The sequence below is a fragment of the Streptomyces sp. NPDC005485 genome (assembly GCF_040606085.1).
In the GTDB taxonomy this organism is placed as follows: domain Bacteria; phylum Actinomycetota; class Actinomycetes; order Streptomycetales; family Streptomycetaceae; genus Streptomyces.
This window is the reverse complement of sequence record NZ_JBEXDZ010000065.1, coordinates 1-46,388: the sequence shown is the minus strand read 5'-3', so window position 1 is coordinate 46,388 and position 46,388 is coordinate 1. Positions and strand designations below refer to the sequence as shown.

Genomic DNA, 46,388 nt, shown 5'->3' with positions numbered 1-46,388 from the left:
AGTTTTTTTGTTTTTTTGTTGGTTTTTTTGTTTTGGCTTTGTGGGGGGCGGGGCGGGCGGGGCCCCGCCCGCCGCCCCCCCCCCCCCCACGACCGAAACCGCGTCGGACAACGGCGAGGCGGCCGGCTCCGGCATCACGGGATCGTCCGCGAGCGCGACCAGGGTGACGGTGAAGTACCGGCGCACTTCCTGCGACCTGCGGCGGAAGCGGCGGATCCAGCCGCGGACCGTGCCGTCCGCGAGCCCCAGATGGGCGGCGACCTGGCGGTGCCCCATGCCCAGGGCCGCTATCTCCAGCCCGGCCCCGATCACCTCGGCCGCATCCATCCGCCGCGGCCACGACGTGTCCGGCAGCAGGACGTGCGTGACCTGGCAGCCCGAACAGCGCGACCGGCGAGGACGTACGAACCAACGAACTCCGAGATCGCCGCGTACTTCCCGCTCCCTGCCGTGCCCCCAGGGCACGAGGGGCGCCCCGCAGGACGGGCAGGTCAACTCGCCCGCCAGCAGCTGGCGCTCCACGCGCACCGCAGCGGCGTCGACGATCAGCACGCGACCCGCAGTCTCAACGCCGGGACATGTAGAGGTCGAGGGCCTTGAACGCGACACCGCCCGTACCCCACCGACCTCTCCGATGCCCGGGTGAGAATTGATCGTCGTGCGGCTTTCCGCGGCGCGCTCACGAGGACCAGACGTTCGGATGGTTTGGGACTGGCCATGATCCGCGGTGACCGCGGTGATCGTTCCTAGGCGGTTGTGTTGAGGAGGCTGGTGCCCAGTCGGGTTGCGGTGTGGAGGGCGGTGTTGCGGTCGCGGATGGTTGTGATCAGCCCGGCGGAGCGTAGAACGGTCGCGTGCTGGCTGGCGCTGGCCGGGGAGGTACCGACCTGGCGGGCCAGTTCGGTGGTGGTGCAGCCCGAATGAGCTGCGATGGTCCATAACACTATGGCCCGAGTGTGGCCGAGGAGCGCGGTAAGGGAGTCTGGGACGGTGCTGAGGGCCCGTGCGGTGTTCGTGGGCGGCAGGGCGCGGCTTGTGTCGTCGAGGCGGACGGGGTAGGTCAAATACGGCTGGGGTTCGGCGCTCACACCCAGTACGGGAGAGGCCGCTCCGAAGACCGACGGAATCAACTGCAGGCCACGGCCGGCGAGATAAAAGTCGTCGTCCGTACCGTCCGCCATGGCCAGCTCTAAAATCGGTGGCTTCCAGCTGATGTGGCGGGGGTTGAGTCCGGCCAGCAGGGCATGGAGCCCACCGTGGGCGGCCTGCCGTCTGCGCAGTGCTCGGTCCGCGGCGCTCAGATCGTCGATGCGCTGCTGGTAGGGAGCGATGACGTGCTGGTACACGTGGGCTGCAACATCGGTCAACTCCAACAGCAGCTTGCTGTCGTCACCGAGCAACTGCGTCCAGGCCGGCACCGGCCGCTGATGGTCTCGGAAGGCCCAGACCTCCGTCTCCTTCCGGAGGCGGGCAGCAGGCATCGCCCGGACCCGATCCAGCGCCTCTTCAATGCTCTCGGCCGCCGGACTGCTGAGGAAGCTTACCGCCCAGCCCCGTGAGGGGATCAGGTCGAACAGCTGCTGCACCCTTGGCGACAGGCGCCGCAATGACTCCCGCCTCCAGGCCCCGAACCGGGTCGGGTGACTGCCTTCCTGCAATTGCCGCAGCGCGATGTTCAGCTCGAGAAAAGGACGGGGTGCCTCCACGAAACAGGTGCGGGCCATGTCCTCAGTCGTGAAGTGGATGCGTATCGGCATGGCAGGAGCATGTCCAAGATGTCGTTATTTGAGCTAGGCCAAATCACGTCGCCTCTCGATCAGCCCTCCAGCCACCCTTGTCCGTGAGCGAGCAAAAGAATTCACCTTCGCCCCTGTCTATCGCCGGGTAGAAGCCCGGGCACGGCCCTGACCAGGTTCGGACAGGAGGCACCGAGCACCGCAGAGACGTAACCAAGAAGCGAGATGAGGAGTGGGATGAGGTCGTTGACCATAAAGGTGAGAAGCAGGGCTGCTGTCCTGGCCGGTGCGGTAGCGGCGCTTTTCAGCGCAGGCGTATTGGTGTCTGGTCCTGCCAGCGCTTCTGACGAGGGCGTGTACTCGTACACCTCCGCGAGGGGCGGCTATGGGTTCGCCCAGTACACCAGTGACGCCAGCGGGTACGGGGCGACCCTGACAGTTTGCGATCGGGGCACCCCTGATGGGCTCCGTGCCGTTGCTGAGGTCTGGCGAAACTCCGACGGCGGAGGCTACTACGAGGTGGCGGATGCCAACGGGTCCAACGGCGACTGCGTGTCCGCTCATATCCCGGAACCGGCGAAGGGGCAGTACATGAAGCTCCGGGCCGCCCTGCGTGACGGCGCGACCGGGTCCGACCAGTACTACCACACGATCACGTTCCGCCTGACGTAGGCCGAAGTACGGCGGTGCAGCGACCGATGACAGCAACGTGGTGGCCCGGGCAGAAGTACTGCCTGGACCACCACGTTGGCGATGGTGCTACCAAATAACTTCGTCGGGACAAAACGACCTCTACGCGGAGGAGCGGCTCGATCTCATGGTCGACGTGCTCGTACCGCTGGGCGGAGACAAGGCAGGCGAGAGTGCGGCCGTGGATGTGGGCAGCGTGGGTGCGGGTGAAGTTGCCGAGGTCGCTGGTCGACGGCTCAACGGTCTGGCGGACGTGGAGGCCGCGCGCGGATCCAGGGAGATAGTGGCTAGGAAGCGGGCATTCACCACTCCCGGAACCTGGAGCCCGCGAAGGGGTCATGACCGGTGGGCCGCCCAGGCTTTCGCGGCGTTGTGCATCGTGTGGGTCCACTCGTCGGGCGCGTCGACCCTGGCGATCGACTCCCACAGCCGTTGCTGTGCACGGGCGAAGGCGTTGATGCCGTGAACGGGGGCGTGGCTCCAGACCGGGTGTTGACTCGCCAGGGCTTCGGCTTGTTCCGTGGTGTGGCCGGATGCGATGAGCCAGATGATCCACAGGGCGGGGTCGATCCATGCGGCGCCGCTGGAGGCCCACGCCCAGTCGACCACGCGTACTTCGCCGTCCTTGACGAGGACGTTGTCGGGTTTCCAATCGGTGTGCAGCAGGCTGCTTCCCGCGAACAGATGCAGATCGCCCGAGTCCCGGTCTACGTAGGCACTCATGCGGGACGGCATCGTCTTGAGTTCCACTGACGATGGCGCGGTGACGCCTGCCAGAGTCTGCAGGGCGTGCACGACCAGGGGCAGGTGCGCCGACCCGGGGGAGTAGTCGACGTGCTCGCCGTCGAGGTCCTCGAAGCCGAGGAGATCCCAGCCGTCCTGCTTGATGTGCCACAGCAGCTTCGGGGCGAGGCCCTCGGTGTGGGGGTTGATGTCGGCCTCGCGGCGCTGCGTCCACACGCGTGGGTGGTCGCTGCGCATGCCCTTGATGAAGATCGTGTCGTTGCCGCAGTGCAGCCGGGCAGCGATCTCGCTGTTCAGTCCGGCTGACAGCATTTCAGTCTTCGTGACCGCACCGGTGAGGGACTCGATCGCGGCGAGGGCCTCTTTGGGCATGTCGGTCAGGCGGTGGGTTGCCAAGGTGCTCTCCAGGAGGCGCTGAGTTCGTGTGGTGGTGAAGGCGGGGATCGCCGTGACTGCCCGGCCGTGTTGCTGGGCGGGTGGGAGCCGCTGGGGAGGGCGCGGCGCCCACCCGCCCTGGGCGCTACTGGTAGGGGTTGTCGTCGCCGCATCCCGGCAGCGTGCCGTTCAGCAGTGCTTCGACGTCGCCGACGAGTACGACAGCGTCCGGATCCTCCTTCTCGAGGGAGGCGGTGCGAACCGGTGTGATCTCGACCATGACAGCGGTCATGCGGTCACCTTTCTGCGTGTTGGCAGTAGTTCTCCAGTGGTGCCTTCGCCTCCTGGAAGACCTTGGCCATCGGCCTGCAGACCCGGCAGGTGCCGGACAGCTGACAGCCGGTACAGCCTCCGGTGCGAAGCATGAGGGACTCGGCGATGCCGCCGAGCCGGGCCAGACCTTCCACGCCTTCCTTGATGAGGTCGATGTTCGGGTCGCGGCCGACTTTGCAGATCGAGGCGCGCCCGAACGGATCGACGTGGAAGAAGGTGTGGCCGGGCCGGACATCACCGCGACGGGCCCGGCCGCAATCGCAATGAACAGGGCCAGGCGTGACAAACGCACGCGACGCCGCATCCTCTCCAGTTCCGCACCGGCGGCCATCACAGGGGCAGCGCCGCTCCGCGAGACCTGCTTGCCAGGGGACATGGTCGAACTCGCAGGTCAGATCGTGTACTTGCTGACCTTGAGACAAGTCACGGGCCCCGACCCGACCGCCGACCACGAAGGCCCGACCCCGGTCACGACGGGGACACAAAGCCCATGGTCGGGGCTGTGGTCGGCCCGACCACAGCCCCGCAGTCGGCATGCGCAGCCGACTGCGCACAACGGGAAGGCTGGCTGCACACAGCGGGACGCACGACCCGAACGTGTTGCGCAGTATCTGCGCAACACGTGCTGTCGCTGCGCAACCGCCACTGCGCAGCGTTCCCCAGCACCAGGCGGGACCCATGGTCGGCCCGACCACAGGCCCGACCACGGCAGCCCCATGCGCACGTTGACCGATCGTGACCGGTGGTCGGGGGCCATGGCTGTCAGCCTGGTCGGGGGCTCGGAGTGAGCTGAAGCCATGGACCTTGCCCGCGTCTCCTCGTTCCTCGACCGACGCGGGGTCCAGGCGCCGACAGCCGATCGACAGGCGGCCGCGCAGTATGGGTCCTACGAGGGCGGCCGCCCCATCCCGCTGCCGGTGCCTGCCCGTGTTCCGGCAGCGAGGTCTACGACGAGGTGGCACCGAGGTAGCTCTCCCAGAGCTGGTCTGCTGCCGGACACCGTCCGTCCTGGTGAGCGCAGGCGCTGCACGTCGAGGTGTGGTCGATGTAGGCGCGGTACGCCCTGTGGGTGCGGGTGTAGGCGGCGTCGCCGGCCACCTGTTGCATGTGGCCAGAGTTGCTTCCGGCGTCGCGCCACTCCCACGAGGTTCCGCTCATGTCCGCTTCCCTCTCTGTGGCTGGTGGGTGTGGTTGAGAATCTCCACGTTGCAGTCACCGGCGCTGGAGAAGTCGCCCTTGGCGCGTGCGGTGGCGCGCTGCCGGACGAGCGCCTCGCACACGCCACAACCAGGCGTGGGAGCGGGCTGAGCCAGCGGGGGAGCTAGGTCGGCTGGCGAGTCGTCCATCGTGGTCATCCGAATGCCTCCGCAGGGAGTCGCGGACCGCTGCCTTCGGGGCCGAGCGCGGCTCCGAGCAAGACCGGGTCGGTCAACTTGCCGGAGCCGTCGGGGCGTTGCAGCCAGAAGCGGCCGCAGAGCTGCCAACCTGTCGGCGGGCAGCGCAGCGGCCAGCCGGCGGGACGGACCCTGATCTGCCTTGTGCCGGCGAGGTGCTCCCCGGCGCCGAGCGGAACCAACCACCACGCCTGTTCGGTGGTGGGGTCAGCGAGGACGGGACCGAGACGTCCCGGGGGCATGCGCTTGAGGGCGGCCAGGACGGCGACGATGGGGCTCTCGGCGGCGAGCCAGTGCACGCCGGTACGGATGGTGGCGAGGGCCTGTACGTCCCAGGCCTCGCGTACGAGGTCGGGTTGTTCGGCGCAGTCGGCGAGCCAGGCGTCTCCTGCCTCGTGCTGCGCCTCCGGTACGTGCATCGGTGAGGCCATGACCAGGACCGTAGGCGCAACGATTGCGCCTACGGTGGTCGATTGCGCTGGATTGCGCACGTGGGCAGTGAGCTTGCAGCCGATTGCCTACGCGAGGTCGAGGGAGGCTCTCGCGCGGCCGATCAGGCGACGCGCGGGAGCACCGTACTCAGCGGATTCGGCGAGCCAGTCCCACGCTCGCTCGTACAAGCGGATGTCGTCCTCGCCAGTGAGCCACAGCTCCTCGCTGATCGTCTCGACGATCACCAATCGCCGGTCGTAGATCCAGAACGCGTGGGGGGCCGTGCGCCGCAACTGCACTCCGAAGGGCAGGATGCCGAGTTCCACGCGGCGAAGGCCCACGCTGCTGTGCAACCGGTCAAGTTGTTCGGCCATCACATCTGCGGGACACGACCGGTGGTAGAGGGCGGCCTCGCATACGAGGAACCGGAAGGTCTTGCCCGGTTCGTAGAGGGCCTCTTGCCGATGCATGCGCTTTTCGACGGCCGCCTCGGTCGTCGGTGGGATGCCGCGGAATTCTGCGTTCGCGTCGAAGATGATGCGCGCGTAGTCCGGTGTCTGGAACAGACCTGGGATCCGGGAGACTTCGAGTCCGCGCGTCAGCTGGGTGACAGCGCTCTCCCTGACCGCGATTTCCTGGCGGCCGCGGTGTCCGCCTGCGAGCTGGCGGCGCCATGATCGGTGCTTCATCTCCAGGCTGGCGCGCAGCCCTTGCAGTTCGGTCTCCAGGTCGGGCCGACCGACGCCCTGGGCCCACGCGGCGATGTCCTCGGCGCTCGGCGTCTGCTTCCCCAGTTGGATGCGGGAGACCTTCGAGGCCTGCCACCCGAGTTTCGCAGCGAGGTCCTTGCCCTGCATACGGGCCTCGGCGCGCAGCTCTCCCAGCCGCGCGCCAAGCGCCTCCCTCGCCGTCTGGAAGTCCGTGCTCACATGGGGGAACGTACCCGCTGCTGGAACTCTTCGGTACGGACGGCGTGATGCCATGCTGCGTCCCTGGCCTGGCATGCTGCGAGGACCTCGGCGGGGTCCTCGATCAGTTGCACGCCGAGGGTGGTGTCCTCGTCGTCGAACGCGAACTTCGCCAGGAGGCGGGAGTCGAACAGCCAGAAGTCGAAGGACGGCAGCCCGAGCCGTTCGGCCTCCGCGCGGTAGAGGTTGCGGATGTCCTCGCCCGAAGAGACGTTGCCCAGCCCGCTCAGGAGCAGGAAACGCTGCCCCTCGGTCGGAGGGTCATCGACGATCCGCACCCGTTCGATCCGTTTGCCCTGCCCGGTCTGCGCCGCGACGTTCTCCCGCCAGGCGTTGGGGAGATCACGGGTGATGTCCTCCCCTGCGATGAAGCGCTGCCACCGTGGGCTCTTGCGGTCCGAGGCGTAGCGGCGGCGCGTCTCCAGTCGCCAAGCGGTGTGCTCGAACTCCTCAAAGAGGTAGGCCACTTCAGCGAAGGACGTCACGTTCGGCACGTCACTCCTTGGGGGCGAAGCGCGTGAGCAGCTCGCGCGGGATCCGTACGAAGATCTCCGACTCCTTCACGTTCCGCAACTGCGCGAGGTGCTCGGGGTCGGTTTCCCGCTCGCCCTGAACGAGGATGTCGCCTGTCTCGACGACCTCGTACAGAGTGGGGCAGTCGCCGTCTTCGCTGGTGGTGCCGAGGAACCTGAGAGTCATCTTGCCTCCGCATCTTGGTAGTTGGGCATCCAGAATGCGTGCGATGGCAGGGAACCGCTCGACGATTGCAGCAGATTGCGCACTGAGGCGGCATCGGAGCGATTGCAGGCAACCCATGGCCGGGGCGTCAGGAGGCCACAAGAGCAGCCGTGACAGGCTGCTCCGGGGCCGCGCGGTCACGCCTTCGGGATCGCCCACTCGGTCGGCTCGCTGCCCTCCGGCTCGTAGACCAGGCGCGCTGGCCGCTTCTTGCTGGTCACCGGGTAAGCGATGAGGCCGGCGGCACAGCGCCCAGGCTTCAAGGTCGTGTCCATCGGATACTCGGGCTTGGGCATGTCGCCGCCGCTGCTACCTGTGATCTCGATGCTGGTGCCGTCCACGTAGGCCAGTGACCAGGGTGACTGGTCGATGGTGAGGTTCGCGCCAGCCTTGTTGCAGACCTTCACTCTGGCGGTTGCCCAGGTATCGCCGCCCTGGAAGTCCTCCGGGTTCTGCGGCTGCGGCCCCTTGTACGGCTGCTGGTATTCGAGGGCCTGGACGGTGAAGTGCAGGTTGTGCTCGGCGTCGGTGACGGACTTCTTCGTGCCCATCTTCAGGACGCCGGTGTCCGCGTCGGTGGCCTTGGTGTCCGGCGAGGCTGTGACGGTCGTGGTCGGGCCGGGTTTGGCGCTGTTCGTTGCTGCTGCAGGGGGTAGCGGTGGCGCCGAGTAGTAGAACGGCGGCGATGGTGGTGCGGGCGCTCATGGTCCCCCCTGGACACGTGCTGAAGCGGGCATCATGTGCCCTGCGTCAGCGCCGCGTACGGCGTGTGGCCGTGTTGTGACCCCGGATGAGTGAAGGCCCCGCCGACAGGCTCCACGCACCGCGTACGCCTATCCGGTTCCAGTTCCTCAATTCCTCCGCGGCCGCAGCTCAGGCGCGCAACACTGCGTCTCTTGTTTGCACGGCATTGGGGGGACCATGCCCAACAGGCCGCAGCGTCCGCTGCGCCCCGACGAGGAACACCTCGCCCGTTTCCACAACGGCGACACGCTCGACAACATCCCGGTCATCCGGCCGCCCGCGCCCTCTCCGCCTCGGCGCCGGTTCTGGCTCACGGTGGGCGCGGTAGCTGTGCCTGTCGCCGTGATCGGCGCGCTGGTTGGAGTGGGCGCGGCCGAAATCGCGGGAGGCCGTGGACCACACACGGACGCTCGGGCGCCGGTCGAACGGTCTGCGGCTGTCGGGACGACGCCGAGCCCAACGGCTTCGCTGAGTCCGCCACCCCCGTCGCCCGCCACTCCCTCAGCCAGTCAGGCGCCGAGCGATTCCCTGACGGTCGCCGCGCAGCCTCAGCTTGAACAGGTCCGCGTCATCCAGGCTCCGGCGACCGGCGGTGACCCGAGCACGGCCTACTGCCTCGTCTACACCGGATCGGACAGCGGCGGCGTGAGAGATGCAATCCTCCTGGCGAACACGCCCGCTTACCAGTGCACGGACCTGCTCCCGTACGACCCGGAGGGCATGGGGTCGTTCTCCTCGGAGGTGCCGTCGTGTGAGCCTCCCGCGCGGACGGCCGTGCTGAGTTTCGCAGAGAGCTCCGAGTGGGCTGGCACGGTGTACTTCACCTGCTTGACGCGGCACACAGGCGCGTGAGCAGCTCCCCCAACCGCACAGAGCATACGGTTAGTTGGGTCTGACCTGCGGGTTCCTCGCCGGATGGCACGCCCCTTGCACGTCTCTTGTCGCCAGGGTGGCAGGCATTCTCCATGCCCGGAGTAGCTCGGCGTGCGCCCGGCCTGGCCGCGGGTGAGGCTGGGGGCATGGTCAGTGCGCAGCCGATCGTGATCTACCCGCCCGCCGTGGATGGCGGCCGCCGGGTCCGTGCCGGCGACCAGTTCCTCGGGATGGCGTACGGGTTGCTCGACATCGCAGAGTTCCTGCGCCGCGCGGGGATCGAGGACGCAGACGAGGCGTACGTGGCCGCGGCCGGGCTGATCGAGTGGAGGGGCGGCGGGCCGGAGGAGTGGGGGCCATCACGAGGGAGGAAGCCATGACTGTCCGTACATACGTCTCGACTACCGTGCGGAACGAGCGTCTCGCCGAGGTTCTCCACGCGCTGGAGAACGTGGATCCGGATGCAATCGTGACATCCGTCAAACGCTCGGACGCTCCCGACGTCCCAGCTGGGGTAGCGCTGTCGCTGGCCGGTGACGTCCGTGAGGCGGTGAAAAGGCAGCTCGATGTGTTCCCCGATCTGGAGTGCGAAATCGACGTGCGGGACACCTAGCCTCGGGCCTTCACGAGCGGCGCCGTCCATCACTTGATCAGATACGCGCGAAACGCTCCTGCCCTGCAGCGACAGGGCTTGTCGAGGGTCTTTGCTCGCAGGACTGCCGTACGACACCGCGCGAGGTACTGCAATGCGGGTCACATCGTCGGTGTGCCGACTTGGTGCCAGGCCTTGAGTACCGCCTGCACTTCCTCACCCTGCCCGTATCGATCGTGTGCGGCGCTGACCGTCAGACTGGCGAAATCGGAGAACGAGGCATCCGCCCTCAGCCAGCCGCCTGTGAGGACGTCGTACCAGATCTGTCCGGCGCGTTCCCAGGCGTAACCGCCCAGGGCGGTGGCGAGCAGATAGAACGCGTGGTTGGGGATGCCGGAGTTGATGTGAATACCGCCATCGTCGCGGCCGGTGCGGACATAGTTGTCCATGGTTGCCGACTGCGGGTCCTTACCGAGGAGATCATCGTCGTACGCCGTGCCGGGAGCCTTCAACGAGCGCAGCGCCACCCCGCTCACATGGGGAGCCAGCAAACCGGCACCGATGAGCCAGTCGGCCTGATCAGCCGTCTGACCCAACGAATACTGCTTCACCAGTGAGCCGAACACATCGCAGATCGACTCGTGGAGCGCGCCGGGCTGGCCGAAGGAGGACAGTTCCGCCGTGTACTGCACAACCCCGTGGGTGAGTTCATGCGCCGTCACGTCGATGGGGATGGTGAAGTCCAGGAAGATCTCGCCGTCGCCATCCCCATAGATCATCTGCTCGCCATCCCAGAAGGCGTTGTTGTACGCGTCGCCGCTGTGCACCACAGCGACGAGTGGCAGGCCTGCTCCGTCCAGCGAATCGCGCTCGTACGCCGTCAGGAAGAAGTCATACGTTTGCCCCAGCGCGCGGTAGGCGCGGTTGACTGTGGCGTCCCGTACGGGAGCGTCGCCCTCGACACGCACCCTCCGGCCAGGCAGAGCGGTGGTCGGCGCGGCCTCGTAGACACTGACGCGGGAGGAGCGCAAGCGCTCGAGAGCCTGCACGACGAAACGACGCGGCACCCGCGCACGGCGGCAGATCTCCTGCTCGCCCAGCCGCTCGATGACTTGCTCGATGGTGAGGTCGTTCACCGAGGCGGCCTGCCGAAGGAACGCCACCGTCTTGTCGACCGGTATGGGCGGATCCCGGTGTAGTGGGCCGGTCGGCCGCAGCCAGGTCGTCCACACCCCGGCGCTCGCGAGGCGGGAGGTCGCATACTCGGCGGCGGAGCCCGGTACGAGAGGGCTCTTGCCGGTCGAGGTTCTCTCCGCATCGTGAGCCAGCAGACTCAGGCAGGAAACGGCCATGAGGGGAGGAGTGCTGATGGTGGACTCGTGCCCCCGGCCGTCCAGCTTCGGCCGCAGCACTCGGACATCGGGGTGCCCGGGCATTCGCCGGACCAATTCCTGCGTGAGGGCCTGGAATTGCCGAGTTCTTTCCGCTGCGCTCCGCGCCGGTTCGGGTGTCTGGAGCGCTTGAGCGCACATAAGGGCCCCCAGGGGATTGAAGGCATCGCCCAGCAGCCGCTCGACCATCTCGCTGGAGACCAGGCAGTAGTTCTGCCGCAGGCCGGACAGAACCTGCTCCTGCGCGAGGCTTGTCTCGTCATTCGGATCCCAGGAAGTCCCGTACGTAATCGTGTGGATCGTGGCATGCACGGGATCGAGACCTCGCTTGCCGGCCGGAACGAAAGCGACGGTCGTCCAGCTCTGCTCCACCCACAACGCAAGCGCCAGTGTTAGAACGCCGCTTCGCCATTCGAGGCGATAACTGCCCGCTGGCACATGGCAACTCCAGGCAGACCATGACTCACCCCCCGTACCTCCCGTCTCCCAGGCGTCAGGGTGCAGCGCATGGCCCGCCTCGTCCGTGATCTGCAAGCCGGAGGCGGTGCAGTTGCCTGAGGAGTGGGTCACGCCGGGCAGCAGGACAGCCAGCGAAGGACTGTCGCCACCCGGGCCGAGCGTCGAGTGACGGCTCCAATGACCCGCCGCCCGCTGATGTTCCGCATGGGCCGGCCGCGTGCCCGCCAGTGGAGCGGCGCAGGGCAGATCCACGAGCCAGGGCTGGTCAGTCCGCAGCCGTGCCGGTCGGGTAGTGGACATCGGCGCCCTCTCCCTTCACGGAGAACTCGCAGTAGGGATCACCGGCCACGTACGCCCGAGGGCCGATCCAGTACGTTCCGCTGGGCAAGGACAGCTCCCACGGAGTGCCTTTGTACGCCTCCGAGCGGACCACAAGGTCCTCGTACTCGTCTCGGATCACCAGGTCCCCGACGTCGTCCGTGAAGTGCACCCGTATCCGATACGTCTGCGTGGGCTCCTCGCGTCGCACGATCACGGGCAAGCCCTGCTGCAGACGCACAGACGCAAGTTGACGCCTGTCCGTGCAGCGGAAGACGACACGGCGCACGTGATCGTCGAGCCCTGGAATCGTCACGCGTCCCGCCGTGTCCACGGCCGTGCGCATCCCGTCCAGGAGAGCGGCCGTGAAGTAGCCCTGCAGCGGTTCGTCGCCGGTTGCGGCCGCCGGTTCCAACGACTGCTGGCCACGCTCGGCCGCCAGCCCGAGGACGACGCTGGGCAGCTCATCGCTGCGCCATACCTGTAACAGTGGAGGTCCGCAGGGCAGCAGGTCCAGCTCTTCCCGGCAGCAGTCGACGAAGAAGACGACTTCTCTGAACGGGCCGGACTGCGCGTACCAGTTGGCCAGAAGCTGGACCTCGACATGGTCGACCAGCCCGCCCTCATCGGCCGACGGCATCAGCACGGCACACCCCGTGCCGCCGGGCGCTGTGCCGTGCCCGGCCAGGTAGCCGTAGAGACGAGACTCTTCCCAACTCTGCGGCGACGACTCCAGTTGGGCACTCAGCCGCTTGTTGATTTCCGTGAACTTTTTGAAGATTCCGCTCGCCGTCGGCCGTACGGAGTCGGCATCGATGACGTCCGTGTTCCCGGACGCAGGCACTCGGATGATGTTCTCCTCAGGTACGCCACCCCCTTGGGGATCGACGAGCCAGCGCTGGAACGCATCCGCGTCGTTGACCGGGCCCTGCAGATCGTCGAGTGAGACGTACCGGTTGATGCCGGAGACCACTGCGTAGTGATGTTGATGCATGCGACGTCCCCTCTCAACCAGCAATCATCACTTGCAAGGTGTCGAGCAGCGCTGGATCCGTAGCAAACTGCTTATGAGAGCGCGCCCCGCAGTTCGCGTCCGGTGACCAGACGAACGCGCCGGGCTCCGCATCGGCGACGACACGTACTTCCTCGGCCTCGGCGCCACCCGCGCTCCGCCCGGAGCCGTACCAGTGCGCCATTCCGGACAGGGGGACCGCCGCGCTCATACCGTTCGGATCGCGCTCCAGCACCCCGGAAACGAAATACAGCAGCGAGCGTGGATACCCAACAGGCACGAGGTGATCGGCCTTCTCGGCCTCGTCCGTCAGCGCGAACAACCTGAAGCGTTCAAAGGCCGTGTTCCTTCTGCGCAGTGTCGACGCCAGCTCGGGAAACGTGCACATTGGCGCCAGGGCAACCACATCGCGTAACCGGAAATCGGCAGGCAGAAGACTGTCGGCCAAGCCTCGACGGGCGTCGAAGCCGGCAAGGAACGCATTCATCAACAAGGCGCCGGAGCCGTGGCCCACCACCGTGACTTCCTTGCGCTCCGGCACCGAGACGGCCTCGATGAAACGGTCCAGAAAGTAGCGGCCCGTGCCCGCGGGGATCCCGGCCCCCGAACGAAATGCCGTGGCCGCATCCTCCTTCATCCCGGACCACACGGCGGCACCCAGGTGGGCAAGGCAGAACTCCCGCAGAATCTCCTCGACAGCCGTGGGGTAGAGCCCGTGATGGGTGCCAGCCCTGAACCGTTCGATCACCGCCCGGGCCGCGCTCACCACCTTACGGACCAACAGCCCGGTGGCGACTTCCAGTACGGCATGGGACCTGTGCCTGGTCCCGATCCGCTCCTCGGCTTCGGCGCGCGTGGCAGACATCAACAAGTCACTGTCGCTGTCGACCGCCGAGCGACCGAGACTCCGCACCTGCTGGTCGTTCGACAACGAGCGGACGAGCCACCGCGACTGTTCGTCCGTCAACTGGGACATGCCCGCCGGCGGAGTCAGCGAGGCGTAGGGCTCCAGCCCTTCCAACTCCATGGCCTTCAGCTCGACACCCACTCGGCGGGCAGTGGGCACAGGCAGGTTGCCCGACAGTAACCGCCCGCGCGCGCCGGGCCCCGAGCGCTCCGCGGCCTTGCCGAGCACGCACAACAACACGCGCTTCAGCACTATCTCGAAGACGGCCTCGCGTAGCACACGGTGCAGGTTCCGCGTCAGCGTGTGGCCGGTCCCGCCACCCTGCAGCACGAAGACGGAGCGGGAACCGGCCTTGCCATAAGCCTCCGCGGCATCGCCCAACGCGGAGGCCACGCCACCGCGTTCGAGGGACGTACCCGCGAAATGCAGCACGACCCGCTGGCTGTTTAGCGACGCGATCAGCCCGTCCACGGTGGCGTTCGCGGCAGACGCACTTGTCCGTGGCTGAGCGAGGTCGAGCCATCGCACTTCGTCAGACGATCCCATGGGGCCGCCAGAGTCCGTCTGCCGCCCGTGACCGTGTGGCATGTCCCAGTGCTTCTCTCACCGGCAGACCCCCTGAATCGCGCGGCGGTGACACGGCGTCGGTGGCGTGAGTGTGTCACCGCCTGAGCGAAGCGTCCAGGTATGGCCAGAGACATCCGGTCTCGACTCAGAAGTGGTACTGGTGTCCGCGCGGACTCCACCACGTTCGTCAGCGCCTTCGACGCAGAGTGGGAAGGCCACGAGAGCGCCATGCACAAGCTGATGGAGACGCCGTACGGGCCCCTGTACCAGGGCTTTCGCAGGATGTTCGACGCGGTCATCGACGGTGCACAGCGCACAAAGGGGAACAGCGTAATCGAGGCGGAGTTGAAGGCTCGCGTCCACGCGCCCGAGGCGGTCATGCGGCGCCTCGACGAGCGCGCCGAAGCCCAGACCGAGGTGTACCAAGACACCTACTACGACCGGCCGGACGGCTCACTCGAGAAGTCAGATCAGGAACTACGGGTGCGGACCGTCCACGGTCAGGACGGGCTGCGTACCATCCTCGCGTTCAAGGACGCCACAGTCGACGACGCCTGCGGATCGAAGCCCGAGCACGAGACCCGGGTCGAAGACCCTCAGGAGACGCACTCGATCCTGCAGGGGCTGGGCTACGTACCCTCGATCGCATTCGAGAAGCGGTGCCGCAACGACTTCACCGCCCGCGGCTGGCAGATACTCGCCACCCTGGTTCGCGTCCCCGAGATCGACGGCACGTTCCTGGAGATCGAGACCATCGTCGACGCGAGTGTGGTGAGGTCATGGCGTTCGTCGGATTCGCGCGCGCCGCGGGGGATCCACCAGTACCCTGCTCGCGCCGCTTGGGTGGCCGGCCTGCCCATCGTGGCCTATCGGGAGCCAGGCCCTCGGGTGCCTGGAGCAGCTCCGGCGGCACGCTGACGATGAGCGCGGCGTCCTCGGCAGGCACGAGCGGGTCGAACAGTACATGAAGGACGCCATCGGCTTGGGACACAGAGGCACCCTCGTGAGGTACTGGGGTGTGTCGCCGGACCCGCAGGTGAGTGGCGAGAGCGGGTATCCGGCGATTACCGCTCGGGCAAGGGACCGATGGGATCGTCGACGCCGAGAAGCAGGATGTGGTGGCCGACGGCCTCGGTGACGCCGTCGGTGACCCGCTCGACATCCAGGCGCAGCCGGATGTGGCCGGCGCCTTCGCCGTTGGCCGCAAGGCCGCGTTCCAGTTCGTCGTCGAGGCGGTCCGCCGCGGTCTCGGCCGCGGCGTAGTCGGCCAGGTCGCTGGCGAGGAGCCGGCGGGTGGTGGTGTCGCGGAGCTGGTAGCTGGTCATCGGGACTCGTCCTTCGGCGTGGGGTGATCAGTGGTCGAGTCGGCGATCCCGCGTGCCGCGTTCACCGCGCGCGACCAGACGTCGGGGCTGCCTCCGTGCTCGCGGGCGAGGGAGGCGGCGAGTCCCCGGATGTCGCCGCGCTCGTGCAGGGCGGCCAGGGCGAGGGCCGCCCGCCGGTCGGCTTCCGAGCGGGCCGGCGTGACCGCGGGGCGGTGCTCGAGGGCGGTGCGTACGACGTAGTCCCAGGACCCCTGTGGCCCGCCGTGCTGCACGCTGAGCTCCGCGGCCAGCCCCGGGTGGTAGCCGTCGCGGTCGATCGCCTCGGTGGCGTACTGCTCGGCGAGCTGCGTGGCGGTGAGCGGCTCACCGCCGGCGTGGGCGCTCAGCTCGGCCGCGAGAGCCTCCTCGAGGGCGGAGGGCCGGCCGACGGCCGCGTCGGCCTGGGGCCCAGGGCGGCGGCCGGCCTTGCCGAGCTTGTCCCCGGTGCGCCTGCGGTCGAAGTCCTGCAGGTCTCCGACGCGGAAGGCGGGGATCATGCGGCCGGTCGGACCCTCGACCGGCTCCGCGAGGGGCTTCGGGAAGTACTCGGGGTTGTCCTTCAGGTACTTGCGGATTGCCGAGGCTGCGTTGAAGCCCAGCCACCTGGTGGCCGTGTTGATGGAGACGACGTCCTCCGGGTCGGCCTGGTACAGGGCGGGGTCGGCCTTGAGGACCTTGTTCGCCTTCTCCTGCTGGAACCAGGTGTAGAAGTCGCGGAACTGCTGCTCGTCGTAGAAGTCGGCTCCGTCGATGCGCTCCTTCTCCGGGTGGCGGTGCTCCCTGGGCTGCTCGAGCCGGATCTTGTACCAGCGGGCCGCGGTGCCGACGCTGGCGCCGGTGAACTCGCGGATCCAGTCGCGGTTGACCACGGCACGGCCGCCGACGACGCGACGCTGCGGGTTCAGGGCCTTGGACATTGCACTCTCCGGTTCGGATCGCGGCCCTATACTGAGGGCCTGCTCCTCTTGGTCCTTCGGCGCTCACGCGCCGACGGGCGAGTCGAGTTGGTGAAGGTGGTCGGCGGGACGTTCGGTCGGGGTTGCCGCCTTGGGCCGACACCCTCGTGAGAGGGTGCCTTCCGCCGCCCACCACTTTTACCGCAGGTTTCGTGTAATCAATATGACGCTCTTGGTGGGTGGCTGTCAATCTCGCCGGCCACAGAGCACGTCACTACCGGCTGCGGCGGTGCGCGGCCCACTTCCGTTCGAAGTGCGGCACCTTCTTGTCCCGGACGTGGAACGGGGCGGTGACCATCAGTTCCTCCGCGGTCGGAAGCGCCGGACCGCGCCGTTGGACCCACGCCCGCACCCGCCCGTAGCGCTCGTCGACCTCGACGGGGACGCCGCGCCACTCCGAGACGCTCTGCAACCTCCGGCCGAGAGCGGATGCCCGGCCCACGTCGACCCGTTCCACCGAGCGCATCGCCCGCCCACGCTGCGTCGGGTCCGCCTTCGCGACGGGCAGGATCCGACGCACGTGGTACAGCCCCCACGGGCAGGCGAGTTCCTCCTCGAACGCGGCGAGCACGGTCCGGTCGGCGGCCCGGCCAGGGTCGAACTGCTCCAGCAGACTGCGCCGGCTGAACAGCCTCGCCTGCGGGTTGAGGCTGACCGAGGTGTACTCCAGGCGCAGCACCCGTCCGGCGATGTCCGGATGGGCGCGCATCCGGTCCAAATGCGTGTCCATGGCCCCCATCGACACCGGGAAACAACAGAAGTTGCAGTAACTCTTCTCCCACCGCACCCCGAACCGCTCGTACAGGAACGCTTCGCACCGCTCGCGCCCCCACCCCCATTCGATCAAGGGGTACACGCCCTGGCGCAGCGGGTTCTTGCTTGCGGCCTCGTCCCGGCGGCTGCGGCTGACCTCGTCGGCGTTGAACCCCATCACTTGCCTGAACGGCCGGTCGCCGATCTCCTGGGCGATCAGCGCGTCGCCGACCTCGCCCTTGGCGTGCAAGCTGCAGAGCCGAATGCCGCCCTGCTGGGGAACGGTGCCGCCTGTCTCGTACTCGTCCCACAATGCCCAGGGCCCGCGCTCGATGATCCGTTCGGGCTGGCGGGAGTCGTCCATGACCGCGATCTCCAACGAGCGGCTGGCCCGGGCGACTTGAACGAGCCGGACCCGGTGCTCGCGCAGGAGCGGCAGCACGTACTGAGCGGCGTGGGCGCGGGTGGCCGGCCACTCGTCCCCGGTGAGCTCGTGCAGCACCATGGTGCGGGCCAGATCGACTCCGTGGGCGGAGGGGTCCTCCAGCACCTTCACCAGGTACGCGGTCGAGTCGACCCCCAGGCCCCAGTTGACGACCAGGTCGACATCCTCGCCGCCGGTGCGGGATACGGCGCTCATGCGGCCGCACCCCCTTGGCCGGCCTTCGGGTACGGGTAGGAGGTGGCGGTGAGCCGGCGGCCGGTGCGCGGCCCGATGTAGGCGGCGTACTTGTGGTTGACCCCGTGGGCTACGACCCGCGCGCCGACGGCCTGCAGGACCTCCTCCAGCCACCCCCGGCCGGGCTCACCCTCGTCGCAGGGGCGAGCGCCGAGGGCGACCAGGCGCCGCTCGACTCCGCCGCGGCCGCGCTCGCCGTTGCGGACCTTGGACATCGCCCGGTCGTGGAGGACCGAGCCGTCGGGCAGCATGGTCAGGCGCCGCGGGCGCGTCTTGCCCAGGTAGTCCATCCCCTTGGCCTGGTAGATCGTCCCGTAGTGACCGGGAAAGATCAGCTCGGGGCCATGGGCGGTGAGGCGCGTCCTGGGTGAGAATTTCAATGAGACATGGCATTTTTCAGCGAGAACTGTCATCACCCCAAGCCCGCTGCGGGTTGGCTCCAGCCGGTCGCGTAGTAGAACGATTTCTGCGCGAACTTCCCGGGCTGCAACGAGCCCCGGATGATCGACTTGGCGGCACATCCCTTCGGGGATCTCTAGATGATCGCTCACATCCAGATCGCCTCGGCGGTGTCGTCCTTGGTTAGCACGTCCATTGGTGGCTAATCCTGACCTGCAGCAACCCGCCTCTGATACACCTGCGAGGTCATTCCCCCCGACGCTGATGGTGAGCCCTTTCAGAAGAGGCTGTAGAGGACTCTTCGCAATCAGGCCTCCACTCCGGCCCGGGCTCATAGCTGGCCAGCCAACTCCAGGTCGGATGGACGGTAGTCCAGAGCGGCCTTCCGGATCACCAACTGCTCAACCGCATCGAAGAGCAACGAGCGCCTCACGCCTACCTGGCCAGCCACTTCGCCCACGGATGATCGGCCACAACCAGAGGCGTCCGACCTGGCGTCATTCCACATCTGCTCGATGTAGCGCAGGTTGTAGTCGAGCGGCGGGACCATCAGCTCAGTGGCCACTGCGCCGTGGTTCCTGATTCACGCATGCCGCCGTTGCTCGGGCTCTCCACCTGAACAGCGGGGCGAATCGTTCATTGGAAGCGATACCTGACCTGCAACAACCTGCCTCTGATACACCTGTGAGGTCGATCGCATCCGCGGAGGTGGAACGTGATGCGGAAGCAGTGGGAGCATGCCAGTGGGGGGCACCACAGGATGGCCATCGGGGGCTGAGCTGCAGGTACTCACTGAAGCCATAAATAAATAGGCCCAATTACCCGAAACCGGGACCGGGGCCCTCCAAGCTCAAGAAAAGCTCAGATCAATCATGAAGTTCCAGTGCCATGCAGCAAATACCTCGTGACATACTCGCTCTCCGGATGCCGAACTCTTCGCGGCAGATGCTGACAAGCCGTCAGTGGGGTTACTGGAAAAGCTGGGAGGGGTTGTGGGTAATCAAAGCGATGAAGCATCTCGCAGGCGATGGTGGACCGCTGCCGAGAGATGGCAGGTCTACCTAGCAGCGGCAGGGCTATTCGTGGGAATCATTTCTGCTGTGGGGCAATTTATGCAGTAGTAGTCCCACGCAGGTGACGGTCGCGACCGGGGCTTCAAGCCCACAAGCCCGGTCGGTAACTAGGCGACCGGGCTTGTGAACTTCATTGGAGGGCCTGGCTCGGGTTGCCTCCCCGAGTTGGGCCCTTCAGTATCATTCAGGTTGGGTGGCGGCTAACACCCCCACTCAACAGAAAAACTGTACCTCGCTTAGGACACTGCGGGGCCAATTCAGGTCCATGGGCTGGACTCGGTCGGTGCTTTTCCGGTTCGGTCGATGATCGGTATCAGGTATGCCGCGTACCCTTTGAGCGCTGCCATGAGCTGTTCGTCGGTGGGTCTCCTGCCATTCTGCCGCTGGCGTGCCCAGAATGCGGCGACGCTCATCTCCCACTTCCGCTGCGTCTCGGGGTCTTGCTGCGGTTCAGCTCCAAGCTCTCCTCGTACGGGGTGAGCCGGCCGAACACCGAAGTGAGCACGGCGACCTGGGTCGGGATGCCCAGGGTGAGCACCCCCACCAGGCTGTTCTCCGGCGGCGCGGCGGTGTCGATCAGACCGTAGACGAAGCGGACGGCGGGCCACGAGCCGCTGTAGTGGTGGGCGCGTACGAAGGCCTTCGCCGTGTGGACCAGCTCGTTCGGCATCTCGCGGACGCGGTAGCGGGCGGGGTCGAACCCGCCCTCGCTGGTCGGCCTCCAGCTGTGCCGGCGGTTCTTCCACCGCTGGCAGACGGCGCCGAGATCGAGCGGGGGTTGCTCGTATGCAGACATCAGGGGGTTCCCCTCGGGTCGGTAAGTTGGTGAAGGAGGCCGGTCCCGGGGTTGCCGCCCCGGGACCGGCACGGCCGGCGGTAGGTCAGGTCGTGGTGGGGAGCATCAGCTGACGAGGGGCGCGCAGCACGTCCAGGACGCGTTCGCGCCAGCGCATCGCCCAGTGCACGCAGTTGGAGCAGCTCTTGTGCTTGCCCTCGCACTGAGGCAGTTCGTTCCAGTGCGCGTCACGCGACCACGCCAGAGAGTCGGCGGAGGCCAGGTACTCGGCGCACGTCTCCAGCGCCTGGGTCTTCAGCCCGAAGCCGTGCAGGCGCAGCCCGGCGGCGGCCACCGTGGCGAGGACGGCCGAGACGTCCTTGACCGACTTGCGGCGGCACACGGAGCCAACCCCGACCAGCGGATAGTCCGCCAGCCGGACGCCGCGTCTGTCGTACAGGTCCAGGCAGGCTTCGTAGTCGGCCGGCCGCCAGCCCTGGACGATCGGGATGATGTCGACGCCGGGCTCCTCGGTCATCAGGTCGACGAAGTTGCCCACGGTGCGGTCGATGGGCTCGCGCACGGAGAGACCGGTCTTGGCGATCATGTCGGGCTCGCACATCCAGTCCTGCGGACCGGCCTTATGGACAGGGTTTCGTTGTGTCCGTTGTCCACTCGGCCGACGAGTTCCGACCCGTAGGAGGGCGGCTTAAAACCAGCGGCGATACCGGTCGCGGCGCTTCGCTTGCTTTTCCATGATCTGAAGCTCGATGACCCGGACGCGGTCGGTGGATTCCTGCGGGGTTTTTTCCCTGAGGATCTTCGCGAGTCCCGAGGATGCGGCATTGATCAGGAAAGCCAGCGCACTAAGCATGGCGATCGCCCCAACTAGCCAAACCGGACCGTTTTGCACCACCTCAACAAGGGCAGTCACAGTAGGCCACCCTCCATCGTCTCCCGGCCTAGAACGTATCCGGCGCCTTGGACGCTCTCGAAAAGGCGCCAATGGCGGCAGGGGGGTGAGAGTGCACCCTTCCGGCCGCTACCTTCCCAAGCCTCTCGTGCCTCTCTGGCTGCCTTCAGGTGCCTGCGACCGGCCCGCCTGAGTTTTTGGGCCAGTGTTGCGCCGAATCCCTCGGGGCTCTGGGCTCCTGCCTTGAGTGCAGCCTCGTGCCAGGGGACATGTTCGTGTGCGTAGGCCCAAACAGCTCTGGCCTCCACCTCGGTCAGTGTCGCAACGACAGTATCGATGCAGGGATCGCCAACCTTGGGAAATTGGTGGTCGATGTACTCAAGGACATGAGATTCAACGCTGCGTGACGCGTTAGCGAAGTCAGCGAGTGTGCCGCAAAGTTCGCCGTTCTTCGTGATCGGCCGCTCAAGCATCTCCAGACGAGAGCCACTGATCTGTCGTTCCCACAGAGGTTTCAGCGCATCGCTCGCAGCTTGAGCCCGCCGCGCGATTTCCTTGATCACCATGTCGTTGTCGGCGAGGTTGAGGTTGTGCCACCACTCTTCGAGCAGAGCATTGGTAACGGCCAGTCGATGACTGGCTGGTGTGCGGTTCAACCAGGTCTCGATGAAGTCGTCCAGCGCCTCGGTCTCCCTGTTGAGCACACCCTTGAGCGCCTTCATCGCCGCCTGATAGGCCGGGCCGGTGAAGCCCCGGGGATGGAGCGCACTGGCGTCTCTATGCCAGGTGTCCAGGAACGTCAGTCGAGTCGGCGGTGCCGCCCGCACGAGGTCCTGGGTGGCTAGGCTCGAGCCGTCGGCCAGCCGCAGCACGAATGAGGAGTAGGCGGAGCTTGTGCCGTGACAAGCCAAGTAGACGACGGCGACCTCGTCCGCGAACCGCTCCCGCAGCTCCGCCGTGTCCCGGACGGCAATCAGCCTGCCCGAGAGGTCGTCTTTCCCGGCCTTGCAGGCGTTCACCATAACGAGGCGGACGCCGTCGCCATCCTCGTAAGGCTCCTCTGGCTCCGGCATGAGGAGTGCTGTCGTCATCAACGCGTCCTTCCGGTTCAACGATGGTCCCGCTTACTAGCTGTGGGATCGACCCGAAACGGTCACGTCGCTGAAGATTTTTAGGACGAGCTTCAGAGGTGGAGTTAGTGGTCCGGTTCCGGAGCCCCGGCTGAACTCGGGCGACGGTGACTGAGTCGCGTCACTCCACTGTGCTTGATCAGCTCATCCGCGAGCCGGGCATTTTCAATGCTCAGGCGGCGGATGTGGTCTTCGTAGATGTGGAGGTGGAGGGTGAGTTCGTCCTTCTCCCGGCGGAGCCGCGCGATGGTCTCGCGTTCGGTGGTGGTGTTCGTGACGCTGAGCCGCTGGCCTTCCAGCCAGGCTTCCGCGTGTCTGAACCGGACGAACAGCCCCGGCTCGCCGGGCCGTTGGAAGGGGGCGCCGGTGGTGAGCAGGCGGGCAACTGCTTCCAGGGGCGGGCGGGCGTCGGGCAGGGCCGGGGCGTAGCGGGTGACCGTGTGGAGGATGCGGGACGTGACGGGTGTCGGGGTGTGGGCGCTGATGCGGGCGGTGCAGATCCGGGCGGGGCCGGTGGGTGACGGCGCGGTCAGGGCGGCTTGAAGCTGGCCGTGGAGCTCGCGGGTGTGCAGGGTGATCCGGTAAGCAACCGGGCAGGTCTGCGCGGGTGCGGTCCCGGCCGCGCAGGCGTTCGGCGATGGTGTCGGAGATCGCGTAGGTCGGAGAGGCGGGCTCGGACTCGTACATGGCGCAGACCTCCAACGGCGGCAGCAGGCACGGGGATTCGCGGTCAGCGGGTGATGCGGGACCGGGCGCGGTCGGCCTGGAGGTGGACGGCATCGGTGTGCGTGGCGGCGCGGACCTTGTCGGCCCAGTCGGCCGCGCGCTGGGCCAGGTCGGCGAGGCGCACGAAGGATGCGTCCTGGTGCTGGCGGGCGCGGTCCGTCAGTCGGGCGTGTTCGGCGGTCAGTTCCTGGGCGGCGTACGCGGCGATCGCCTCGGTGCCGTGGCGGCGGGTGATACGTCCGAAGGGGCAGGCGCCTTCCTCCTGCTCGATGACGGCGAGGTCGGCGGTGGGCCAGCCGGTGTCCTCGTCGCGCGGGCCGAGCTGGATGTCGAGCACGCACACCGCGTCCGCATCGTGCAGGCCGTCAGCCTGGTAGCGGATGTGCGGCCGGAGCACGGGGCCGGTCTGGCGTTCGGTGTGGGCGCGCCACAGTTCGGGTGCTGGTCTGCAGGAGAGTGTCAGGTGGACATCGTCATCTGAGTGTCAGTGGCGCAGCGTCGGCGACCTGGTGATTGGCACTGACGGGTGATGCTCACCTGTCCCTGACGTGAGTGACGAAAGGCCAGGTCATTCTCACGCCGACTGCTATAGCGAGTGCAGAGTTTGCGCTGGTCAGAGACGTGACAGTTGGGCTGTGAGGGTACCTGGTCCGGTTGGTGGTGCGGAACTGCTGTGCGTCGAGCACGGGTTAGCCCTGGCGGCCGGCGGAACATGGACGGTGGCAGCGGCCAGGCTGCTGGTGCCGTCCGGCGGTGTCACCGCGGGGGAGGGACGATGGCGTGAGCTAAGGCCGTATGTCGGTGAAGCCCCGTAGGCTTTGAGGGTTCCGCTGTAGGGGCGGTTTTCTTTACAAGGGGTGCGGGTGCCAGCTCTTCCTCCTCCCAGTGCTACCGGTGTGCGCGTCGCTGGGGACACCTACCAGTGGCTGTACGTGTGGGAGGGATGCGTCCAGGTTTACAAGGACGCGCTCGACGGTGTCGGCGGCGCGATGGTGGCGGTCGGTGTCGAGGTCACGGGGGTCGGCAACCTGGATGACGTCGTCTACTACTGCGCGGATGGGGAACCGACCCGCTACGCGCAGGTCAAGTACGCGGCGAATGCGTCGACCGCGGTGGGGGAGGAGTATCTGTTCAAACCAAGCGACAATGGTGGTCCGTCGATCCTGCAGAAGATCGCCCGCTCCTGGCAAACCTTGACCCAGGACGGGACGCCGGTGCAATTGGCCCTGCTGACCAATCGGTTTCCGGATCCGGCGGACGTCCTGCTCAAGGACCGGGATTCGCGAAGCCGTCTCCTGCGTCCCCGGGCAGACCAGCAAGGCCCGCAGTCCGAGCGAGGCAAGGCGCGTGCTCGCTGGGCGGCTCATGCCGGGCTCGATGAGTCCCAACTCTTGGAGCTTCTGGACGTATTGGAGTTCCACCTGGGACGCGATGTGTTCGTTCAGCGCGAGTTCGTCTCCCACTCGATGCAAGCCGCTGGCCTGCGGCACGACGACCAGGCGATCATGACCGGCATCCAGTGGGTCAACCAGCAGGTCATCAACGGCAAGCGCGAGCTGTCCCTCACCGACATCCGCGCGGCGGTCAATGAACTCCGCCTGCTGGCAGGTCGCTCGGCCGGCCCCGGCACCGCCCTGAACGACGACGCCCCCGCGCTGGTCGCACGGCCCCGCCAGGTCAGCGACTGGCAGCCGGACCGCCTGGGGCGTACACCGGGCCGTCCAGGAGCACGACGGCATGAAGCTGCCCCCCTATATCGAACGGGACCACGACGGCGAACTGCGCCGCCACTTGCACACGGTGGCCGACAAGGGTGCAGGCATGGTCGTCGTGCGCGGGGACTCCTGCACCGGCAAGACCCGCTCGGCCTGGGAAGCAGTCACAGCGTGCGTGCCCGACTGGCAGCTGCTGTACCCGAAGTCCGCCGCCGGACTGCGCTCGTGCCTTCAGGTCAACGTGCTCACCGGTCCCACGGTGATCTGGCTGGACAACGCCCACCATCTGTTCGCCGAGGCGGACGGCAACCGCGCTGCCGAAGACCTGCTCGGGCTGCTGGAACAGCCGCCCGTCCCGGTCATCGTCCTGGCCACCATGTGGCCCATCCCCCTCGACGTGCCCGGGTCCAACCCCAAGAAGAAGGGTCGGACCCGGCACATTCACTCCCTGCTCGATCTGGCCCGCACCGTCCACCAGCCCAGGGCTTTCGACGCCCCTGGGCTCAACCGGTTCGAGGACCAGGCCCGCAGCGACGGCCAGTGGACCCAGGCAGCCGCCCAGGCCCGCGCGAACGGTGAATTGTGCCAGCGCCTGGCCGCCGCCCCCGAACTCCTAGACCGCTACCGCCATGCCGACCACACGCCGGGCAAGGCCGTGGTGACCGCAGCCGTCGAAGCCCGCCGACTGGGCGTACGCGGGCCGCTTCCCCTGGCCTTCCTCGAGCACGCCGCCCTCGGCTATCTCAGCCCCGACCAGTGCCGCAAGCTGGACCGGCAGACCTGGTTCACCGACGCCATTGCCTGGGCGCGGACCCCGGTCAAAGACGTCGTCTCATGCCTGCAGGGCGTCCTCGCGCCTGGCGGTATCGGTGAGGCGGCGGACCTGGTCGACCTCAGCGACATCATCGAGCAGCAGATCGCTCCCGAGCGCTGGGGCATAAAGCCCCCGGCCGCACTCTGGCAGGCCGCACAGTCGGACCTGACCGCCGGTGGCGACCTGGAAACCCTCGCTCTGCACGCGTTCGCCTTCGCCCGCTTCCGCATCGCCCGGGACCTGTACCTCGCCGCCCTCGACCGCGGAACCGCGTCCGCCTTCGAAGGCCTGTGCTTCTCCTACACCGAGACCCAGCGCCTGCGCACCAGCCAAGGCCTGAAGGAACTGTGCGACCAGGTCGACCGCCTCTGCGACGGCGGCGCCGGCCTCGCAGACCTGGGCACTGCCCTCATGCAACTCGCCCTCGCCGGCGAAACCGTCGAGTACGCCGACACCCTCCAACCGCTCACCGAAGAACTCCTGATGCGGGCCTGCCGCGAAGGTAACCGAGACGCCCACCTGGCGCTGGAGCAATTCCTGCACGCCCAGGGCCGCCACGGCGACGCCGAAGCTCTCACCCCGCCGCCCGAGCCCCCGGCACCGCACGACCCCGCTCAGCTCCTGCATGATGCTGCCGCAGGCGACGGGATCGCCCTGGAACGACTGCGGAAGGTTGCGGACAGACGGAACGAGACCTTCCATCAGATCGCGGCCGCCGCTTTCACCGCCAGTCCTGCCTTGTGGAGTTGGCCCACCAAACTCGCCCGTGCGGGCGCCCCCGAGCTGGTCGAACCGCTCCTGCGCGCCGCGACCGACAGCGGCGACCGGCAGGCCCGGCAACGGCTGGTGAGCCTCCTCGATGACCAGGAACGCACCCCTGAGGCGGAGGCCGTGCTCCGTGCCGTCTCCGCCACCGACATGTACGCCCTCAACACTCTGTTTCACCGCCTGTGGCCCCACCGCCCCCGGATCGCCCGGGAGGTCCTCACCGAGGCCGCGCAGGCGGGCCACATCCTGCACGTCCTCACTGTGCTGCGGCCTCTGACGTATGGGGGACGCCTTCCCCGTGATCGCCGCTTCGCTATCACCGCCATTCGCGTGCTGGCCCGGCTCGGCTACGAGCCCGCCCAGGTTCAGCTCGCCCGAACCCTGCTGGCCGAGGCGGACGAACTCGAATGGGAGAAGGCACCACGCCACGACCTCATCGCCCGCAAACGCGACGAGGCGCACCGACTGCTGCGGCAGGCAGCCCCAGGCCACCGTGAAGCCCGCAGTCTCCTGGGCCGGCTGGCCGAGCAGGAGGACAACTACACGCAGGCCGCCGACTGGTACCGCCAGGCCATCGACGTCGGCGACTACGCGATGTTCCCCTCCCTCCTGCAAGCGCTGCACCAGGGAACACCGTCGAACGAGGATGAGGTTTTCTACGGTCTCGACGCCGACGGCACCCTGCTCCCGCCATGGTGATGTCGCGGGCCATCGGCACGACAGCGACAGGCTTCGCAGCCCTGTCTGCGAGCCGCTAGGTGATCGGAAGGAACATCAGTTCCCTCGGCGCCGAGGTGGTCGCGGGTGGGGTCAGTGTGGCGACAGGTCTGTGGGTGGGGACGAGCCTGCCGGGATATATGGCGTCTGGCTTCGCGGGGCCGCTGGAACTGTGACCTCCGGGGCCTGCACGCGTGCTGCCTCACGCTGGACACCGAGTGACTGAGGCCCGAGTCGCCACCCCTCGCCTGAGCGAGGGACGGAAGCGTCCAGTGGCGGCGTCCTGGGGCCAGCTGGAGCGACCTGCGCTCAGGATTTCGGCAGGGTTGTTCCTGCGGGCCGGGGGAAGGTCAGGAACAGGCCGTGTCAAAGGAGACTGGCGGTTGGAGAACGGGGCGGGACGAGCCCGCCGCCTCTGTGCCTCAAGGGCGATCGGAATGCTTGATTCCGCATTGTCGGAGGGGTGTGCGAGGCTGAGTTCACTGAGTCGGACATAGGAAGGCGGAAGGCGATGCGGACCCCCATCGTGCGCGTTCGGCATGCCACGTCACCCCCGCCCAGCGGCTGCCGCTGGTGCGGCGACCCGCAGGACAGCCACGGCTCGCAGTGGATCGCATCGGTCGGCATGCACACCTGGGCCGAACCCACACGGGAGCAGCGTCTGCAAAGGATGCGGGCCCGGCGTTCGGCGGCGCGGGCCTGACCTTTTCAGTCGTCCTCGTCCCACGGGTGCGGGCCGGCGTCTTCGGCGATGGAGATCGCCTTCTTGAACACGCTGTGCAGGGCTTCGGGGACATCGGAGGGCTTCTCGATGTATTCCATCAGGAAGCCGACGAGCTGCTCCTTCTTCGGCGGGGCATCCTCGGACCCGTTCCTGAACAGGGCGTGCAGGCTGTGACTGAACTTGGGCTCCCTGCGCAGGGCGTCGATCTCCTGCGCCGTCCAGACCCGGCCTTGCGCGGCCTCCTTATGGGGCCACTTGTCGTTGGCGACGCTCGCCCACAGTTCTCCGCTGAAGATGTCCTCGAACTCGTTCGGGTTCCCCAGGTAGATGCACTCCGCGGGCTTGAAGCCGTTGATGCTGAGACGGTCGTCGTTGAAGAACTTCTGCTTGTCGCGCTTGGAGTCCCGGTCGACGATGAAGGCAACGGTCCGCTTGTGTTCCTTGAGGAACTTGGCGAACTTGAGGGAACCGTCGTTGCCGCCGCACGACCACAAGGCGATGCCGGCTGACTGGATCGGATAGCCCATCGCGATGCGGAAGAGGCGGGGGAAGGCCGCGTACTCGGTGGGGCCCTCCACGCCGATGAAGCACTTCTCGTGCAGCAGCACGCTGTTGCGGAACCCGAGCGAGGCGGCCATGTTGGACATGAAACGGCGCACCTCCTTGTCCGTGCCCTGCGCCGTCAAGGACTGGATCTCTGCCTGGCCGTCGCTGCTGCCGAGGTGAACCACGTCCTGGATGTCCACCCCGTCGATCAGGTTCAGCGAGTGGGTCGCCACGATCACCGAGGAGTGGGAGGCCCGGGAGGACGTCTCGATCATCTTCATGATGCGCCGCTGGTGCTCGTAGTCCAGATGCGTGTCCGGCTCGTCGTAGGCGATCACGATGTCGCGCCGGGGCGGAGCCTCCTCGTCCGGCGTGGCTTCCGCGGTCTCCAGCAGATCTCGCGTGCTCTCCCACAGCGCCAGGGCGATGCGCCGGGAGCGGCCCGCTCCCGCTGACTTGAGCGGTACCTCCCGCTGCCCGTTGATGGACGCCGTCATCTCGATGGCGCCCACCGAGGGCTTGAACTGGATACGCGGTTGCAGGCTCAGGCTATCCAGGCCACAGCGCTTCTCGACCTGCTGGCGCAGTCTGTCCGCATCCGCCTTGAGGAGCTCACCGAACTCGTCCTCCAGCTCGGTGATCTTCTTGAGCGTGGACTCGTTCTTGGCGTGGTCGCGCAGCTTGGCGGTGAGGATGCTGCGCACGACCGTCTCCGGGGACTCCGCCGCGTCACCGCGGAAGTAGACCATGCCGGGCATGATGTCCTGGAGCTCGGCGGGCGCGGAGACCCACTCCATCACCGTGGCCAGGCCCGCCGCGTACTGCTGCAAAGGCTCAAGCCAGCTTGCCTTCACGGTGGTTCGGCCCGTGGCCCCCACTCCCACGCTCAAGGCGAGCTCCTTGAGGTCGGCCAGGCTCATGCCGTCCAGTGCCCGCAGACGGGCATCCCCGCACACCGGCAGTTTGGCCTCCAGGCCGGTCTTGCCGTCCGGCGTGAAGCGGCGCCGGATCAGCAGGGGCGAGGCGAAAGCGTGCTGTTGCGCCTCCTGGCCGGAGAGCTCGAACGCTCCTTCGACGCAAATCTCCTGGGCTTCGGGACGCGGCTGCACCTCGTCCGCTTCGCAGTCCCCGAAATGCGACAGGTCGCCGAAATGGATCTCGACCGCAGGCTCGTCGAGAAGGAAGGCGATGGCATCCAGCACAGCGGTCTTACCGCAGTCGTTGTGCCCGGTGAGAACCGTCTGCTTGCGGACGGGGATTCCCTGGATGTCGACAAGGGAACGGAAGCCCTTCACGCCGAGCTCAACTAGTTTCAACCGGTGCCGTCCCTGCAGTTCTCACTCCCACCCGGGCGTGTTCATCGCCGTTCAACACCCGTGTGAGGTCCCGTACATGCTGCTCCTTGCGTCACTCTAGCCGTCAGATTTCCCAGAGCGCATCGATTGCTGTGCGCAGCGCGCCACCTGGATGCACAGAGGGCGAACAGGCCGCATATCCCGCCCCACCGTGCTACGGACACGCGGTCACCTTCAAGAGATGCGTGCACCGGTGGGGTCAACCGAGCGCACCGCAACGGCGGCTGAGCCACAGGAAGCCAGGCCGTAGCGCCAGCCTTCCTGATCCGTGGAGTGCACACAAAGAGGCTCGTGATCATGACGCCTGCCAAGCGTCGGGCGATGCCCTCCGGGGTGCGCCGCCTCCTGGGCATCTCATAGCGCCAGTGCACGCAGGAAGCAAGCACCGATCACCCGAAGGTGTGACGCCGTGGGGCAGATGCAGGAACGGTCCTCTCAACGACGTAGTGTCATATGCCTGTTGCCTCGGGCCACGGGCAACTCTCGGGGCAGACCAGGGAGAGGACGGCATCACGGAATGGCGGAGACGGACTGGAGTGAGCAAGGGCTGTGCAGAACGGCTGACCCCGACGCCCTGTTCGTCGAAGGTGCCGCACAAAACCGCGCCAAAGCGCTGTGCAGCGGCTGCAGGGTCCGGACCGAGTGCCTCGCCTACGCCCTGGACCAGCGCATTGAATTCGGTGTGTGGGGAGGCATGACCGAGCGCGAACGCCGGGCTTTGCTGCGGCGCCGGCCGACGGTCACTTCCTGGCGGAGCCTGCTGGAAACGGCCCGCGTGGAGCACGGACGCCCCCGCGCCGTCACGGCCGCCGTCCGGCAGGCGAGTTGATCCGGCCCTGATAGAAATCCCCCTTCGGGGCGGAAGCGCGTTAGTCGGTTACTCCCGCCGCCCGTGTAACTCGTGCCAGCCTCCCTCACCAGCGGGTGCAGAGGCCGTCCAGGTCGGGAGTGAAGCTGCGGGCGATGAGGTCGGGCCGGGGCCTCGGCCGGCGGGTCGGGGATCGTCGTCAACTGGCGGCTCCGCCGCAAGGTGGCTGGCTCCTCGCGTTCGCTGGTCAGTCCGGCGCGCTCGCTTGCGTCGGCCTCGCCCTGGACAGGGGCGACATCTACCTGATGAGGCGCAACATGGCACCTGAGCAGACCCAGAATCTGTCGACCAAGTCTGACGACAAGGCCGACCTCGTCGACATGCCCGGCCTGGAATCCGCTACGTGGCTTTCAACACCAACGTCGCGTCCATACGAACCAGGGCCGTTCGCCAGACGATGGCCCAGGTCATCGACCGCGGCGAACTAGTTCCAACTGCCTGCGTCGGATGGCTGATGCGGCATGGCGGTGTCTGCTGGGCTATGCCGGGAAGCTCCGGTGATCGTTGGGGGCGTCAATCGAAATGTGCGTTGGATGACCATGTCAGGGCGGCCAGTCCTGCGGGACCGCCGATATGCAGCCGGTGGCCGGCCGTGGTGGTGTGCACCACGCTGGTGACCGGCGCTGCTGTGATGAGGGAGCCGGCAAGCCGTCCTGTGCGGGGTTCCCACAGGCGCAAGCCAGTTGCGGTCGCGGTGACCAGCAGACTCGCGCCATTGTCCTGCGCGAGGGGAATCATGGTGTACGTCGATGGAACCTCGAACTCATGCAGACACTCCCAGCTGCCCGGGTCCCACACAGACACTCGTCCGGAGGTGGCGATGGCCACCGCTGTCGGAGTGGAAGGCAGGGGAAGCGGGCAGACGGCACGCACGACGGCAGTCGGCACCATCAGAGGAACTTCCTGCATGATCTCCCCGGTGACAACGTCCCACACGGTGACTTTCCCTCGTCCCAGACCTGCGACGAGGCATTGACTTGGGGGAGAGGGCAGCGCCATCAGGTGTGTGACGGGAGTGCTCGTCGACAGCGCGGTGAACTGCTTCGACTGCAGGGCGAGCGTGTTGATCCCCCGGGAGTGGGCCAGGACCAGACAGGTTTGTCCATCGGGGAGTTGCACGCTGACACTGGCGTGGTAGCGGGAGTTGTCCGCGATGTGCTGGACGGTGTCAAACTGCGGTTCCCACCGGCAGATACGGCCACGCTGGCTGAAGACGAGGGCGGGGATGTCGCCCCGGCCGGGGACGACCTCCAAGAAGCCAAGAGGGCCTTGTGTGCCCAGACGGTACAGCGGCTGATGACTGACCGGATCCACGAGCGCCAGGTCCATGAGCGTGGAGACGGCCACCAGCTGACGGCCGTCTGCCACCTGTGCGGTCGCCATGCCGGGCGTGGTCACCGTGACTCCGAAAACCTCCGGGCGCGTGAAGGTGGGCTCAACCTGGTGCAGGAGGATGCCTTCGTCGCTGCTGGCGACCAACGCCACGGAAGCGCCCTGCACGCGCACGCCCGCCGCCCGTGCCCCGGCGCGGGAGAGGAATTGGGATACATGCCGAGGTCGTGGGCCCGACGCATCCCACACGGTGATCATTGCGCCGTCCCAAACTCCGAGGAGGGTGCGGCCACCGGGAACCGGGATCTCCAGCGCCTTTCCTCCCGGGGAAAACCCGCTGGCGAGCAGTCTGCCGTCGAAGGGGTCGAGAAGATCGACTTCCTGGGTTTTGCGGACCACGGCAAGAACGTCACCACCCCCCTCTGGGCCGGCAACGGCTACCAGCGAACGTACGGTTGTGGGCTTGAGGGCGACGGGCCGGGTCTGCCGGGTGCGCGGGTTGAACAGGAGCGGGGCGCCCTTGAGCCGCCTGAACAGTCTCCAGCGCTCCCCAGTTGCGTCCCGCACCCAGGCGCCTCCCGTGAAGACGAGTCGGTCTTCGGGCAGGGGGATACGCTCGTGTGTCTGCTCCGACGGGGCCCAGGCCAGCATCTCGCGCGAGGTGCCAACGGCCAGCAGCCAGCGATCGAACCCCTCCCGCAGCACGTGTACTTCGCGGGGCTGTGCCAGGGGCAGCCAGGCCAGCCGCTGTCCTGAGAGAGGGTCGAAAATGCCTGCGCCTTGCGAGGTGGCAGCAGCGAGGAAGGACCGGCCGCTGTTCCCGGCCAGGACGGCCAGGTCCCAGACGCTGGGGCAGCTGATCTGGACCAGTTGCTGCCCGCTGCTGTCCCAAATGTCGATACCGTGCCGGGTACCGGCCGCGATCAGCCCTCGCCCGTCCCGAGTGTTCCATGTGCACAGCGTGTGCACATGTCCTGCGGGGAATCCCACGACATTGCCGCCGGGCCTCCAGAGGACGGCCGTCGCAGTCAGCGCCGGGGCCTCCGCCCACGTCTCGGGTGGCTGGGGCACGCGAGCATCGTCGGAGAGTCCATGGCGGGTGAGCGCGGCGAGCTGGAATCGAATGCTGGCCTCGCGCGAGGCCACGTCCGTAGAGGCGTCCACGTACGGCTCGATGAGCCCCGCTGCGGTCAGAACACGACGGGATGGATCATCGACGGGGAGTGGGAGTCCCAGCCGGGTGCGCAGTGTTCCGGAGGTCTCCCGGGCGGCGAGGGACAGCGGCATGATCGCGTCGTCGAGCGCGTGACCGGCTTGGGCGTGGGCTGCGGTGTGACGCCGGACATAGGGATGCGGCGCCAGGGGGTCGGCCGCGCGGGCGAGTTGGGCGCATGCCTCGGCGATCGCTCGATGGACCTCCTGCGGTGACCGCAGGGCACCTCCTGCAGGCGCATCCAAGAGGGCTGCGCCTCCGTGGGGTTCAATCGTGAGAAGCGATTCGGGTTCGGACAGGAGCACCTCCACTACCCGCTGGTGGGCGGGCCGGTAGGTGACCCGGCCGTCCTCCTCGCCAACGGCGAGGTAACCGACGAGGCGGCTGTGGCGCACCGTGCGGATCACTTCATCGATTTCCCCGGCGGACGGTGCATCCGGGCCGATGACCGCAGCGGCCACCGCCGGCCATACCTCCGCCCACGGCAGCCCCGCGCCCTGGGCGAACGCGGTGGCACGCAGTACCGCCAGCAGCAGCCCAACGCTGATGTCCTGGTCCCTGGCTACCTGCCGCAGGTCGTTGCTGAGCAGTGCCGTCGTTCCGGCCTGCAACCGGCCGCGCCAGAGGGGATCGTGCACGTCCTGCCGGCCGATCGCGGACCTCAGCTGAGCCGCGGCCAATCGAGCATCGAGGAACGACGGCTCCACCGCCCGCGCGATCACCGCCGCCACCTCGGCTGCCGCCGCACCATGGCCGGCATACGCGCTGTCCTCGGCCGCCTGCAGCACCATCTCCCCATACGCGGTGATGTCAACGACGGTCTGCTGCCCGTCCGTGCGCAGCAGGTCCAGCGGCACGCGGCTCTCGCCCAGCCCCGCTTGCAACACGGTGTGCAGGAAACCCAGCAGCTGGTCGGCTACCGCATCCTGCAGCTTGCCGTCCCCGTCGTCCTGGGCCGAACTACGCATCCCCAGCACCATCCGCACCGCCGGCTCCCCGTTCGCGGCACGCAACCGGGCCAGCGGAGCGATCACGTCGGACAGGCACGCGGTGGGCTCCTGCGCCTCATCCAGCCCGTCGATCACGAGAGTTACCGGCTCCGGCGCATCGGCGCAGGCAGCGGCAACCTGGTCCAGTAGTGCCTGCAAAGGGAGTTCGTCACCAGCGGCTTCGGTGCCGAGGGCAGTCAGCAAATCCTCGATCAACGCCAGGGACGACTTTCCCCGCGCCAGCACAGCCGCGTCCACCGCACGCGGCCGCGGCCGCAGGGGTGAGGGGATCATCTCGACCATGTCCGGAAACCGGGAGATGAACAGCGGATCGCTCAGCGTGACCAGCCGGGCCAGCAGCGCCGACTTGCCCGAGCCGGCCGCCCCGGTCACCACCAGCACCCCCGCCCCGGCATGGACGAACTCCACCAGCGCCTGCATCAGCGTCTGGCGTCCGCTGAAATACCAGCCCGGGTCATCGTCATCGGTACGGCCCGAGGCGCGGGCCAGCCAGTACTGCGCCAGGGTGGATGCCGACAGCGACACCGGCTGCCGGGACGCCTCCACGACCTGTTCCTGCGGCTGATAGTGCGGGTTGGGCAGGCACTGGCTCGGCTCGTCACGGCGAGAGTCCGGCCACACCCACAGCGCCCGCAGCAGGCCGGGGTTCTCATCCCCGACCGTGTTGAGGAGCTTCTCCCATTCCTCGAACGACAGATGGGGCGCGGTAAAGCCGGCCGACTCATCCCTGGCCTTGTCCAGCGCCAGCTTCAGCAGCTCCGTGAACTCGCCCCGGTGCGGCTCCTGCTCGAAATCACCGCTGGTGATCACCGCGAGGGCCTTCAGGTCGCGCCGCTGCGCGCACAACTCCTCAAACAGCACCCCCAGTTCGCTTTTGAGGCTGCCGGCGAAACAGGAGTCGACGAGCACCAGCACGTGCTCCGCCTCGCTGTCCATGACCTGCGTGATCAGCTCGCTGGTGGGAAACGCGGTACCCAGCAGCCGGTCGGGGGAGGTGTGGCCGAAGGTCAGGTAATGGCGCCGGGACTGGCCCCGCAGGCCGTGCCCGGTAATGTAGACGACCAGCGCCTGGTCCCACTGCGCCTGCGCGAATTCCTGCTCGGTCAAAAACAGCCGCAAATCCTCCGGCTGCGTCAGCTCCTTGGGCCGTGCGAGCTCGAATCGCCGCTCCTCGTCCATCGCGGGATCGGCCAGCCAGCCGGTGATCGTCTCCACCTGCTGCTGGATCCCCGCAGTGAAGGCCTCATCCTCGGTGAAGTACTCGTCCACCGCAACGACCACCAGCCGCCGAGGCCACGGCGCCACCCCGTTCAACTACGCCCCCTCACACACACGTTGCCCAGCACTCTAACCACCCCGGCCAGACCGCAGCCGCGACGCGGCCGCCGCCTCGGCCGGATAGGATCCCGGCAGCCACCAGCCCCGCAGCCCGCGGGGAAGCAGGCCCCGGGGGAAAGATCAGCGTGCATATCGTCGGTATCCACGGCATCTGGCAGGGCAACACCAACGCCGTGAAACTCTCGGCCGACTGGGCCGGCGCCCTGACCAAGGGCCTGCGCACCTACCACGGGCCCGCCTGCCCCATCCCACCGATGACGGTGGCCTACTACGGAAACCTCTTCCGCACCCCGAGCCAACGCCTGGGCGCCCACGAGGACACCCCTCTCGTCGACGACACCGAACCCTTCACCGACGAGGAGGAGGCGTTCGTCCTTGACACTCTCGCTCTGTACACCCCACCCGGACTGGATCCCGAACAGCTCGAGACCGAAACCCTCGGCCTGGGCGTCCCCTACATCCCCCGACCCGTCGCCCGGGCCCTGGCTGCCGCCGACCACAAGATCGGCCGTGACATGGGCCGGCGCCTGCTGCGCTTCGTCCGCCAGGTCTACCGCTACCTGCACCACGACATCGGTGAACGCATCCGCGCCGAAGTCCGGACCGAACTGCACCGCCCCGGACCTCGTCTCGTCATCGCCCACTCCCTGGGCAGCATCATCGCCTTCGACATGCTCACCCGCGCCGACACCGGAGCCGGGCCCGACGGCCTGACCGCCCTGGTCACCTGCGGATCCCCCCTTGCCTGGCCCACCGTCCGCCATTCCCTAGGCCAGGACGGCCCCCTCCAACTGCCCTACGGCATCAGCTGGATGAACCTCCACGCCGCCGGCGACATCGTCGCCCAGAGCGGACTGGCACCCGTCGCTCCGGCCGTCCGCGACGAACTCGTCCACAACGGCATCGCCGAGCCGCACGCGGCTCTGCGTTACCTGGACAAGCAGCCGCTCGCCGACCTCATCGTGAAATCCGGCACCCCGTGAGCCCAAGCCGCCGCCCCCGCAAGACCACGTGACGAACCTGGTGACGCAGCACTGCCGACCTTTCGGATCGACTTCGCCCGCCGCGTCGATGCCGCTGGCGGAGACGTCACCGCTGCCGTCCACCCATGGCTGTTCGGTCCGAGACGGCGGCTCTCGTCCTCCGGACAGCACCCACGACGACGCTGGGCACCCCGGACCGTAAGGGCCTGTGGCTATCGGGCCTTCAGCGCCCTGCAGTCGGCGATCGCGGAGCTTTTAGAAGCGTTGCAACGTAGGCGGGCCGTTCGCACTGTGCTGCCTCGGCCGCCCTCGCCGCCCGCCAGGGCCTGGCCTTCACCGTCCGCCTCGCCAAGACCGGCTACCTGCACCCTCCGGCAGCCGCACCGACTCACCAGGCATCCGCCGCGACGTCATCCAGCGCGCCGCTCAGGCTCTGGCCGGTGCGGGCGTCGGGGAGCTCGGACGCTCGCTGGCGGCCGGTCGCCGCGGGCCGTGCCCGGCCTCAGACGCGTGCACCAACCGGTGAGCTCGACCAGGGCGGGCTGGGTCGCGTTCGCGGCATCCGCTGGCCTGGCCGAGTGCGTCATCAGGGCCAACCTCTCCGGCGCGGCGGACTTGCCCCGAGAAGAGGGCGCTGCGGCCACGGCGAGCAACTGCTGCAGGTACGCCGGCACCGGGCGATCGCGCTGCACTGCAGCTGGCTGCTCCCGTAGGGATGCGATCTCCGCGCCGGTGCCTTCCCGCAGTCGGCACGGATGGACGGCATTGGCTTGTGCCGGCCGGGTGGCGTCCGCGTGCTCCTGGGGCACCTCGGCGATCCCGGTGCGCCTGCCACACGCTCACTGCTGCGGCTGGGGCTGTGGAAGGACAAAGACAAGTTTTGTGGTTTCCGGGCCCTTTGGGCCCGGTAGCGGTCATGCTGGTCCGGGGACGCACGTGATGCGGGGTGGAGGGGTACTTGCCGGATCAGCCTGACTTGTTCTCTGTGCAGCAGGAGGACGACGCGGACGATCTAGAGCACATACCGCCATTCGTGGCGCCGGTCGCTGCTGCACCGAGCGCAGTGACACGCGATCCGGTGGCACTGCGCATCGCCGAGGCCGTCCGGGATGTGTTCGGCGACTTCGGCTCTGAACAGGGCCTGAGCCGCGCGGAGATCGCCCAGGCGTGCGCTGCAGTGGCCTCCGTCGACGAGTTCGATGCGAGGTTCCGGGTCTTCACCAAACTTCGCCTGCTGGAGTCGCTGCACGGCAAGGCCTACGACCAGCGCTATGTCTTCAATCCGACCAGCGGTGCAGCACTCTTGGTCTACGAGCGACTGGGGGAGGCCGGCGGCGTCCAGGAGATCACCATGCTGCTGGACCGGACCCGCGAAGGCCTCCTGAACGGCTCCCTGACCGAGGATCAATTGGCCGCCAAGATCGCCCAGGTCCGGAGGAGCCTGGCGAACTACACCAACCACCTGCTGCGGCTCGTGCGGACCAGGCCTATCGAAGAACTGCTCGGCCAGCGCCACCACCACGGCCACACCACATCGCTCGAGGAGGCGAAACACCTCGTCCACGCCATCGCCGAGCAGTACCCTGCACTGCGTCCCGCCGGAACCCGCCTGATCCAAGAAGCCCTGCGATACACGGCAGCCGTCCACGAGTTCTACGACCGACTCATGCAACAAGCCACCACCCGCCGCGACTTCAGCATGCTCCTTCCCGAGCAATATCTGACTGCGGCCCTACGTTCCTCCACTGACGCACTCGCGCAGGTGCTCGCCACGACCGTCTTCGATCCGCCTCACGTCCAGATCACCACGGGCCAGATCCTCACTGCCGCGGCCGATCACCAGCCCCCGCCACCGAGACAGCGCCTGCCGCGCCCTCCGGTGCAGCCGCCCGGCCCGGACCCGGTCGAGACCGCACGCGCCAAGGCCGCGCTCGCACGGCAGCGACGCGAGGCCACCGTGACCCTGCTCATGGCCGGAAAGGACGAAGCCGACGTCACCGCCGCCCTACGCGCCCTGCCCTGGCAAGCAGCAGTCAAGCACCTGGTCGACCTGCTGCGCGCCGCAGCCGACCCCGCCATCCCGTTCATGCTCGACATCTCCCGCGAGGTCATCGTGGACGCAGCAGGCCCGGTCACCTACGCCTCACCGGTGACCGTGTACCGCATGCCCGACAGCCCTCAAGATATGAACGACGACACCGAAGCCGCACCGCAGAGCCCCCATGAGTGACCCTTACCTGCTAGCGCGCGCCCGAGCACTGCGAACTGTTCCTGTCCCTGCAGACCGCACAGAACTCACCCAACTGCGCCGCGCCGTCGACGATGTGGAGCGCCGTCTGGTGGATGTCGCCACCCCCAACGGTATCCAGGAACTGATGACCGGCTGGGCCCCTGACGTGGAACCTGCAAGCGGCGCCCTGGGCGACAGCGACGTCCACCGCACCGCCTCGGCCGTCCGCCTTGTCACACTGGCTTGCTGTATCCGCCACTGCTGGCCCGACCCTAGCCAGCCGCTGTACCCGGGACAGCCCGCCGCGCAGGAGGACGTCATCGCCTCCCTGGCTCCTCTCCAGGACACCCTCGTCCCCCGGGAAGGCGTTGCCGTGTTGGGCCAGACCTCGCATTTCCTCACTGCCCTGCGGTTCCTGCGCGCCTGCGACTACCTCTCGGCGGACGTCGGCGACGGCATGATCCGTCTCGGACCCATGGTCGCGCTGTGGTCCGAGCGCGATGTGGCTGAACTCCGCAGCGGCTACGACGTCCTGCCCGCCTTGAGGAAAGGGTGAGCCGGTGGACGTACCGGCACTGGAAGCCCTGTCCCACAACCGGCGGTCCGATGTCCGAGCGGCGGTCTGCGCCGTGGAGACCGCCATGCTTCCTGTGCGGCCAGCGCACTATCGCGCCCTCGCGGAGACCCCGCTGCGGGTCGTGGTGGAACACGTCCTGGCCGCATCCGGACGCACTCTGCTCGTGGTTGGAGGCGGCTACCTCTCCGGTTACACCGACGAGATCAGACAACGCCTGGCGCACGAAGGAATCGGGGTCCTGCCGCGCGAGGACCGTGCTGTTCTCACCTTGATCCTGCTGTTCAGCGTCGCCATCCCCCGAGCGTCCGGCACTACCCTGCCCGACCAGCTGTGGACCCGGGGCACCCCCGTGCCCAGAGACCAGCTCAAAGGCTGCCGGGTGTCCGACGTAGTCCTCACCAGTGCGCTGCAGCGTCTCACCGACGCTGACCTGGTCCGCCGGACCAAAACCGGCTACGTCCTGGGCAATCAGTTCCTGCGTCTGACGCCGACCGTGGGCACCGAACTGTTCGAACGGTTGATCCTGCTGGCCGATCCCGACAGTCCCCTCGCCGAATCGATCCGTCGCCGCCACGCCCCCCGCGCCGTGCCCACGGCTACCGCTCCCGACCACGAGGTGCACGACACACCATGACCAGCCCGCCCGCGTCCGACCTGTCCCGGGGCATCGTCGGCGACCGCCAGCTCGTCGCCGTCCAGGCCTTCGACGTCGCACGGCTCACGGCACACGCCGTTCCGATCGTCCCGGAGACCTTCATCGCAGTCTCCGGTCTCGGCCCCAAGGACGACTCGAACGGCTCCGGCAAGACCAGCTTCCTCATCGCCGTCTCCCTACTACTGGCCGACCCGCAGTGGCGCCTGGAGACCAACGGCGGTCGGCACGCCAGCAGCATCCTGTTCCGCCCCGACGCAGCCGGCGTCGACCAAGCCCACCAAGCATCGCCGGTCACCCACGGCTACATCGTTGGGGTCTTCGCCCACCCTGACGACCCCGCCACCAGCCCCTTGACCGTATGGGTCCGCATAGCCACCACCGCCCCCTACCTGCAAGCCAACTGGACCGAAGGCCTGCACGTCGCCGACGCCCCCACTGACCACGAGCGCAGCATCCAGGCCGACGCCCTGTGGCGCGGGCTCCGTACACGCCAGATCCTCTCCGCCCGCGCCATGGCCGAGAAGCTCTACGGCACAGCCCCGCGCTGCCTCACCTACCTCGACACCGCCCTGCGTCCGCCCGTTCCCTCACTGCTCAGCCAGCAGCTGACCGAGATGGAGCCCCACGACATCGGCCGGTCCCTGATTGCCCTGTCGGGCATGACACCCCTGCTGGAGGAAGAAGACGACCTGCGCGGCCAGGCTCTGGAACACCAGATCGCACTCGACAAGGCCCAGACCGAGCACGCCCAGGCGCGGCTCGTAGAAGAAGAGGTGATGAGCGGCGTGCGCGCCCGCGAGGCCGCCCGCGTCTCCCTCCAATGCGGCCACGAGGCATGGCGACGCTACCTCGCAGCCTCCTACAGCGACGCCCACCAGAGCGACGAGCGCATCGCTGCGACCATGGAGGAAGAGGAGGAGGCCGCCGCGACAGCCGAAGCCCTGGTGCGGGACGCCGAGGACCAGTTGAAATCCCTCGGGTCCGCCGCGGAACTCGCCACTCAGGAACACGAAGCCCGCCAGACGTGGTCCGACGCCCAACAACTTTTCCGCGAACTGTGCGGCAAAGTAACGGAGTTGGCTACCAAGCAGACGCTGCTGCGCAGTCAGCGGACCACCCTCCTGCCCCAGGCGCAGGGCTGGGACGGCAGCGACTGCGCCACCGCGGCCACCTGCCTGGAGCAACGCCAACGCGAACACGCCAAGGCAGAGTTGCAACGCATCGAGGCCGAAGACAGCGTCACCCGCACCCGCAGACACCTGCACAACGTCGAACAGGGCCGCAGCGGTCAAGTCGGCCGCGCCATCGACCTGTTGAGCGAACACCGCGTTCCCGCGCACGGCCTACTCGACCAGCTCAACGTGGACGAAGCCGCCCGCCCCGAGTGGGAACCGCGTCTGGCGTCCTGGCAGGACGCGATCGTCGTCGAATCCGAGCATGAAGAGAAGGCCCGACGCCTTCTGCACACCGCTCTGCCCGGAGCACAGATCATCTCGTCCGACGTGAGGCAGGAACGCCTGCCGCAGGGCATTCACAGCACCCTGAAAGTGGCACGCTTCCTTGGCACCCTTCAAGAACGCCTGATCCTCTCGGCCGACGGCACTGCCGTCCGTGACCAGGCGCTGGCTCTGACCGTGACGGGCGGTTTCCCCACTCCGCTGGCCGGGCGCGAAGCTCTGCTCCGACAAGCACGCGTCGATCTCGCAGCCGCCCAGCAGCTCGCCATCGAGGCCACCGAAGCTGTGACCGCTGCCAGCGCTGCTCTCATCTTGGCCAAGGCTCAGCACGCGGCCGCCCAGGCCGCTGAAGAACTCGCGCGCCTTGGTATCCAGGAGAACGACCTTCAGACCAAATCTGACGAGTTTTCCAGCCGCGTCAACAACGCCGCGCGCGACGAACAGAAACTCCAGCAGACCTGGAAGGAGGCCGTGGCCCGGCACGCCTCCCACGAGCAGCTCCTCGCCAACGCAAAGCTCACACTGGAAGGGGCCGGCAAGGCGCTCAAGGAACGCCACCGCATCCTCGCGGCGCTTGAACGTCAGCGCAATCAAGCGGCCGCATCCCAGTGGCAGTTACAGTGGGCCAGCACCCTCGAAGACGCCGTCCACTTCCTGGACCAGGCATCGGAGCAGGTCCGTTCATCCCGGCCGGCGGCCCTGCGCCGACAAGCGGAGGACGGACTGCGCCGGGCCTATGAGCACTACGGCATCGACGGCACCCCAGGCGCGGACGTCGGCGAAGACCTCCGCACCGGTGAGAAAATGATGCGGACCTTCGCCGACACCGATCCCGCCAGCCTTCCCTCTCTCACCTTCGCCGACGTGGCAGCCCCGCTGGACAACCGCCTCGCCGGCCACCGGGACCAGGACGAGGTTGCCGCAGCGCGCGTCACCCACGACCAGCACGCCCGAGAGCAGGCGATCACAGAACTCACCAACGGGGTCGCCGCCAGCGCCCGCAACCTGGAAACCCTCCAGGACATGATTGAAAAGCACCTTGACGGCCTCTTCGCTCAGATCAGCGCCGCCTTCAACGACCTCGACCTGCGCAGCGAAGGCTACGGGGCCAAGCTCGAACACATCAGCGTCCGCCCCCAGGGGGCCGGTGACTGGCAGTGGCAGGTCATCCCGCGATGGAAACGCTCCCGCAGCGGCGGATACGTCCCCTACCGAGAGAATGCCAACAGCGCCCAGGTCAAGGTGCACGCCATCCTGCTCGTCCTCGCGGCGCTCCTCGCCGACTCCCAGACCCAGGGCAGAGTCCTGATCCTGGACGAACTCGGCAACAGCCTCGGAGAGGTCAACCGCAAGGACATGCTCGCCGCCCTGCGCGACGTCGCCCGCGACCAACACCTGACCATCCTCGGCACCTGCCAGGACAGCGTCCTTGCCGACGCCGCCGATGTCTGCGGGGAACTGCTGTGGTTCGTCCACGCATCAGCAGCCGACATCATCAACCAGCCCACCAGCGCATGGGCCTTCGACAGCAACGGAACCCGCACCCAACTCACCGAAGACTGGATCACCGCAGGACGCGCCCATGCCTGACCACACCCCCCGGCCTCCACTCCTCATCGGCGAAGCACACGGCCGCGAGACCGTTCCCTTGCGCAACCTGCCGCCAGGCATCATCGCCGTCACTCTGCCGCGCATCACCAAGGACGGCGACGACACCATCCACGTGCGCGTCCCCAGGGACCATCGACGACGCGTCAATCCCCGGCAGGTCGACCTTGTCGCCGCCCACCCCGTCAGCCCCTACGAGCCGCCGGCCACCCTGACCACCCGACAACTGATCAAAGTCCTGCAGACCAAGAGCACCAAGCGCTGGCCCACCATCCAAGCCGACCTCGGCGACAACGCCTGGCAGAGCGTGGTCGACCTCATCCGCTGCGGCGCCGTTGTCCTGCGCTGCGACGTCGTCAACGCCACCGGCTACAGCCCGCGGTCATGGACCCTGACCCAGTCATGGGCTGAACTCGCCGAGGACAAACTTGCCGAAATCCAAGGCCGCCAGCACCCCGAGGATCTGCACCGCGAGCTCCTTCACATCATGTCCGACATCCCTCAACTCGCCCATGAGCACGCGCTGCTGGCCAACACGCCTCTCGGCCGGATCCTGAAGATCCCCGAAGGCACCGCCACGCGAGCCGAGGACTGGCGCGTCTACGAGGTCGCCATCCGGGCCGCTGGCATCTGGTGGCCCGCACAAGGAAAACCCCGCAAGATCACCGCCAAGGAACTCGCCGGACGCAGCCTGCGCAACACCAAGAGCGCCTGGACCCCTGTCAGGCAACAGGCCTTCTCCAACCTGATCGGCATCCCCTTCGACCAGGCCGTCGACAAAGCCGACACCGAACTGCGCATCCGCGGTCCCCTTCAGTGGCGCGTCGGCACCGTCATCGCCGATGCGGGAGCCTGCCACCCTTGGCTCGCTCTTCCCGCCCGCGGTGTCCGCACCCTCGGCATGATCTCCTGCGACGCCCAGGGCATCTTCCTGATCGAGAACGAGGACACCTTCGAACAGGTCTGCAAGATCTCGGAGATCGCCGGCACCTGGCTGTGTATCTGGGGCAAGGGCTACGCAACCGACGGTCTGGCCGAGTTCCTCCGCAGCCTCGATGGGTTGCCTCTCGCGGCGTGGGGCGACCTCGACGCTCACGGCATCGGCAACCTCGCCGACCGCATCGGGCGGCCCATCACCCCCGTCGCGATGACCGTCGATCTTTACCGAGGCGGTACCAAGTACCACCAGGAGCCCACGAAACTGGAAGAGAACCGCAAGCTCGCCGCCCGGCTCGCGCACAAGGGCGTCCCGGTCCTGCGCGATCTGGCCGAAGAGATCGCTCGGACCGACGGGCACGGCTGCGAACAGGAGACGCTCTACGATGAAGTCCTGCCCACACTCCTGGGCCTGCTGGAAGCCGTGCGCAGGACTGTCGGTGCCTAGCCTGGCCTGCTGCAACGCGGCAGCATTCTTGCCGTGTCCCGGTTCTGCAGGCGCTCGAGGCTGCATTGGTGGTTGGTACGCGCCGCGGTTCAGGGGACCAGGACGTTGGGGGGGGCAGGGTCAGGTTGAGCTGGGGTAGGCGTGCGGCGTGCGCGCGCAGATAACGCGCTTCAGCGAGCATCACCGGGGTGAACACGCTGTCCCCGGGTGGGTGGGTCGCCAGACGGTGGTGCGCGCGGGCACCGGCCAGCAGTGGCTGCGCCCAGAGGGGGACAGCGTGCAGCTGGCACTGCCGGTGGTCGGGCGTGTGGCTCTTGATGGCGGAGACGTCTCCGGTGATGTCGAGGTCCCGTGTCCATCGAAGGTGGTCCGGGCTGCTGCCGGTGAACGCGAGCACGCTCAGCGCTCCCGCGATGAGCGGGTGGGCGATGGCCGTGAGAGCTGCAGTGTCCTCGGGTGCGACCTCGACCGCAGGAGCGGCTGGGCGCAACTGCACTGTCGCAGATGCTCCAGCACACGCGTGATCGGGCCGTGGCACCATCGGCGTTGACCGGGCAGGCCGCGGCCGGGCGGTCGGCTGTCCCGCCGCCGACGCGGCCACCGTGCCTGCGGCGGTCATTGATGGCGCCGGTGGGAAGAACGGGCGCGCCGGTATCGGTCCCGCTGCGTGGAGCACCGCTTCGAGGTGGTCCCGGCCGCTGATGCGGCGCTCCACCCGGGCCAGAGCTGGTGGGAGCTGGTGCGGGGCCGTCTGCCACAGCAGCGTCAGCTGGACCCCCGTCAGTTCGCGCCAGGCGAGCAGCTGGTCGACTCGTCGGGCCGTCAGCAGGTGGGTGCGGGTGACCAGTACGTGCCGTACCCCGGTTGCGGTGCTCCACGCGGCCGCGGCCAGCCATGCCGGGTTCACCGAGTCCAGCCAGACGTCGGGAGTGTCTGTCCCTGGAGCCAGACGCTTGCCGAGTGAGTACAGGATGTCGTGCGCGAGCGCGGCGGGGCTGTCCAGTGACGCGTTCGCCGTAGGGGGTTGTGCTGTCCGATCAGGTGCAGCACCCGGACGGCGGAGGATTCACGCGACCCGACCCCGTGCAGTGTGCTTCGGTTCCGACGGTGGCGTCGTACGAGACGAAGCCGATGCGGGCAGCCTCGACCGCAAGCGCTGGCGGAAGCAGGCCGCTGCCACCGGCGGGATCACGGTGGAGACGCGGGCCCGCCGGTGGTCCGTGGGCTGCCGTACTGGCCCTACGTCCAGGCCGTCGACGAGGCCCTCACCACACGCGGCATCCCGCCGGGCACGGTCCGGGCCAACCACACCAGCCTCGAACGTGGCATGACCATGTACACCGTGATGACGTGGGACGTCAGCCGGACCGGCGGCCACGGCGGCCTTCAGCTGCACTGGCAGGAACGCAAGGGCTGGTTCTACGCCCTGGCCGGGCTGAGCCAGTTCGACGTCCACTTCTACACTGTGCTCACGCCGCTCCGTACGCCCATGCCCACCCCCGAGGCGGTGGCCGACGTCGCTGAACACTTCCGCCGGATCACCGAAACCGAGTACGGGGACCAGTGGGAAGGCGACGGTGACGTACAGGTCGCCGCGAACGACATCCACGGCGCCGCGCTGTCCTGCGCCGTCTGGTCGAAATAGGTGGCACCGCCACCTACGACGACATCCAGACCCAGCGGGGGGAGGGGTTCGGGTGGAGCGCAGCGGAGCCCGTCACTGCAGGGGGCCGGTACCCGTCGGACCTAACGCTCCGTCACATTTGTTGCAGGGGTGGTGCCTGGGATTCCCAGACGCTACACAGGCCCGCACCCGATGCACCGTCCCTCGTGGCCAGCCTGGGGAGGCCCGCTTGCGGGACTCCTCCAATTCGCGCTTGCGCGAATTGTGTCATATTTTGAATTCCGCTTGCGGAATTCCATTCCCGCGCTTGCGCGGGAATATCGAATTGCGCTTGCGTAATTCGCGACTCTATGCAGCGCGCCAGCGCTGCATACGCCGGCCGAGGCCACGACCGGCTGCCGGTAGCTCAGGTAGCTGGTGAGCCGTGCG

39 protein-coding genes and 2 pseudogenes are annotated in these 46,388 nt (G+C 67.6%); 13 read left to right on the top strand and 28 right to left on the bottom strand.

The annotated features are described in order from the left end of the window. Both ABZS97_RS22425 and ABZS97_RS22420 read right to left on the bottom strand, forming a co-directional pair. On the bottom strand, positions 1 to 552 hold a 552-nt coding region (locus ABZS97_RS22425), incomplete at its 3' end, for a DUF6431 domain-containing protein (RefSeq protein WP_356140069.1). Between the two features lie 194 nt (positions 553 to 746). Beyond that, positions 747 to 1,757, bottom strand: coding sequence for a winged helix-turn-helix domain-containing protein (locus ABZS97_RS22420; protein ID WP_356140068.1), 1,011 nt, complete (start codon positions 1,755 to 1,757; stop codon positions 747 to 749). A gap of 498 nt (positions 1,758 to 2,255) precedes the next feature. On the opposite strand from ABZS97_RS22420, the gene ABZS97_RS22415 reads away from it, so the two are divergent. Then, complete coding sequence (locus ABZS97_RS22415) at positions 2,256 to 2,408, top strand: hypothetical protein (protein ID WP_356140067.1); 153 nt, start codon at positions 2,256 to 2,258, stop codon at positions 2,406 to 2,408. Between the two features lie 354 nt (positions 2,409 to 2,762). On the opposite strand, the gene ABZS97_RS22410 is transcribed toward ABZS97_RS22415, so the two are convergent. From ABZS97_RS22410 to ABZS97_RS22365, 10 genes and pseudogenes are all read right to left on the bottom strand, one after another. Further along, on the bottom strand, positions 2,763 to 3,566 hold the full coding sequence (locus ABZS97_RS22410; RefSeq protein WP_356140066.1) for an aminoglycoside phosphotransferase: 804 nt from the start codon (positions 3,564 to 3,566) through the stop codon (positions 2,763 to 2,765). A 124-nt stretch (positions 3,567 to 3,690) separates the two neighbouring features. Continuing rightward, positions 3,691 to 3,837, bottom strand: coding sequence for a hypothetical protein (locus ABZS97_RS22405; RefSeq protein ID WP_356140065.1), 147 nt, complete (start codon positions 3,835 to 3,837; stop codon positions 3,691 to 3,693). Positions 3,838 to 3,841: 4 nt separating this feature from the next. Then, a pseudogene (locus ABZS97_RS22400) lies at positions 3,842 to 4,102 on the bottom strand (radical SAM protein); the annotation flags it as partial. A gap of 721 nt (positions 4,103 to 4,823) precedes the next feature. Next, positions 4,824 to 5,036 (bottom strand): hypothetical protein, encoded by a 213-nt coding sequence (locus ABZS97_RS22395; RefSeq protein WP_356140064.1) that lies wholly within the window; start codon positions 5,034 to 5,036, stop codon positions 4,824 to 4,826. After that, complete coding sequence (locus ABZS97_RS22390; protein ID WP_356140063.1) at positions 5,033 to 5,233, bottom strand: hypothetical protein; 201 nt, start codon at positions 5,231 to 5,233, stop codon at positions 5,033 to 5,035. The genes ABZS97_RS22395 and ABZS97_RS22390 overlap by 4 nt, the downstream gene beginning before the upstream one ends. Continuing rightward, entirely contained in the window at positions 5,230 to 5,703 is a 474-nt protein-coding gene (locus tag ABZS97_RS22385; protein WP_356140062.1) for a hypothetical protein, read from the bottom strand. Before ABZS97_RS22385 ends, ABZS97_RS22390 begins: the two co-directional genes overlap by 4 nt. 87 nt (positions 5,704 to 5,790) lie before the next feature. Further along, the gene (locus ABZS97_RS22380) at positions 5,791 to 6,633 is read right to left on the bottom strand and encodes a helix-turn-helix transcriptional regulator (RefSeq protein ID WP_356140061.1); all 843 of its coding nucleotides are present in this window, start codon (positions 6,631 to 6,633) and stop codon (positions 5,791 to 5,793) included. Beyond that, a complete protein-coding gene (locus ABZS97_RS22375) occupies positions 6,630 to 7,166 on the bottom strand; it encodes a DUF6879 family protein (RefSeq protein WP_356140060.1) in 537 nt (178 codons plus the stop codon). The genes ABZS97_RS22380 and ABZS97_RS22375 overlap by 4 nt, the downstream gene beginning before the upstream one ends. Position 7,167: 1 nt before the next feature. After that, positions 7,168 to 7,371 (bottom strand): hypothetical protein, encoded by a 204-nt coding sequence (locus ABZS97_RS22370; RefSeq protein ID WP_356140059.1) that lies wholly within the window; start codon positions 7,369 to 7,371, stop codon positions 7,168 to 7,170. 176 nt (positions 7,372 to 7,547) lie between these two features. Then, a complete protein-coding gene (locus ABZS97_RS22365; protein WP_356140058.1) occupies positions 7,548 to 7,961 on the bottom strand; it encodes a DUF4352 domain-containing protein in 414 nt (137 codons plus the stop codon). Positions 7,962 to 9,173: 1,212 nt separating this feature from the next. Here ABZS97_RS22365 and ABZS97_RS22360 point away from each other — a divergent pair. Further along, on the top strand, positions 9,174 to 9,407 hold the full coding sequence (locus tag ABZS97_RS22360; protein ID WP_356140057.1) for a hypothetical protein: 234 nt from the start codon (positions 9,174 to 9,176) through the stop codon (positions 9,405 to 9,407). Beyond that, on the top strand, positions 9,404 to 9,640 hold the full coding sequence (locus ABZS97_RS22355; RefSeq protein WP_356140056.1) for a hypothetical protein: 237 nt from the start codon (positions 9,404 to 9,406) through the stop codon (positions 9,638 to 9,640). The genes ABZS97_RS22360 and ABZS97_RS22355 overlap by 4 nt, the downstream gene beginning before the upstream one ends. Positions 9,641 to 9,780: 140 nt before the next feature. On the opposite strand, the gene ABZS97_RS22350 is transcribed toward ABZS97_RS22355, so the two are convergent. The 3 genes from ABZS97_RS22350 to ABZS97_RS22340 all read right to left on the bottom strand — a co-directional run bounded on the left by ABZS97_RS22350 (position 9,781) and on the right by ABZS97_RS22340 (position 14,177). Then, on the bottom strand, positions 9,781 to 10,800 hold the full coding sequence (locus ABZS97_RS22350) for a M4 family metallopeptidase (RefSeq protein WP_356140070.1): 1,020 nt from the start codon (positions 10,798 to 10,800) through the stop codon (positions 9,781 to 9,783). A gap of 934 nt (positions 10,801 to 11,734) precedes the next feature. Then, positions 11,735 to 12,781, bottom strand: coding sequence for a caspase family protein (locus ABZS97_RS22345; RefSeq protein ID WP_356140055.1), 1,047 nt, complete (start codon positions 12,779 to 12,781; stop codon positions 11,735 to 11,737). A gap of 13 nt (positions 12,782 to 12,794) precedes the next feature. Then, positions 12,795 to 14,177, bottom strand: coding sequence for a hypothetical protein (locus tag ABZS97_RS22340; RefSeq protein ID WP_356140054.1), 1,383 nt, complete (start codon positions 14,175 to 14,177; stop codon positions 12,795 to 12,797). Positions 14,178 to 14,555: 378 nt separating this feature from the next. Between ABZS97_RS22340 and ABZS97_RS22335 the strand changes: the two are divergent. After that, positions 14,556 to 15,035 (top strand): annotated as a pseudogene (locus ABZS97_RS22335) (class IV adenylate cyclase); the annotation flags it as partial. A gap of 302 nt (positions 15,036 to 15,337) precedes the next feature. Here ABZS97_RS22335 and ABZS97_RS22330 read toward each other — a convergent pair. From ABZS97_RS22330 to ABZS97_RS22280, 11 genes are all read right to left on the bottom strand, one after another. After that, on the bottom strand, positions 15,338 to 15,598 hold the full coding sequence (locus tag ABZS97_RS22330) for a hypothetical protein (RefSeq protein ID WP_356140053.1): 261 nt from the start codon (positions 15,596 to 15,598) through the stop codon (positions 15,338 to 15,340). Beyond that, positions 15,595 to 16,554, bottom strand: coding sequence for a hypothetical protein (locus ABZS97_RS22325; protein WP_356140052.1), 960 nt, complete (start codon positions 16,552 to 16,554; stop codon positions 15,595 to 15,597). Before ABZS97_RS22325 ends, ABZS97_RS22330 begins: the two co-directional genes overlap by 4 nt. A gap of 253 nt (positions 16,555 to 16,807) precedes the next feature. Continuing rightward, positions 16,808 to 17,986, bottom strand: coding sequence for a hypothetical protein (locus ABZS97_RS22320; protein ID WP_356140051.1), 1,179 nt, complete (start codon positions 17,984 to 17,986; stop codon positions 16,808 to 16,810). Beyond that, entirely contained in the window at positions 17,983 to 18,405 is a 423-nt protein-coding gene (locus ABZS97_RS22315) for a hypothetical protein (RefSeq protein WP_356140050.1), read from the bottom strand. The genes ABZS97_RS22320 and ABZS97_RS22315 overlap by 4 nt, the downstream gene beginning before the upstream one ends. A 350-nt stretch (positions 18,406 to 18,755) precedes the next feature. Continuing rightward, positions 18,756 to 18,989, bottom strand: a complete 234-nt coding sequence (locus tag ABZS97_RS22310) for a hypothetical protein (protein ID WP_356140049.1) — start codon at positions 18,987 to 18,989, stop codon at positions 18,756 to 18,758. Positions 18,990 to 19,906: 917 nt separating this feature from the next. Then, positions 19,907 to 20,293: a hypothetical protein gene (locus ABZS97_RS22305; RefSeq protein WP_356140048.1), complete on the bottom strand. Its 387-nt coding sequence runs from the start codon at positions 20,291 to 20,293 to the stop codon at positions 19,907 to 19,909. Between the two features lie 85 nt (positions 20,294 to 20,378). Then, entirely contained in the window at positions 20,379 to 20,894 is a 516-nt protein-coding gene (locus ABZS97_RS22300; protein ID WP_356140047.1) for a hypothetical protein, read from the bottom strand. A gap of 87 nt (positions 20,895 to 20,981) precedes the next feature. Beyond that, on the bottom strand, positions 20,982 to 21,206 hold the full coding sequence (locus ABZS97_RS22295) for a hypothetical protein (RefSeq protein ID WP_356140046.1): 225 nt from the start codon (positions 21,204 to 21,206) through the stop codon (positions 20,982 to 20,984). Further along, positions 21,203 to 22,276, bottom strand: a complete 1,074-nt coding sequence (locus ABZS97_RS22290; RefSeq protein WP_356140045.1) for a hypothetical protein — start codon at positions 22,274 to 22,276, stop codon at positions 21,203 to 21,205. The genes ABZS97_RS22295 and ABZS97_RS22290 overlap by 4 nt, the downstream gene beginning before the upstream one ends. A gap of 769 nt (positions 22,277 to 23,045) precedes the next feature. Beyond that, positions 23,046 to 23,438, bottom strand: coding sequence for a hypothetical protein (locus tag ABZS97_RS22285; protein WP_356140044.1), 393 nt, complete (start codon positions 23,436 to 23,438; stop codon positions 23,046 to 23,048). A gap of 451 nt (positions 23,439 to 23,889) precedes the next feature. Beyond that, the gene (locus tag ABZS97_RS22280) at positions 23,890 to 24,780 is read right to left on the bottom strand and encodes a hypothetical protein (RefSeq protein WP_356140043.1); all 891 of its coding nucleotides are present in this window, start codon (positions 24,778 to 24,780) and stop codon (positions 23,890 to 23,892) included. Between ABZS97_RS22280 and ABZS97_RS22275 the strand changes: the two genes are divergently transcribed. Beyond that, the gene (locus tag ABZS97_RS22275; protein ID WP_356140042.1) at positions 24,779 to 27,037 is read left to right on the top strand and encodes a hypothetical protein; all 2,259 of its coding nucleotides are present in this window, start codon (positions 24,779 to 24,781) and stop codon (positions 27,035 to 27,037) included. The two genes, ABZS97_RS22280 and ABZS97_RS22275, sit on opposite strands and share 2 nt — an antisense overlap. A gap of 726 nt (positions 27,038 to 27,763) precedes the next feature. Here ABZS97_RS22275 and ABZS97_RS22270 read toward each other — a convergent pair. Further along, positions 27,764 to 29,641 carry an AAA family ATPase gene (locus ABZS97_RS22270; protein WP_356140041.1) on the bottom strand — a complete coding sequence of 626 codons (1,878 nt, stop codon included), beginning with the start codon at positions 29,639 to 29,641 and terminating at the stop codon, positions 27,764 to 27,766. 556 nt (positions 29,642 to 30,197) lie between these two features. Here ABZS97_RS22270 and ABZS97_RS22265 point away from each other — a divergent pair. Beyond that, complete coding sequence (locus ABZS97_RS22265) at positions 30,198 to 30,509, top strand: WhiB family transcriptional regulator (protein ID WP_356140040.1); 312 nt, start codon at positions 30,198 to 30,200, stop codon at positions 30,507 to 30,509. 552 nt (positions 30,510 to 31,061) lie between these two features. On the opposite strand, the gene ABZS97_RS22260 is transcribed toward ABZS97_RS22265, so the two are convergent. Next, positions 31,062 to 35,372: an AAA family ATPase gene (locus tag ABZS97_RS22260; RefSeq protein WP_356140039.1), complete on the bottom strand. Its 4,311-nt coding sequence runs from the start codon at positions 35,370 to 35,372 to the stop codon at positions 31,062 to 31,064. Between the two features lie 194 nt (positions 35,373 to 35,566). On the opposite strand from ABZS97_RS22260, the gene ABZS97_RS22255 reads away from it, so the two are divergent. From ABZS97_RS22255 to ABZS97_RS22225, 7 genes are all read left to right on the top strand, one after another. Then, entirely contained in the window at positions 35,567 to 36,424 is an 858-nt protein-coding gene (locus ABZS97_RS22255; protein ID WP_356140038.1) for a hypothetical protein, read from the top strand. Positions 36,425 to 37,409: 985 nt separating this feature from the next. Next, positions 37,410 to 38,654 carry a hypothetical protein gene (locus ABZS97_RS22250; RefSeq protein ID WP_356140037.1) on the top strand — a complete coding sequence of 415 codons (1,245 nt, stop codon included), beginning with the start codon at positions 37,410 to 37,412 and terminating at the stop codon, positions 38,652 to 38,654. Between the two features lie 109 nt (positions 38,655 to 38,763). After that, positions 38,764 to 39,210 carry a hypothetical protein gene (locus ABZS97_RS22245; RefSeq protein ID WP_356140036.1) on the top strand — a complete coding sequence of 149 codons (447 nt, stop codon included), beginning with the start codon at positions 38,764 to 38,766 and terminating at the stop codon, positions 39,208 to 39,210. A gap of 4 nt (positions 39,211 to 39,214) precedes the next feature. Beyond that, positions 39,215 to 39,865: a hypothetical protein gene (locus ABZS97_RS22240; RefSeq protein ID WP_356140035.1), complete on the top strand. Its 651-nt coding sequence runs from the start codon at positions 39,215 to 39,217 to the stop codon at positions 39,863 to 39,865. Then, a complete protein-coding gene (locus tag ABZS97_RS22235; protein WP_356140034.1) occupies positions 39,862 to 42,933 on the top strand; it encodes a hypothetical protein in 3,072 nt (1,023 codons plus the stop codon). Before ABZS97_RS22240 ends, ABZS97_RS22235 begins: the two co-directional genes overlap by 4 nt. After that, entirely contained in the window at positions 42,926 to 44,335 is a 1,410-nt protein-coding gene (locus ABZS97_RS22230) for a Wadjet anti-phage system protein JetD domain-containing protein (protein WP_356140033.1), read from the top strand. Before ABZS97_RS22235 ends, ABZS97_RS22230 begins: the two co-directional genes overlap by 8 nt. 1,213 nt (positions 44,336 to 45,548) lie before the next feature. Then, positions 45,549 to 45,980: a DUF6292 family protein gene (locus ABZS97_RS22225; RefSeq protein ID WP_356140032.1), complete on the top strand. Its 432-nt coding sequence runs from the start codon at positions 45,549 to 45,551 to the stop codon at positions 45,978 to 45,980. The last annotated feature ends 408 nt before the right edge of the window (positions 45,981 to 46,388 follow it).

Excerpts from the sequence above, each read along its gene's own strand:
- ABZS97_RS22280 (WP_356140043.1), bottom strand. The coding sequence starts at position 24,780 with ATGCCGTCGTGCTCCTGGACGGCCCGGTGTACGCCCCAGGCGGTCCGG.
- ABZS97_RS22230 (WP_356140033.1), top strand. The coding sequence starts at position 42,926 with ATGCCTGACCACACCCCCCGGCCTCCACTCCTCATCGGCGAAGCACAC.
- ABZS97_RS22290 (WP_356140045.1), bottom strand. The coding sequence starts at position 22,276 with ATGACGACAGCACTCCTCATGCCGGAGCCAGAGGAGCCTTACGAGGAT.
- ABZS97_RS22345 (WP_356140055.1), bottom strand. The coding sequence starts at position 12,781 with ATGCATCAACATCACTACGCAGTGGTCTCCGGCATCAACCGGTACGTC.
- ABZS97_RS22370 (WP_356140059.1), bottom strand. The coding sequence starts at position 7,371 with ATGACTCTCAGGTTCCTCGGCACCACCAGCGAAGACGGCGACTGCCCC.
- ABZS97_RS22420 (WP_356140068.1), bottom strand. The coding sequence starts at position 1,757 with ATGCCGATACGCATCCACTTCACGACTGAGGACATGGCCCGCACCTGT.
- ABZS97_RS22325 (WP_356140052.1), bottom strand. The coding sequence starts at position 16,554 with ATGTCCAAGGCCCTGAACCCGCAGCGTCGCGTCGTCGGCGGCCGTGCC.
- ABZS97_RS22320 (WP_356140051.1), bottom strand. The coding sequence starts at position 17,986 with ATGAGCGCCGTATCCCGCACCGGCGGCGAGGATGTCGACCTGGTCGTC.
- ABZS97_RS22275 (WP_356140042.1), top strand. The coding sequence starts at position 24,779 with ATGAAGCTGCCCCCCTATATCGAACGGGACCACGACGGCGAACTGCGC.
- ABZS97_RS22360 (WP_356140057.1), top strand. The coding sequence starts at position 9,174 with ATGGTCAGTGCGCAGCCGATCGTGATCTACCCGCCCGCCGTGGATGGC.
- ABZS97_RS22265 (WP_356140040.1), top strand. The coding sequence starts at position 30,198 with ATGGCGGAGACGGACTGGAGTGAGCAAGGGCTGTGCAGAACGGCTGAC.
- ABZS97_RS22235 (WP_356140034.1), top strand. The coding sequence starts at position 39,862 with ATGACCAGCCCGCCCGCGTCCGACCTGTCCCGGGGCATCGTCGGCGAC.
- ABZS97_RS22390 (WP_356140063.1), bottom strand. The coding sequence starts at position 5,233 with ATGACCACGATGGACGACTCGCCAGCCGACCTAGCTCCCCCGCTGGCT.
- ABZS97_RS22300 (WP_356140047.1), bottom strand. The coding sequence starts at position 20,894 with ATGTGCGAGCCCGACATGATCGCCAAGACCGGTCTCTCCGTGCGCGAG.
- ABZS97_RS22365 (WP_356140058.1), bottom strand. The coding sequence starts at position 7,961 with ATGGGCACGAAGAAGTCCGTCACCGACGCCGAGCACAACCTGCACTTC.
- ABZS97_RS22355 (WP_356140056.1), top strand. The coding sequence starts at position 9,404 with ATGACTGTCCGTACATACGTCTCGACTACCGTGCGGAACGAGCGTCTC.
- ABZS97_RS22330 (WP_356140053.1), bottom strand. The coding sequence starts at position 15,598 with ATGACCAGCTACCAGCTCCGCGACACCACCACCCGCCGGCTCCTCGCC.
- ABZS97_RS22405 (WP_356140065.1), bottom strand. The coding sequence starts at position 3,837 with ATGACCGCTGTCATGGTCGAGATCACACCGGTTCGCACCGCCTCCCTC.
- ABZS97_RS22305 (WP_356140048.1), bottom strand. The coding sequence starts at position 20,293 with ATGTCTGCATACGAGCAACCCCCGCTCGATCTCGGCGCCGTCTGCCAG.
- ABZS97_RS22385 (WP_356140062.1), bottom strand. The coding sequence starts at position 5,703 with ATGGCCTCACCGATGCACGTACCGGAGGCGCAGCACGAGGCAGGAGAC.
- ABZS97_RS22395 (WP_356140064.1), bottom strand. The coding sequence starts at position 5,036 with ATGAGCGGAACCTCGTGGGAGTGGCGCGACGCCGGAAGCAACTCTGGC.